The organism is Clostridium sp. SY8519, assembly GCF_000270305.1.
GTDB lineage: Bacteria > Bacillota > Clostridia > Lachnospirales > Lachnospiraceae > SY8519.
On record NC_015737.1, the window covers coordinates 1,742,230 to 1,799,900 of the forward strand.

51 protein-coding genes and 1 tRNA gene are annotated in these 57,671 nt (G+C 47.8%); 45 read left to right on the forward strand and 7 right to left on the reverse strand.

Annotated features, from left to right (window positions below):
• The first annotated feature begins 126 nt into the window (after window positions 1–126).
• Together CXIVA_RS08175 and CXIVA_RS08180 are read left to right on the forward strand one after the other, a co-directional pair.
• Window positions 127–3,765, forward strand: coding sequence for a hemoblobin-interacting domain-containing protein (locus CXIVA_RS08175; protein WP_013977540.1), 3,639 nt, complete (start codon window positions 127–129; stop codon window positions 3,763–3,765).
• 148 nt (window positions 3,766–3,913) lie between these two features.
• A tRNA-Gly gene (locus CXIVA_RS08180) sits at window positions 3,914–3,986 on the forward strand.
• Between the two features lie 85 nt (window positions 3,987–4,071).
• Here the strand turns inward: CXIVA_RS08180 and CXIVA_RS08185 are convergent.
• The gene (locus CXIVA_RS08185; RefSeq protein WP_013977541.1) at window positions 4,072–4,980 is read right to left on the reverse strand and encodes a LysR family transcriptional regulator; all 909 of its coding nucleotides are present in this window, start codon (window positions 4,978–4,980) and stop codon (window positions 4,072–4,074) included.
• Between the two features lie 253 nt (window positions 4,981–5,233).
• Between CXIVA_RS08185 and CXIVA_RS08190 the strand changes: the two genes are divergently transcribed.
• From CXIVA_RS08190 to CXIVA_RS08275, 19 genes are all read left to right on the forward strand, one after another.
• Entirely contained in the window at window positions 5,234–5,722 is a 489-nt protein-coding gene (locus CXIVA_RS08190; RefSeq protein ID WP_013977542.1) for a hypothetical protein, read from the forward strand.
• Window positions 5,719–7,164: an FAD-binding oxidoreductase gene (locus tag CXIVA_RS08195; protein WP_013977543.1), complete on the forward strand. Its 1,446-nt coding sequence runs from the start codon at window positions 5,719–5,721 to the stop codon at window positions 7,162–7,164. Before CXIVA_RS08190 ends, CXIVA_RS08195 begins: the two co-directional genes overlap by 4 nt.
• 17 nt (window positions 7,165–7,181) lie before the next feature.
• Window positions 7,182–8,438 (forward strand): (Fe-S)-binding protein, encoded by a 1,257-nt coding sequence (locus CXIVA_RS08200; protein ID WP_013977544.1) that lies wholly within the window; start codon window positions 7,182–7,184, stop codon window positions 8,436–8,438.
• A 12-nt stretch (window positions 8,439–8,450) separates the two neighbouring features.
• Entirely contained in the window at window positions 8,451–10,004 is a 1,554-nt protein-coding gene (locus CXIVA_RS13465; RefSeq protein ID WP_013977545.1) for an FAD-binding oxidoreductase, read from the forward strand.
• An 18-nt stretch (window positions 10,005–10,022) separates the two neighbouring features.
• Entirely contained in the window at window positions 10,023–11,396 is a 1,374-nt protein-coding gene (locus CXIVA_RS08210) for an NAD(P)/FAD-dependent oxidoreductase (protein ID WP_013977546.1), read from the forward strand.
• A 71-nt stretch (window positions 11,397–11,467) separates the two neighbouring features.
• Window positions 11,468–12,727, forward strand: coding sequence for an MFS transporter (locus tag CXIVA_RS08215; RefSeq protein ID WP_013977547.1), 1,260 nt, complete (start codon window positions 11,468–11,470; stop codon window positions 12,725–12,727).
• 149 nt (window positions 12,728–12,876) lie between these two features.
• Window positions 12,877–13,146: a helix-turn-helix transcriptional regulator gene (locus CXIVA_RS08220; RefSeq protein ID WP_347475621.1), complete on the forward strand. Its 270-nt coding sequence runs from the start codon at window positions 12,877–12,879 to the stop codon at window positions 13,144–13,146.
• A complete protein-coding gene (locus CXIVA_RS08225) occupies window positions 13,094–14,269 on the forward strand; it encodes a type II toxin-antitoxin system HipA family toxin (RefSeq protein ID WP_347475622.1) in 1,176 nt (391 codons plus the stop codon). Before CXIVA_RS08220 ends, CXIVA_RS08225 begins: the two co-directional genes overlap by 53 nt.
• An 81-nt stretch (window positions 14,270–14,350) precedes the next feature.
• The gene (locus CXIVA_RS08230; protein WP_013977550.1) at window positions 14,351–15,232 is read left to right on the forward strand and encodes a LysR family transcriptional regulator; all 882 of its coding nucleotides are present in this window, start codon (window positions 14,351–14,353) and stop codon (window positions 15,230–15,232) included.
• 110 nt (window positions 15,233–15,342) lie between these two features.
• Window positions 15,343–16,077, forward strand: coding sequence for an MFS transporter (locus CXIVA_RS08235; protein ID WP_158309836.1), 735 nt, complete (start codon window positions 15,343–15,345; stop codon window positions 16,075–16,077).
• A gap of 44 nt (window positions 16,078–16,121) precedes the next feature.
• Complete coding sequence (locus CXIVA_RS08240) at window positions 16,122–17,450, forward strand: hypothetical protein (protein ID WP_242822897.1); 1,329 nt, start codon at window positions 16,122–16,124, stop codon at window positions 17,448–17,450.
• A gap of 196 nt (window positions 17,451–17,646) precedes the next feature.
• Complete coding sequence (locus tag CXIVA_RS08245; protein ID WP_013977553.1) at window positions 17,647–18,978, forward strand: AAA family ATPase; 1,332 nt, start codon at window positions 17,647–17,649, stop codon at window positions 18,976–18,978.
• A 36-nt stretch (window positions 18,979–19,014) separates the two neighbouring features.
• Entirely contained in the window at window positions 19,015–19,908 is an 894-nt protein-coding gene (locus CXIVA_RS08250) for a LysR family transcriptional regulator (RefSeq protein ID WP_013977554.1), read from the forward strand.
• A 125-nt stretch (window positions 19,909–20,033) separates the two neighbouring features.
• On the forward strand, window positions 20,034–20,171 hold the full coding sequence (locus tag CXIVA_RS14115) for a pyruvate:ferredoxin oxidoreductase subunit alpha-like protein (RefSeq protein ID WP_013977555.1): 138 nt from the start codon (window positions 20,034–20,036) through the stop codon (window positions 20,169–20,171).
• The gene (locus CXIVA_RS08255; RefSeq protein ID WP_013977556.1) at window positions 20,162–20,899 is read left to right on the forward strand and encodes a thiamine pyrophosphate-dependent enzyme; all 738 of its coding nucleotides are present in this window, start codon (window positions 20,162–20,164) and stop codon (window positions 20,897–20,899) included. The genes CXIVA_RS14115 and CXIVA_RS08255 overlap by 10 nt, the downstream gene beginning before the upstream one ends.
• A gap of 12 nt (window positions 20,900–20,911) precedes the next feature.
• Window positions 20,912–22,120: a CaiB/BaiF CoA-transferase family protein gene (locus tag CXIVA_RS08260; protein WP_013977557.1), complete on the forward strand. Its 1,209-nt coding sequence runs from the start codon at window positions 20,912–20,914 to the stop codon at window positions 22,118–22,120.
• A gap of 129 nt (window positions 22,121–22,249) precedes the next feature.
• Entirely contained in the window at window positions 22,250–23,110 is an 861-nt protein-coding gene (locus CXIVA_RS08265; RefSeq protein ID WP_013977558.1) for a hypothetical protein, read from the forward strand.
• A 67-nt stretch (window positions 23,111–23,177) separates the two neighbouring features.
• Entirely contained in the window at window positions 23,178–24,494 is a 1,317-nt protein-coding gene (locus CXIVA_RS08270; RefSeq protein ID WP_013977559.1) for a flavodoxin family protein, read from the forward strand.
• A gap of 133 nt (window positions 24,495–24,627) precedes the next feature.
• Entirely contained in the window at window positions 24,628–25,164 is a 537-nt protein-coding gene (locus CXIVA_RS08275) for a hypothetical protein (protein WP_013977560.1), read from the forward strand.
• Here CXIVA_RS08275 and CXIVA_RS08280 read toward each other — a convergent pair.
• Entirely contained in the window at window positions 25,142–26,116 is a 975-nt protein-coding gene (locus CXIVA_RS08280) for a LysR family transcriptional regulator (protein ID WP_148267807.1), read from the reverse strand. The genes CXIVA_RS08275 and CXIVA_RS08280 overlap by 23 nt on opposite strands.
• A gap of 32 nt (window positions 26,117–26,148) precedes the next feature.
• Between CXIVA_RS08280 and CXIVA_RS08285 the strand changes: the two genes are divergently transcribed.
• A complete protein-coding gene (locus CXIVA_RS08285) occupies window positions 26,149–26,910 on the forward strand; it encodes a sulfite exporter TauE/SafE family protein (RefSeq protein ID WP_013977562.1) in 762 nt (253 codons plus the stop codon).
• A gap of 996 nt (window positions 26,911–27,906) precedes the next feature.
• Here CXIVA_RS08285 and CXIVA_RS08290 read toward each other — a convergent pair.
• Window positions 27,907–29,445 carry a helix-turn-helix domain-containing protein gene (locus CXIVA_RS08290; protein ID WP_013977564.1) on the reverse strand — a complete coding sequence of 513 codons (1,539 nt, stop codon included), beginning with the start codon at window positions 29,443–29,445 and terminating at the stop codon, window positions 27,907–27,909.
• A gap of 137 nt (window positions 29,446–29,582) precedes the next feature.
• Here CXIVA_RS08290 and CXIVA_RS08295 point away from each other — a divergent pair, with 137 nt between their 5' ends.
• From CXIVA_RS08295 to CXIVA_RS08315, 5 genes are all read left to right on the forward strand, one after another.
• The gene (locus CXIVA_RS08295; protein WP_013977565.1) at window positions 29,583–30,992 is read left to right on the forward strand and encodes a [FeFe] hydrogenase, group A; all 1,410 of its coding nucleotides are present in this window, start codon (window positions 29,583–29,585) and stop codon (window positions 30,990–30,992) included.
• A gap of 4 nt (window positions 30,993–30,996) precedes the next feature.
• Entirely contained in the window at window positions 30,997–32,352 is a 1,356-nt protein-coding gene (locus CXIVA_RS08300) for an FAD-binding protein (RefSeq protein WP_013977566.1), read from the forward strand.
• A 262-nt stretch (window positions 32,353–32,614) separates the two neighbouring features.
• Window positions 32,615–33,556 (forward strand): butyrate kinase, encoded by a 942-nt coding sequence (gene buk / locus CXIVA_RS08305; RefSeq protein ID WP_083834995.1) that lies wholly within the window; start codon window positions 32,615–32,617, stop codon window positions 33,554–33,556.
• A gap of 47 nt (window positions 33,557–33,603) precedes the next feature.
• Window positions 33,604–34,887 carry an MFS transporter gene (locus CXIVA_RS08310; RefSeq protein WP_013977568.1) on the forward strand — a complete coding sequence of 428 codons (1,284 nt, stop codon included), beginning with the start codon at window positions 33,604–33,606 and terminating at the stop codon, window positions 34,885–34,887.
• Between the two features lie 73 nt (window positions 34,888–34,960).
• Complete coding sequence (locus CXIVA_RS08315; RefSeq protein ID WP_013977569.1) at window positions 34,961–35,785, forward strand: hypothetical protein; 825 nt, start codon at window positions 34,961–34,963, stop codon at window positions 35,783–35,785.
• Window positions 35,786–35,847: 62 nt separating this feature from the next.
• Here the strand turns inward: CXIVA_RS08315 and CXIVA_RS08320 are convergent, their stop codons facing one another.
• Entirely contained in the window at window positions 35,848–36,873 is a 1,026-nt protein-coding gene (locus tag CXIVA_RS08320) for a uroporphyrinogen decarboxylase family protein (protein ID WP_013977570.1), read from the reverse strand.
• A gap of 381 nt (window positions 36,874–37,254) precedes the next feature.
• Between CXIVA_RS08320 and CXIVA_RS08330 the strand changes: the two genes are divergently transcribed.
• Window positions 37,255–38,064 carry a helix-turn-helix domain-containing protein gene (locus CXIVA_RS08330; protein WP_013977572.1) on the forward strand — a complete coding sequence of 270 codons (810 nt, stop codon included), beginning with the start codon at window positions 37,255–37,257 and terminating at the stop codon, window positions 38,062–38,064.
• A 477-nt stretch (window positions 38,065–38,541) separates the two neighbouring features.
• Here CXIVA_RS08330 and CXIVA_RS14355 read toward each other — a convergent pair whose 3' ends face one another.
• Both CXIVA_RS14355 and CXIVA_RS14360 read right to left on the reverse strand, forming a co-directional pair.
• Window positions 38,542–38,733 (reverse strand): IS110 family transposase, encoded by a 192-nt coding sequence (locus tag CXIVA_RS14355; RefSeq protein WP_242822927.1) that lies wholly within the window; start codon window positions 38,731–38,733, stop codon window positions 38,542–38,544.
• A 53-nt stretch (window positions 38,734–38,786) separates the two neighbouring features.
• The gene (locus CXIVA_RS14360; RefSeq protein WP_013977575.1) at window positions 38,787–39,323 is read right to left on the reverse strand and encodes an IS110 family transposase; all 537 of its coding nucleotides are present in this window, start codon (window positions 39,321–39,323) and stop codon (window positions 38,787–38,789) included.
• A gap of 390 nt (window positions 39,324–39,713) precedes the next feature.
• Between CXIVA_RS14360 and CXIVA_RS08345 the strand changes: the two genes are divergently transcribed.
• The 10 genes from CXIVA_RS08345 (at window position 39,714) to CXIVA_RS08395 (ending at window position 49,573) form a co-directional block, all read left to right on the forward strand.
• A complete protein-coding gene (locus CXIVA_RS08345; RefSeq protein ID WP_013977576.1) occupies window positions 39,714–39,923 on the forward strand; it encodes a hypothetical protein in 210 nt (69 codons plus the stop codon).
• Window positions 39,924–39,943: 20 nt separating this feature from the next.
• Window positions 39,944–41,326: an MATE family efflux transporter gene (locus tag CXIVA_RS08350; RefSeq protein ID WP_041727776.1), complete on the forward strand. Its 1,383-nt coding sequence runs from the start codon at window positions 39,944–39,946 to the stop codon at window positions 41,324–41,326.
• A 468-nt stretch (window positions 41,327–41,794) separates the two neighbouring features.
• The gene (gene thyA / locus CXIVA_RS08360) at window positions 41,795–42,643 is read left to right on the forward strand and encodes a thymidylate synthase (RefSeq protein ID WP_013977578.1); all 849 of its coding nucleotides are present in this window, start codon (window positions 41,795–41,797) and stop codon (window positions 42,641–42,643) included.
• Window positions 42,644–42,655: 12 nt separating this feature from the next.
• Window positions 42,656–43,168 (forward strand): dihydrofolate reductase, encoded by a 513-nt coding sequence (locus CXIVA_RS08365; RefSeq protein WP_013977579.1) that lies wholly within the window; start codon window positions 42,656–42,658, stop codon window positions 43,166–43,168.
• A complete protein-coding gene (locus CXIVA_RS08370) occupies window positions 43,161–44,111 on the forward strand; it encodes an AEC family transporter (protein ID WP_013977580.1) in 951 nt (316 codons plus the stop codon). The genes CXIVA_RS08365 and CXIVA_RS08370 overlap by 8 nt, the downstream gene beginning before the upstream one ends.
• 103 nt (window positions 44,112–44,214) lie before the next feature.
• Complete coding sequence (gene ilvB / locus CXIVA_RS08375) at window positions 44,215–45,948, forward strand: biosynthetic-type acetolactate synthase large subunit (protein ID WP_013977581.1); 1,734 nt, start codon at window positions 44,215–44,217, stop codon at window positions 45,946–45,948.
• Window positions 45,949–45,973: 25 nt separating this feature from the next.
• Window positions 45,974–46,471, forward strand: coding sequence for an acetolactate synthase small subunit (gene ilvN / locus CXIVA_RS08380; RefSeq protein ID WP_041728821.1), 498 nt, complete (start codon window positions 45,974–45,976; stop codon window positions 46,469–46,471).
• 50 nt (window positions 46,472–46,521) lie between these two features.
• The gene (locus tag CXIVA_RS08385; RefSeq protein WP_083834996.1) at window positions 46,522–47,565 is read left to right on the forward strand and encodes a branched-chain amino acid aminotransferase; all 1,044 of its coding nucleotides are present in this window, start codon (window positions 46,522–46,524) and stop codon (window positions 47,563–47,565) included.
• 65 nt (window positions 47,566–47,630) lie between these two features.
• Window positions 47,631–48,710, forward strand: a complete 1,080-nt coding sequence (gene mtnA / locus CXIVA_RS08390; protein WP_013977584.1) for an S-methyl-5-thioribose-1-phosphate isomerase — start codon at window positions 47,631–47,633, stop codon at window positions 48,708–48,710.
• Window positions 48,711–48,721: 11 nt separating this feature from the next.
• On the forward strand, window positions 48,722–49,573 hold the full coding sequence (locus CXIVA_RS08395; protein WP_013977585.1) for an Mrp/NBP35 family ATP-binding protein: 852 nt from the start codon (window positions 48,722–48,724) through the stop codon (window positions 49,571–49,573).
• A gap of 169 nt (window positions 49,574–49,742) precedes the next feature.
• Here the strand turns inward: CXIVA_RS08395 and CXIVA_RS08400 are convergent, their stop codons facing one another.
• Window positions 49,743–50,426, reverse strand: coding sequence for a phosphatase PAP2 family protein (locus CXIVA_RS08400; RefSeq protein ID WP_013977586.1), 684 nt, complete (start codon window positions 50,424–50,426; stop codon window positions 49,743–49,745).
• A gap of 229 nt (window positions 50,427–50,655) precedes the next feature.
• Between CXIVA_RS08400 and CXIVA_RS08405 the strand changes: the two genes are divergently transcribed.
• The 7 genes from CXIVA_RS08405 to murI all read left to right on the forward strand — a co-directional run bounded on the left by CXIVA_RS08405 (window position 50,656) and on the right by murI (window position 57,591).
• The gene (locus tag CXIVA_RS08405) at window positions 50,656–52,089 is read left to right on the forward strand and encodes a L,D-transpeptidase family protein (RefSeq protein WP_013977587.1); all 1,434 of its coding nucleotides are present in this window, start codon (window positions 50,656–50,658) and stop codon (window positions 52,087–52,089) included.
• Window positions 52,090–52,187: 98 nt separating this feature from the next.
• Window positions 52,188–53,252, forward strand: a complete 1,065-nt coding sequence (gene hisC / locus CXIVA_RS08410) for a histidinol-phosphate transaminase (protein ID WP_013977588.1) — start codon at window positions 52,188–52,190, stop codon at window positions 53,250–53,252.
• 137 nt (window positions 53,253–53,389) lie between these two features.
• Window positions 53,390–54,211, forward strand: coding sequence for an FxLYD domain-containing protein (locus CXIVA_RS08415; RefSeq protein ID WP_013977589.1), 822 nt, complete (start codon window positions 53,390–53,392; stop codon window positions 54,209–54,211).
• Between the two features lie 518 nt (window positions 54,212–54,729).
• Complete coding sequence (gene ispE / locus CXIVA_RS08420; protein ID WP_013977590.1) at window positions 54,730–55,602, forward strand: 4-(cytidine 5'-diphospho)-2-C-methyl-D-erythritol kinase; 873 nt, start codon at window positions 54,730–54,732, stop codon at window positions 55,600–55,602.
• A gap of 19 nt (window positions 55,603–55,621) precedes the next feature.
• Window positions 55,622–56,296 carry a GntR family transcriptional regulator gene (locus tag CXIVA_RS08425; protein ID WP_013977591.1) on the forward strand — a complete coding sequence of 225 codons (675 nt, stop codon included), beginning with the start codon at window positions 55,622–55,624 and terminating at the stop codon, window positions 56,294–56,296.
• 3 nt (window positions 56,297–56,299) lie between these two features.
• Complete coding sequence (locus CXIVA_RS08430) at window positions 56,300–56,734, forward strand: DUF1934 domain-containing protein (RefSeq protein WP_013977592.1); 435 nt, start codon at window positions 56,300–56,302, stop codon at window positions 56,732–56,734.
• A 26-nt stretch (window positions 56,735–56,760) separates the two neighbouring features.
• Complete coding sequence (murI, locus tag CXIVA_RS08435) at window positions 56,761–57,591, forward strand: glutamate racemase (RefSeq protein WP_013977593.1); 831 nt, start codon at window positions 56,761–56,763, stop codon at window positions 57,589–57,591.
• Window positions 57,592–57,671 lie beyond the last annotated feature (80 nt).

Sequence of the window (57,671 nt, forward strand, 5' to 3'; positions counted from 1 at the left end):
TTCTATTGACGGGCTGTTTTAGGCAAATTTATAATAGCTAACGATAGTTAAATATATATAACTCAATTCATATTATGCATACTATCAGGAAAAAAATCAATAGAGAGGAATCGAAAGGGGCAGAAAATGAACAGGAAAAACAAAACGGTGATGCGATCTGCAAAGCAGACGGCTGCTTTTGTGCTTGCCGGAGCAGTGTTGTTTGGACTGCCGGTGGGAGGAGCCGCCGAAACCGCGCAGGCTGCACAGCCTGGAAAAAAAGCAGTCAAATCGCCGGAACAACTGACAGTTACCAGAAAAAAGGGAAATAAGATCCGTGTATCCTGGAAAAAGACGCAGGCTGTGAAAAAAGCGAAAGTCCAGGTATATCTGAAAACCGGAAACGGACCCTACAGGAAAATCGGAACAACAGCAGGAACAGGGCTGACAACGAAAACGCTGAAATACAATACCGCATATGGGGTTCGTGTCAGAACTGTGTCCGGAAGAAAAGGGTCCCCGTATGTATACAGTAAGAACACAATTGTATTTCTGAAAAGACCGTCCGGTGTAAAACTGCAGAAAATCAGCGGAAACCGGCTGAAAATTTCATGGAGACAGATTTCGCGTACCGGTGCCGCCAAAAACGCGAAGATTCAGGTATATCTGAAGTGCGGAAACGGAAAAGCAAAGAAGATTTCTGTAACAAAAGGGAAAACGGTGACGACAGAGCCGCTGAAAAAGAGCGGCATCTATCGGGCGGCGGTTCGGGCTGTGACAGGAAAGAATTACTCCGCTTTTTCACACTATTCGGCAGCAGTTCGGATAAATGCTGACAAGGCGGATCGAATCCAGGATGCGGAAAAGAAGAAACCGACGGTATCACTGGTCAGGGAAAAACAGACGGGACTCGTGAACATGAAGTGGGCGCAGTATGCTGTTGTAACTTTTGATCAGGGGTACAGTCTGGACAACAGTCGGATTCTTGTGGATGGTACAGATGTCAGTGAAGCGGTCACCAAGGTTACCGATGACGGAAGTATTGTGAAATGGGAAATCACCAGCCTGAATCCGGGGAAACTGACCGTACAGAGTAAATCGGACGTTGATGTGAGTGAAACGGTTACGCTGAGTCAGAATAAAAAACCGGTACCGCCGCAGGTTGTAAAAAAGACTGCGCCGGCCTTTTTCCTGACACATGGACCGGTGTCTGTCTATGATTATTACCTGACGAATTATGATGAGGAAGGAAATGTACGCAGTCGTCCCGCAAAGACCACCTTTTCTCTTTCAGAAAATTCTGAGCGCATCCGGAGTTATTCAGAAGATGCGGAACTGCAGGAAGACGGCAGCGGAACCGTTGAAATCATGTTTAATTATTCTTCCGGGAAAGATAAGGCCTGGTTTGACGCAGTTGCGGAAAAAGGAGCCCTGGAACTGGTGGCGGACAGTGAACAGAAAACAGTGCTCAACAGCCATTTGACCTACAGCAAGAGAATTGCAGAACACAATGGCAGTCCGGTGGGAGTCATCCGCGTTCCGGTTGGGCAGGATAATTTCCGCAGCAATGGGGAATATTATATCCGTACACGTTCCAAAGGCAGTAAAAGCGCAATGACACGGATCCATGTGGTAAATAAAAAAGCGCCGTCCATCCTGATTTCGGAATCTGGGAAAATTGTATCAGGCCAGAATATACATTTTCATATCAAAGATATGACCGAGGGAATCCGGGAATCCATAAAAGAAGTGACCCTGAAAGATCCGACAGGACAGACAAGGGCGCTGACGCATATCGATGACTGGTTCCATTATGGGAATACCGGATTATTTGTACTTTACAATGACACGGAAAGAGCTTCCGGAACCAATCATACACTGTACCGGGGAACTTATACGCTTACGATCAAAGCGGCAGGATTTAAAACATGCAGCAAGACCTTTGTGGTGGATGAAGGACTGGATCCCGCTGCTGCAGGACAGAAGAAAACAGGGACTGCTGCGGCAGGAAAACGAAGCCAGGCTGTGAAAACGTACAGCGCGAAGGTGGATACGGTCAGCGGCGCAACCGGTATTGCGGGCGGATCCGGAAGTAGCAGTTCCGGCGGCACCATGGTGTCAGCAAACATTCTTTTTGACGGGGACCTTTTGGCTAATGCCCTGATTCTGGATGATCTGGGGATAAATAACAGCAGTGCCAAGGCAATTGCGGAACGCTGGCAGAAAGATGTGATCTATGACTATGCCTATGCGGAAGACGGCAAGGTGTTTTATGACTGGACCGAGTATTACAATGCGGTAAGCGATGCGCAGAATGCGGGCAGATATCTCAGCTTTGCGGAATATGCGAAAACAGCAGACGGGGAGAAAAATCAGAAGCCGTCCCAGGTCAAAATGGTGCTGGAAGATAATATGCTCGGTGATATTATGGATAATTACGCAGGGAAAGAAGCGCCGGTGCTTACACTTACGAATGGCAGCGCGGTAAAAGAAGGGGAAGATGCGGTGCTTATATCATCGGACTCCGATTATATGAAGGCAATTACAGGCGTGTATGAGCAGGACCGTTATGAACCGATCCGCGGATTTCAGGTAAAAGATGGAAAATTAGTGATAGCGGCCTCTGCGCTACAGCTGAAAAAGGGAGAAAAACAGAGTGATAATTTCTTTGAGGTGAAAGCAGACGGCTATCAGACCACACGGATTCAGATTCCCTGTGAAAAAAATCTGGAAGATGTAAAACTGAGAGTTGACGCGGCAGATAAACTGTCGGTTGGCCAGGATGTGTCAATCCGTATCGAAGGCTCAAAGGGAGATTTCCTGAAAAATCTGAAGGAGGTCAGACTCTCGAACGGAAAAAAGACCCGGGACGTGCATACGAAATCCCAGGCAGGCACATCCGGAAATGACTGGTATGAAATAGACAGCAGCGGTACCGTACTGACTTTGAAAGCCGGGCTTTTTCAAGCGGAAGGAAATTATGAGCTGACACTGTCCTCTGAATGGTACGGGGATAAGAGCGTGTCAATTGCCGTGAAGGAAGCAGCGGAGGATCCGGAGGCACAGAAGGCTCCGGAAGTGAAATCGGTAACGGAGCAGAATAAGATTTATCGCATTGCCTTTGCGGGAGAAGAAGGCGTCACAGAAAAATTCTTAAACAGCATCCGGTCAGTTCGCGTGGGCGATACAGATTATGAAAAGGCGCTGCTTGGAGTTTCCTCATCCTCTGCGGCTAGTTATGGAACAGATTGTGAAAATCCGGCTTATGGAGGAAAACAGGTGATTCTGGAGCTTACCCGGGATGGGTTTTCAAAGGATCGGGATACGCAGGTGACTGTTCGCGCCCGGGGGTATCAGGCACTGACGTTTGTGTTACATGCAGATGGCACACTGGCTGCGTCGGAGAATCAGAAATCTGAGGGAAAAGCCGAGGCACCGGAAGCCAAAGCATTTGTGAAACAGCAAGGAGACGGATGGCTGACAAACGACTGGTATTATCTTGACTTTGGCGCGAATAATGACGAGGCACGCAGCTATCTGACGAAAAAGCTGAAAGCCGTTACCGTAAACGGCATCACATACCATGCGGCAGGAGAAAATGAATATATCAGTTCTGCCAGCGGAAATAAGTACAAATTCGGAACGGGAAACATCGGAAATGACAATTTGCTGATGTTAACGGCAGGCGACGGTTTGAAGAAGGGCGGTAAAGCCACAATTGTTCTGGAAGCAGAAGGTTATCAAACGAAGACGATCCGAATCGGAGAAGATGGCAGTCTTTTATAGGCTTCCAAGAGGCTTGGCGGGCATGCGGCGCAGTCAGACGCCGCATGCTTCTGCCGTCTATTAAGAAAAAATAAAAAATTTCTGTTGACAATTCTTCTCGAATCCAGTATATTATTTCTTGTGCAAAACACAAGGAAATATTTTCCATGCGCGAGTGGCTCAGTTGGTGGAGCGCGACCTTGCCAAGGTCGAGGCCGCGGGTTCGAGTCCCGTCTCGCGCTCTAAATCAAGGATCATCCGGAAGGATGGTCCTTTTTCTATCTATCGCTCGCAAACCCAGTGTTTTCAGCGGTTTGCGGGCTTTCTTTAATTGCTCTGATAGTATTCCGGAAATCTTTCGCAGAGCAATTCGATAAATTCCAATGTGCCCGGATTGATCCGCCGCTTGTTCCAGACAACAACGAGTTCCAGAATGGGATGAAAGTCATTGATTTCCCGGAAAACGAGATCCGTCTGCTTTCTGGAAATATTGGTTGGCAGAATGGAAATGCCCATATTTGCTTCGGTCATGATCAGTGCTGTGTCTACGTGTGTAAAATCGCAAATGACGTTTGGCGGGAACGGTCCGTTTTCGATATAATCTTCGATCAGGGCAGCATAGTCCGCATACTGCTGTCTGCTTGGCAGGACCAGCGGATATGGAAGAATATCATTAATAAATATTTTTTCTTTATTCTCCAATGGGTGCCCCTTGGGAAATACCACACTTAAGCTTTCCTCGGTAAGAATTCGGATCGCAGCGCTAGAAGGCGGAACAGCATTTGGGAAAAAGAGCGTAATGGAAAGATCTGATTGGTTGTTTCCATAGGCTTCCAAAAGGTCGCCGACTTGTCCGCTGAACAGCTCTACATTCATTTCCGGGTAAATATTGCGGTACTCATCAAGAATCGGCGGCAGGAAATCTTTGACAGCTGCATCCAGAAAGCCTATACAGATCGTGCCGGAAATGTTTTCCTTTCCCTTTTGAATCACAGAAAGGGCGCTGTCATAGTCTGCCAGCGTCTTTTGAATCTTCGTAAGAAAAGCTTTCCCGAGATCTGTCAGTTCAACGGAATGTTTGCTTCTGTGAAAAAGTGTAACGTTCCCAAGTTCTTTTTCCAGCGCCATAATGTGCTTAGAAAGCGTGGAATGGCTGATGTACATCCGTTCCGCTGTTTTCTGATAATTCAGTGTGTATGCCAGATCGGCAAATTCTCTTAATATTTCAATCGTCATATCATGAACCCCATAGAGATTTCCATTGCTGAAGAATTCTTTATCATCATGTCACAGAAATGGCATTTTGTAAATTCTAAAAAAAGATTATGGCGTGGTTCCATTTTGGAACTACGCTTTTCTGTATGGGAAAAACCACTGTTACGGATTCCATGCTACGTTTTTATCAACTGGAGCATCAAAGACATCCGACACCATAAGTCAGGTGTCGAAACAGGAACCATAAAACTGATTTTATAACAGGAGGGGAAAAATGACAGGATTAACTGCAGAGAATATTTTCCAGACAGTTAAGAATGCACAGGATGCAGGCATTCTGCAAATGTTTCCGGGGCTGCAGGCAAAGATGGGACCGGGCGAGCGGTTTTTCGAATCACTCCAACGTGATTTGCTTGACGGGATGAGTTTGGAGCAGCTGGACAAATCGCTCTATTATCTGGCACCGGCCTTTGCGTTCCTGGCGGATCCGGCACATTGGACACCGGCAGAGTTTACGGCAGAGGAAATGTTTCAGGCCGTAAAGAACCTGCAGACAATGGGCGTTTTTGAGATCCGTAAGGAAAAAGGCCTGGATTTACCGGGACCGGGAGACAGATTCTTTGAATATTATCAGAACAAGCTGGTCCATGAGATTGGCCTGGAGAATCTGGATAGACTGCTTTATGTGATGGGACAAGGCATCCGGTTTCTGGCATCAGAGGAAGCAATGGAAAATGTGAAGGAAGGAGAAGCAAAGGGATGAGCAATATCAGCAGATATATCGATGTACTTAAAGAGATGGACAGTGCATTAGAGATCGTAACAGATGAGGCGGTCTGTCAGGCGTTTGCAGACGGCAATGACGGAAAGAATCCGGCAGTTGCACCAAAAGCAGTCGTATATCCGACAAAGCCGGAGCAGATTCAGCCGATCGTAAAGGCAGCGAATGAAACGGGCGTAAGTCTGGTGGTCCGTTCCTCACAGGGAACGCGCAGTGAGCATGCATCTTCACTGCCCGCAGAAGGAACAGAATCCGTCATGATCAATCTTTCAAAGATGAATCAGATCATGCGGATCGACACAAGAAATAACATGTGCCTGATCGAAGCAGGTGTGACATATGCACAGCTGAATGAGGAGCTTGCAAAGCGGGGCTATTATGTTGAGCATCCGCTCCTTCCAAGGGCAGATAAATCTGTTCTTGCAAGTCTGCTTGACAGAGAACCTGTCATGTCGCCAAAACATTGCTGGGATGTGCCGGATCCGCTGACCTGTGTTGAGCTGGTCATGGGAAACGGAGAACTTTTCCGGACAGGATCAGCTGCAGGACCGGGAACGTTGGACGAAATGCTCGAGTCCGGTTGCGCGATCAACCAGCCACAGGGCCCGTATACACTGGATCTTGTCCGTGTTATGAGTGGCGCACAGGGGACACTTGCAATCGCAACATGGGCATCTGTTAAGATCCGCCCGATTGGCAGCATGTGTGAGCTGGTATATGTACAGAGTGATGACGTGGAGGTACTGGCAGCTTACAGCTCAGATGTGATCCGCCGAAGACTGGGTGAGAATACCTTTATCGTAAATAAGGCAGCATTTGCCCAGATTACAGGAATCAAAGCAGAACTGAAAGACTGGATCATGGTAAGCGATGTCAGAGGATACCGGTACTTCCCGGAGAGATATCTTGAGAATCAGATCGCAGATATGGAAGACCTTGCAAAAGAAGCAGGCCTTACGCTCGAAAAAGAGATCTCCGGTGTCTGCAATCAGACCGTACAGGCTAGTATCGACGGAATCTCAGAGCAGGATAACTACTGGAGAGACCGCATCGGCGAAAACAGATCAGATCTTTTCTTCCAGTCTACATTGGACCGTGTGGTACTTTACAGCAAACTGGCAGAATGTGTTGCAGAAAAATGCGGAATCGATCCGAAGAGCACAAGTATTTATGTACAGCCGCTGATGATGGGCAGAAGCTGTCATGTTGAGATCCAGGCTGCAGGAAGTGCAGATCAGATCGCAGAATATGAAAAAATGCTTGGCAACATTCTCCTCGATAACAAGGCATTCTTCTCAAGACCTTATGGAGAATTGACCAAACAGGTCTTTGCAAAGAGCAGTTCACAGACACCGTTTATGAATAATATCAAGGAATTCTTTGACGAGAAGCACGTCATGAATCCCGGAAGAATGTTTGCATAGGAAGGGGGAAATGAAAAATGGCATTAATCGATTATAAGAAAGATCAGTTTTACTGCAATCGTTGCAGCAACTGCAAGTTTATCCCGTCCTATCGCATTCAGGCGGGCAGCCCGGATACCATCAACATCTGTCCGGCGATGACAAAATACAATTTCCATGCGTACAGCGGAAGCGGAAAGCTTGAGATCGGCTACTCGATCAATGACGGACATTCCGAACTCTGTGAGACATCACAGAACGTGGCTTACAAATGCACCATGTGTGGCGCATGCGATTACCACTGCAAGGTATTCAGAAAAGACATTGATGTCATTGAGAATATCGAGGAGCTTAGAAAAGAGTGTGTAAACGCCGGGCTGATCTATCCAGAGCACCAGGCGATCGCAGATTCAATCACAAATGAAAACAATCAGCTTTGCCGACCGGCAGCGGAACGGATCGATTGGTCAGAAGGCCTCTCCGTGAAGCGCGTTGACCGGGGAGAAACCGGAACCATTTACTTCTATGCCGGAGATGTCTGTGGATACAGCAAGAGTCTTGCTGAAAGAACAAATAAACTGGTATCTCTGCTCTACTCCAAAAATCTGGATCTTGTTGTATCCGGCGCTGCTGAGCCGACTGCAGCGGATAAGGCGTTTGACCTTGGATTTACCGCAGTCGGGATCGAAGCAGCGAAGAAGCTGGCAGCGGAAGTGAAAAAAACAGGTGCAAAGACAATCGTGACTACTGACGCGCATGCTTACATGGCTTTCAATTTCCACTATCCACGTAATGGTGTTGATCTTGGTGTAAAAGTAATGCACATCACACAGCTTCTGGCACAGCTGATCGAAGACGGTTTGCTGACAGCAGACAAGACAACTGACCTGAAAGTGACCTACCAGGATCCGTGTAATCTGGGACGTCGGAGCGAGCCGTTCAAAGACAACTATTACGGACAGAACAAACGCCGCCGCCCGATGGAACTGGTACGGACCGGCGATCTGGGAGAGTATCAGGCTCCGCGTGCCATTCTGGCAGCGATCCCGGGTGTGGAACTGATTGAGATGAACCGTATCAAAGGCTGGGCATACTGCTGCGGCAACGGTGCAGGTGTAGCAGAAGTCAATCCGGATCTGTTAGAAGCTACGAGCAAAGAGCGTATGGCAGAAGCAGCTAAGACCGGTGCAGATGCACTCGTAACAGCTTGTCCGATGTGTGAGTACGCATTGTCAAACGCATCTGATATGAAGGTGATCGATATCATCGATCTGGTTCTGGAATATATGAATTAAGGAGGATTTGTCATGTTAATGAATGAACAGGCTTATAAAGAAATCGAAGCGATCGTAGGCCCTGAGAATATCACGGCAGATCCGCAGATCTGTGATACCTATTCACAGTTTAATTTCCATCGTCCGGATCCGGAGATCTGGTGGTGCAGACCGGATGCGATCGTTTTGCCGGGAAGTACAGAGGAAGTATCCGCATTTGTAAAGGTCTGCAACAAATATAAGATCAAATACAAAGCACATTCCACCGGTTACGGCGCACACAACGGCGCAACATCACCGGATATGGTTCTCGTGGATCTTCGCCGGATGAATAAGATCGTTGAGATCGATGAGAAAAACATGGTCGCTGTCATTGAACCATATGCAGTCGGCGGCGCGATTCAGGCAGAAGCATGGAAAAGAGGGATGAATGTTTGCATTACCACAGCCGGACCGCAGTCATCTGTCCTGGCAAGTATCGCAGCGCATCTTGGCGGCTCCTGTGCATCTGTTTCCATGGGATATAACGGAAGAAATATGCTGGCATGTGAGTGGGTTGCACCGAATGGTGACATCATCACCATCGGATCGGCGGACAGTGATGCAGGATGGTTTTCCGCAGATGGTCCGGGACCTTCCGCAAAAGCATTCATCCGTGGATTTAACGGATATGACGGAGCGCTTGGTATCTTCACGAAAGCAGCAGTTAAGCTGTATCACTGGGCAGGACCGGATGACTACACGATCGCGAACGATGGAAATCTGTATGAAGCAGATGTTCAGGTGCCGGAAAACATGCATTTCTACACCCTGATCACCAAAGATTGGGAGACCACGACGAACGCATTCTACAAGATCGCGGAATGCGAGATCTGCTACTACATGAACAAGTTCTCCATTGGTATCACAGGCCGTGGATATATGCCGGAGTTCTTTGAAGAAGCAGTCAAATACCCGCATTTAAGAGAAGCGTTAAAGATGGGGCGTCACCGTACCGTTATGGTTGTGATAGGTAACAGCGAACGTGATTTGCAGTATAAAGTGGATTGCTTAAAGAAAATCGCGGAAGAAGAGAACGGTATCCTGATCGGCGGACATGCTGAGACACCATATGCAAAAGTACACCTTTGTTCCCTCTGTCGTGCAGACGGATATGCATCCCTTTTCAACGGTCCGGGATCCTTCCATGTGGCAATGGGCGCGGACGAGGCACTCGATGTTGTCTTCAAACAGGCGCAGTACGCACAGGAGATCAAAGAGCGGATGATCGCAAATGAAGAAACCATTGATGACCTTGGCGACGGTGCTTATGTCGCAATCTGCGGTCAGCAGCCGATCGGACATAACGAAGCGGTTATGATGATCGATATGGATGATGAGAAATCAGCCAGTGCGATGATGAACTTCTCGATCGAGACCGGAAAGGTCCTTTATGAGAAGGCACTTGGTGGAATCGGCTTTGCCGCATTCGGCGGACCGGAACAGATCATGATGTTCAACGATAAGGTTTATAAATACTACAGCCACATTCAGAGAATCAAGGGTGCAGTTGACCCGGATAACCTGGGTGCCATGACATTTGTATAAAAAGGAAGGAGAGATAAAATGGCAGAAAAGAAAAACGTGATCATCGTAGGCGGCGGCTGTGCGGGACTGAGTGCAGCGTATCATCTGCATAAAAAAGGCTATGGTGTGGAAGTATATGAAGCACAGGATCGCTTCGGTGGACGTATGGGTATCTACGAAGAGAATGGGTATCTGATCGATGAGTATGCGCAGTTTGTGCATCCGAGCTACAAAAAAGCAAAAGAGATGCTGACAGAAATGGGGATCATCGATGATCTTCAGCCGTTCGATCTAGGTGGCGGTATGAACGTCTGGTTTAACAATCACTGGGTTTCCGCTTTCCCGAATCCGGAGGATCCGGAAGCAGTGGCTGCAAACAAAGAGTGGATCGACTACATGGGTGAGGATAACTTCAATGCGTTTGTCGGTTACTGTGCAAAATACTGTGACGGCAAGTTTTATGAAGGCTCTACCGATTGGATGATGGACTGTGACAAAGATGATGGCGGCAACTTTGGTGATTTCGTCAAAGAGAATTTCGGTGAACGCGTTCTGGAAAACTTTGTACAGCCGGTCGTAGCATCTTTGGGGCTGGAGTACCCGGAAAAATGTGGTGTGGCATTTGGTCTTCAGATCGTATGGACGGTTCTGGTCGGTGGCGCAGCAGTCTTAAAAGGCGGCCTCGGAAGACTGGCAAACGAGATCGTTAACATTATCGGAGAAGAGCATGTTCATCTGGGCGCACCGGTTGCGGAGATCGTGATCGAAGACAATAAAACAAAAGGTATCAGGCTCGAATCCGGTGAATTCATCGAGTGCAATACTGTTGTCTGTGCAACAACCGCTCCGGCTGCATTAAAGATCACACCGGGACTGCCTGAATATATGAGAAAGCCGGTTGAGCGTGTAACACTTTGCAGAACCATTCATTCCACGCTGTTCTTTGATAAGAAGCTGACAGATGGTAAGAAACCGGTTGGCGGTCTGCTTCCGAGAGCGCTTGGCGAACCGTTCTGCACCTGTATGTTCCAGTCATCCAGAAACCCGGTTGCACTTCCGGATGATCATTCAGATGCAATGAGTGTATTTTACTTTGGAGAAGATCAGTTGCCGAAGTACTGGGATCTTTCAGAAGAGGAGATCCTTGAGCACACATTCAGTGTTGTAAAGAAATATTTCTCAGAACTGCCGGATCACTATATCGGCGGTCATGTTGTAAAAGCGCCGCAGGCAAACTTTACGATGCAGAACGGCTGTCCGTCCGCGATCAAAGAGATGCGCGATAACCACTACAGGGATGTAGAAGGCTTCTTCTTCTCTGGTGATTATATGTACACAGGTTCTTATGAATCTGCATTAAACTGTGGCTGCAATGTGGCACGCTGCATCGATGGTGAGATTGAAAGTATTTAATCTGTATCTTGTATATTGACACCTTGGGTGGGACATAAAAATTGTTTTAATGGTTTAGTGGGAGGTGCGTTATGGCACAGAGTAAACAAAAAGTAAGTAACAATTTTGGAGTCAGAGGATGGCTGATCATCATCTTCTTCGGTGTAATGCTGTTCTTAAATTCTTCATTGACGGCAGACGGTATGAATATCATCCTTCCGACGTTGGCCGGAAAGATCGGTACAGATCCGAATGCCATGCTCAGTCTGAATGGAGTTGGCGGTTGGATCGCAGTAGTTGGGGCATTTGTTCTGTCCGGACTTGTTCAGAAGGTCGGCGCAAAAAAAGTAATCCTGGTTTCTTTGGCAATTGTTGCAATCTCTTTCCTTTCTTTGACATTTATCAAAGGAATGGCAGGATGGGCAGTATGTATTATCTTAATTAATGTATTTGCAAATGGTATGAGCTTCTGCGGTGGTTCCGCACTGATCGCAAGCTGGTTCCCGACCAAAAAGGGAATGGCAATGGGATGGTCTACCATGGGTAACAACATGGCATCAGCAGTATTTATTCCAATCTTCTCGATCATGCTTGGTGCAAATGTAAATATGCCATTCTATGGTTACTTTATCTTTATGGTGATCATGTTCATTCTGGGTGTTATCATCATTAAGAATAAACCGGAAGAATGTGGCCTGCTTCCGGATAATGATCCGGCATCTGTAGAAAAAGTAAAAGCACTCGAAGAAGAAATGGCAAACTACAAGAGCCCGTGGACTGTAGGAAGAATCTTAAAAGACAAAGACATCTGGTGCGCAGGTCTTGGCTATGGTCTGTTATTCATGTGTACGGTTGGTCTGGTTTCACAGTTTGTGGCACGCGCAATGGGTGTTGGCTTTGAGCAGAATATGGCAGTTGGAATGCTTTCCATTGCAGCTGTAATTGGTATCGTAGCCAGCTATTTATGGGGTGTATTAGACACAAAGATGGGCACAAAGCTGGCATCTGTTGTCCTGGCGATCTTCTTTGCGATCGCGATCCTTCTTAACATTCTGCCGGGGCATGTAACGTTTATCATTTATACAGTAATGCTTGGCTGTGCACTTGGTGGAAACACAAACTTCTCGACATCGATGTGTGCATCTCTGTTCGGACGGAAAAACTTCCAGAGAGCATTCAACTTTGTATTCCCGGTAAGCTGTATATTCCGTGCAGCAGCAGCGGTCATCCTGGGTGCGATCCTTGGCGCAACAGGCGGGAACTTTACGATTGCTTATCTGGTATTCATGGTAGGTGCGATCGTTGCAGCGGTGCTGTTTGGATGCATCAACATGACGCCGAAGGCGGAGTAAGTATTTCCCAAACTTTATCAGGAATATCATGAAAGAGTGGCGACTTACAAAATGTGTGGTCGCCACTTTGAGTCTCTTAAATTAGACTAATATATTATCCAATACTTGAATATTCCGAACTAATGGGCTAATATATTAGCATGATTGATTTGACAGTAAAAACAGCAAATGAAATTAATACTGATATAGCAAAGCGGTTGGCGAAGATAAGACGCCGGAAAGGGTTTTCTCAAAAAAAGCTGGCCGCCCGGTCAGGAGTCAGTTTGGGTTCTTTGAAGCGGTTTGAACAGACGGGAGAAGTGTCCTTACATTCCCTGACGAAAATGGCGATCGCATTAGGGCTGGAAGAACAGCTGCTGGAACTATTTGCAGACATCCCGCCGGCAACCATTGAGGAGGTTATTCGTGAGCAGGGTTAACCAACTTTCCGTATTGTACCATGGCAGGCTGGTTGGAACGCTCGCGTTGTATCAGAACCGGTTTGCTGCATTCGAGTATCACAAAGACTGGCTGGCTGATGGATTTTCCATCAGCCCGTTTTCGCTACCGTTAGAGCAGAAGCTGTATCTTCCGAAAATCGATCCGCTGGACGGTTTACACGGTGTATTTGCGGACAGTCTGCCGGATGGATGGGGAAGGCTTTTGGTGGACCGCCTGATGCGTAAAAAAGGGTATAACCCTGCGGCGCTTGGCAATCTGGATCGCCTGGCAATCGTTGGAGATTCCGGCATGGGGGCGTTGACTTACAGGCCGGAATGGAGTTTAGAAGAAAAGCCGCAGGAACGGGATCTGGATGAGACAGCCCTTGCATGTCAGAAAATCCTGAAGGCTGAATATACAGATGATCTGGATCATTTATTTGCGCTTGGCGGATCATCCGGCGGTGCCAGACCAAAAATCCTGACAAACATCGATGGTGAGGAATGGCTGATCAAATTCCCTTCTTCAAATGATGAGCAGGAGGTCGGCTTGCAGGAATATGAATATGCACTTTGTGCGAAAGCGTGTGGCATTGACATGGAAAAGGTGCGGTTATTTCCATCCGAAAAATGTTCCGGTTATTTTGGTACCAGACGATTTGACAGGAAAAGTGAAGGAGACGGCAAAAAAAGGATTCACATGATTTCTGCTGCAGGGCTCTTAGAGACATCTCATCGTATTCCAAATCTGGACTATGACTTGCTGATGCGCTTGACATTGCAACTCACAAATGATATGGCAGAGTGTGAAAAGCTGTATCGCAGAATGTGCTTTAATGTATTTGCACACAATCGGGATGACCATTCCAGAAATTTCTCATGGCTATATCTGGAAAAGGAAAACAGGTGGGTTCTGTCACCGGCATATGATCTGACATACAGTAACTCTATCGGAGGAGAGCATGCAACAACAGTGCACGGCAATGGAGCTGATCCGGGCATGGCGGATATTCTGGAAGTAGCAAAGGAGATCGGGATAGACAAAAGAAAAGCCAACAGCATAGCAAAGCAGGTGCAAGATTGTGTACAGGAGCAGTTGGAGGAGTATTTATTCTGTCATTGATATTATTCAATTATGTCAGACATCAGTATGCCGTGAGCCTGGACTTTTGACAGAGATTTGAAAGAATTTAGGAAGGACAATATGACACTAAAACAGATCGAAGGTTTTTGTTACCTTGCGCAAACATTGAATTTTTCCAAGGCTGCTGAGCTGTTATTTTTATCACAGCCTGCTTTTAGCCGCATGATCGTATCGATGGAAAAGGAACTGGGGTGTCAGCTGTTTATTCGGAGTAAAACGGAGCCAAAACTGACCCTGGCGGGAGAACAGATCTATCAGCACATGAAGGTGATGTTGAGAGAGTACGAAGACATTAACGGCATCGCGAAGCTGGCCAGTCAGGACAAACTCGGAAGCCTTCGAATCGGGATGCTGGACAATGGACTGACGGAAAAGAGCAGAAATCTGATTCTGGGATTTCAGGACGCCAATCCGGATGTGGAGCTGATCCTGAGGGAATATTCAGAAGTGGAAATATTCAGAGCGCTGGAGATGGGCTGGATTGATGTGGCATTAGTGATTCATTTTCCGGAAATATTCCGGCAGACGATGACAGGAATCGTGACGGAGACCAGCCGGGAATGCGTGATATTACACAGAAGCAATCCGCTGTCGCAGAAAGAAGAAGTTGAAATCGCGGAATTGAAAAATGAAAAGTTCATCATGCTGCGGGAGAGCAAATCCCAAATGGGTTACAATATGGTGATGAGTGAATGCCTGCGGAATGGATTCACGCCGGATATCGTTATGAAAGCAGATTCTGTTTCCAGTGCGCTATCTGCAGTTGCCTGCAATATCGGCTGCACGATCCTGACAGACGCGCTGCAGCATCTGCCAGGAGAGGATGTTTTGTTTATACCGATTGCCGGAAGTACTTTGTGTGACCATTGGCTAGTCTGGAATAAAGAGATTGCAAACGAAAAGATTCCGGAACTCAAGGCTTTTATCGAAGCGCGTATTTGACAACAAAATAGATTTTTCGCGATGGAGAATATACCAATAGGTATGTTCTCTTTTTTGCACGATGAAGTATGCAATTTATGCATACAAACGCCAATAGAAAAGCATTTCCTATGCATACAAATAGCCATTACAATAAAGAAAACAAAAGAAATAAGGAGGCGGCATATGGAGCATGGATCAAAGTTTTCTTTAAAACCCTGTTCACCAATAAATATGCTTTATTGCTGTTGATCTATATCCTGTTACAGCAGATTGCAGGTGGTACGATCACGGCAGGCGGAACCTATTATTTCCAGCATGTATACGGCGACATCAACGGATTTTCCCAGATGATGGCTGTGACAGTAGTGGCAGCGGTCATTGCGCTTCTGGTTTGTCCGTTCCTGGTAAAGAAAATCGGGTCAAAGAAAATGTTCTCACTGGGGTGTATCCTGACGGTCATCTGCTATATCATCATGATCATTTCAGGAAGACATACGCTGATCACGCTTTTGATCTGCCTGCCGCTTTCGCAGGTGTTTGGCCAGATGTTTTTGATGACACAGGCAGGACCGATCGCAGCTGCTGTATCTGATTACAGTTTTAAGAATACAGGCGTTCATGTAGAAGGTATTACGTCATCTGTGGTTAATATCGATATTAAGGTTGGTACCGCGATCGCAACCGGTGTATTAGGCCTGATCATGAGCATCGGCGGTTATGCGGAAGGCGCTGCAGAACAGTCCGTAAGAGCGGTTAATTCCATCTATTTCGCATACATGATCGTTCCGTTGATTATATTCGCGGTACTGGGTATTCTGTTTATGACGACATATAAACTGGAAACACCGACAGAGATAGCATGATTAACAGATTTAAAAGGAGCATAATGATGAGTCAGAGAAAAGAAATGTTACTCAACAACACTGAATACATCGGCTATACCGATTTAAACAAAAAACCGGGGTTCCAGATGGCGATGTATAAAAGCCCGGAGGGCAGATACTATATCTATACGGCATGTTTCCGTGACAATGGTTTCAACATCGTAGACGTAACGGATCCGGCTAACCCCACTTCCAAATGGGTCGAGGGTGACTGGCTAACGGATGTCCATGACGGACAGGGTCTGGCCAAGATCCAGACCGGTGACGGCAAGCTGATCTGCATGTACGGCGGCACGATGCGTGTACTGCACGGGACACATGAGATGCCGTTCTGGGGCGGAATCAAAATCTATGACATTGCAACGGATCCGATGAATCCGAAATTTCTGGGCCAATTTGAATGTGAAGAGGGCCCGGGCGCACACAGAAGCTTCTACAATGGCGGCGACTATGTGTATGTGGTCGGCAGCAAGAAAAACTATATGGGATACATCATCCGGATCGTGGACATTTCCGATCCGACAAATCCTGTTGAGGTTGGCAGCTACTGGGATGATAAGCAGTATCTGTCCAACAAAAAGGCGGAGGAGATTCCGGAGATCGGTACGGAGGAGTTTATGAAGCTTCCGTGCATGCATGCGATCACGGTAAAGGATGACATCCTCTATGCGGCATATCCGAATGTTGGCTTCTGTCTGATCGATGTGCATGATAAGGCGCATCCGCATCTGATCTCCAAGCTGCCCTTAAACCCGCCGTTTGGCAGAGGACAGGGTGGCGCGGCAGTGCATTCCGCGATGCCGCTTGGCGACAGACCGTACGCGATCGTTACGACCGAAGGCGAGCGGGTTCGCTACTTTGATGAGAATCGCACGGAGGGCATGTTCCACAAGATCACGACACAGCCGATGAACTTTATCGGCATGGTGGAGCTGACAGATCCTGCCAATCCGAGTCTGATCGCAGTCTTCCCGTATCCGGAAATGCCGGAAGGATATACACATGGTGAAAACTTTAATATCGTAGACGGCACACGCGCGGTCTTCGGTCCGCACAACATGTTTGATGCGTTCGGTCAGGACTGCTATGAGAAACGTGATGATCGCGTCTATAATTGCTATTTCCATGCAGGCTTGAGGATCTATGACGTATCCGATCCGTTTGTGCCGAAGGAGATCGCATACTTCCTGCCGCCGGATCCCGAAGGTCCGAACTGGTTTGATACCGAAGATGGTTCCCTGCTGCCGGGACCGCAGGTGGCCATTACAGAAGATATTCTGGTCGATGACAGAGGTTATATCTATCTGACGACCTATCAGGATGGCATGTATATTGTGAGATGTACAGTATAAGATATCCATTATCCCCTTCGTTGAAAAAACAGCCCAGTGCTGTTTTTTCAATTTAATAGAAATAGTGGATTTTTTGAGAAACTGAAATACTGAAAAAACGGACCGAAATTGATAATATAATACTGAAAAAAAACCGAATGATTATGAGGAGCGTTATTCTGTCTTTGGTTTTGTATTATTTCAGGAGTTTTTATCTATGTTCAGAAGAAAAGTATACGATCAGTTATTGCAATGGAAGAAAGAATTCAATGGGTCATATTCTGCCCTGATACAAGGAGCAAGACGTGTTGGTAAAAGCACCGTGGCTGAGGAGTTTGCAAAAAATGAGTATAAAACATATATAAAAATAGATTTTGCAAATATATCCGGTTCTATGCAGGATGTATTCAAGGATGTATCGGATTTGGATCTGTTCTTTTTAAGATTGCAGGCGGAAACAAATATCACGCTATACGACCGGGAGTCCGTTATTATATTTGATGAGATACAATTGAGCCCGAAAACCCGGCAGGCGATCAAGTACTTTGTTGCTGATGGAAGGTATGATTATATAGAGACGGGGTCTTTGATTTCTATAAAAAAGAATGTGAAAGGAATCGTGATTCCATCGGAGGAACATAAGATAGATATGTATCCGATGGATTACGAAGAATTCCTTTGGGCAGTTGGGAGTCAAAATTATGATTTGACGAAAAAGCTTACGGAGCATCAAAAACCCATAGGCGATGCAACCAATCGAAAGCTTATGCGGGACTTCAGGATATATATGGCGGTAGGCGGTATGCCTCAGGCAGTAGAAGCGTACCTTCAGAAAAAAGACTTTGCCACGATTGATGCTATTAAAAGAGAGATTATCAATCTTTATAAGGACGATATGAAGAAAATCGACTCATCCGGACTACTTTCAAGAATCTTTGAATCCATCCCTTCCCAGTTGGCGCTAAAGAAGAAACGTTTTGTCATTAGCAGAGCCACTGGGAAGAAAAAAAACAGCAAGGATCTGGAGCGATTATCTGATCTGCTTGATTCAAGAACCGTTTATATTTGTAATAATGTAAAAAATCCGGGCATCAGTCTTTCTCAAACAAAATCAGAGGATGAGTTCAAACTTTATCTGGCAGATACCGGACTTTTTACAACACTATTATTTAACGATGAAAGCAGAGCAAATGAAGATATTTATCGAAAGCTGCTAAGTGACAGACTTCCGGAGAATCTTGTATATCTGTATGAAAATGCTGTCGCACAGATGATTGCTTCCTCAGGAAGAAAGCTGTACTATCATACATGGTCAAAGCCGGCCAGCACGCATTATTATGAGATCGATTTCATCATTTTGAAAAAAGGCAAGATTGTGCCCATAGAAGTAAAGTCCGCCAGAGTGAGACCGCATGAGTCAATGGATGATTTCTCAAAAAAGTATTCAAAGTATGTCTATAGAAAATATATTATCTCTCAGCACGATATCCAAAAGGATAGAGATATACAGCTTTGGCCGATATACTGTCTTCCGGCATTGCTTGAATAATTCATTGTGAATAGTATATAGGAATGGGAGCGCACCATGAACATGAAACAGATTGAGTGCTTTATCGCGCTCGCGGAAACCCTCAACTTCACAAAAGCATCTGAACTGTGCTATGTGAGCCAGTCTGCATTCAGTCGTCTGATTTCCTCGCTAGAGGATGAGCTGGGCTGTACGCTGATCGCCAGAAGCAAAGTAAACCCCAGGCTGACCAATGCCGGCGAGCGCATTTATGAGCAGGCGAAACTGATCCTGTTTCACAGCACAGAGATGAAAAACATCGCAACCATCGCGAACAATGGCGAGCTGGGTGATTTTCGGATCGGTATCCTGGAAAAAGGCCTGACGAAGTACTGCGTAAACCTGATCCTGGAATATCAGGAGAAGTGTCCTAACATAAGTTTTGATTTTCAGGAATACGGAGAAGTCAATCTGGTCAAGGCGATCGAGCATCAGCAGGTGGATTTTGGTATTTTGCCCTTTTTTCCGGAAATGCTGCAGGAGAAGATGGATTATATAATCCTGGAAAAGACCAGAAACTGCGTGTTCGTACCGGAAGGACACCCGATCGCTTCGCATTCGTCAATCTCTATTACAGAATTAAAAGACGAACCGTTCATCGTCATGCACAGCGACAACATGAATGCAGGTTATCAGTATTATATGGGTGTTTGCAGACAGAATGGTTTTGAGCCGCGGATCGCGGCACAGGGTGATTCCATCAGCAGTATCGAGTACTACCTGCGTTGTAAAAAAGGGGTATTCCTGTCAATTGAGGCAATCTTTGACTATGCCAATGAAGGCATCGTATCGGTGCCGGTAGAGGAGCTTGAAGACAATCTGATCTATCTAGTCTGGAACCGGAACCGCGAGAGCAAGGAACTGGATAAGTTCCTCGCGTTTGTCGGAAACAAGGTGTTCGGGCGGGAGTAACAGGCTGATTGCAATTTCCGCAATCTATCTTGCGCTCTTAGCATTTCCTGTAAAAAAAGAAGTGGATTAAGCTTTAGATATAAAGTTTAATCCGCTTTTTTGTTTTACGAAAGGAGTTTTTCATAATGGCAAGAGTATTAATGAAAGGCGGTGAAGCGATCGTCGAAGCAGCAGTAAGAGCCGGATGCCGTTTTTTCGCAGGGTATCCTATCACACCACAAAATGCTCGAGAATATGTAGGGAGGAATGACAGATGGAATTGATATATAGCAGAACAAAGACCATTCAGGAAGACAAAGTCTCCGGTTTTTGCCCCGGATGTATGCATAGCACGGTAGTAAAGCTGATCGGGGAAGTCCTGGAGGAAATGGATATTGCAAATAAAGCTGTCATGATCAACGGGATCGGCTGCTGCGGACTCCACATAGATTACATCACATATGATAATATTACGGCGCCGCATGGCCGCGCCTGTGCAGTAGCAACCGGCTTAAAGCGTGTCCGCCCGAATACACTCTATTTTACCTATCAGGGAGATGGCGACCTGGCATCTATCGGTCTGGCTGAGACCATGTCGGCCGCAAACCGTGGTGAGAATTTCACCGTCATTTTTATCAACAACGGCATTTATGGTATGACAGGCGGACAGTTGGCTCCTACTACTTTGCTTGGAATGAAAGCGTCCACGGCGCCAAAAGGCAGGAGCGCAGAGGAACATGGATATCCGATACATGTCTGTGAGACGCTTGACACCTTGACAGAACCGGTCTATCTGGAGAGGACCAGCTGCAATACCCCTGCAAATGTCGCGAAGACAAAGAATGCGATCCGCAAAGCATTCCAAAATCAGCTTGACGGGAAAGGGTTTTCTCTCGTGGAGATTGTGACAAGCTGTCCGACGAACTGGGGACTGAGTCCACTGGATTCTTTGGATTTCCTGGAAGAGAAGATGTTAAAAGAATTTCCTCTGGGTGTAATCCGGGACCGATAGAAGGAGTATGACATGAACAAACGACTGCCGTTAGATGGCTTGAAGGTAGTAGAGCTCGCCACTGTCGTGGCAACACCGATTACAGGGAGACTGCTGTCGGATTACGGTGCGGAGGTGATCAAAGTCGAGGCGCTGGCAGGGGATTTGCTGCGCCCTACCGGTATGTGGCATCAATTACCGGTCGAGGATGACCACAATCCGCTGTTTGATTTGTGCAACACGGGAAAACGTCTGGTGGCACTGAATCTGAAATCAAAGGAAGGGATGGGGGCATTTATTAAGCTTCTGGAGCGGGCAGATATTTTTCTCTCAAATGTCCGCATGCAGTCATTGGAACGCATGGGGATAGACTATGAAAGCATAAAGGATCGTTTTCCCGGACTGATCTATGCCCATTTCTCAGGATTTGGGTTAAATGGTCCGGAGAAAAATAAGCCGGGTTACGATTCTACTGCGTTTTGGATGCGCACCGGAGGATCGACAGATATCTCGACTCCTGGTGCCTTTCCCTTAAGACCATCCTTTGCGTTTGGTGATATCGCGACGGCGTCTGAGTTTCTGGCAGCGATCCTGATGGCAGTGATTGGCCGTAATCAGACCGGGGAGGGAACGATGGTGGCGACATCACTGCTGCAGTCAGGAATCTGGTGCAATGCCGTGGCTGTCATGAATGCCCAGCCTCAGTATGGAAAGGACTATCCGGTTGAGCGCTTTTTGCCGGGACATCCTTTGGCAGATTACTACGAGTGTAAGGACGGAGAGTATATCGCAATCATGCAGAATGATTATCAGAAAGACCGGAAGCTCTTTGCGGATTTATTCGGACTGCAGGAGCTTCTGGACGATCCGGATTTGGATACGCTGACGAGCATGCATAAGTCTGGGAAAGTGCCTGCGCTCACACACCGGATGCAGGATGTTATGCTTCAAAAAACTGCCTCGGAGTGGGATGAAATACTGAATGAAAATGATATCCCGCATGAGCTGGCACATCATTTCCGGAATACATGGCAGGATCCACAGGCCAGAGCTGTTGGCGCATTTGATGAGGTGAATTATCCGGAAGATGTGGTTACAGCCATTCCGAGACCGCCGTTTGATTTTTCCGGGTATGGCAGGAAGAACTTCCAAAAGACCGGTGGAATCGGTGCGGACACAAGAGAGGTTCTGGAAGAACTGGGATATTCGGATGAACAGATTAGAATAATAGAACAGGCGTGATATAATCGGAAAAAGCTGATTGCAATTTCTGCAAGCTGCCTTGCGCTCTTAGCATTTCCTATTGCAAAAGAAGTGGATTAAGCTTTAGATACAAAGCTTGATCCACTTTTTTGTTTAGGAGGTATTATCATGGCAATTGAATTTAACCCGATGAGAAGCTTGATCTACATTGATTGTGTGAAGAATGATTACCGTCACAAACTGCAGTACTGGCTGTACAAGCATCATATTCCGGACAGCATTGCAAAGTTTGAACCTTATGTATCCAAGTATGCATTTTACAGTGCATTGCCGGTACCGGAAGACGGTGAGGAGTTCGGTACTTATAATTATCAGCTGACCGAGCATTACTGGCTCTGCAATCCGCTTACTGCTGATTTTGCAGTCAACTCTTTGCAGGAATCCTTCACGCCTGACGTCTTAAAATGGCAGGGAATCATCCCGGATATTGACATCACACCGGAAATGATGGCCGCAATGCAGAATGCAGATGATGCGCGAGCATCTGAAGGAAGCGAAGCGCCGGGGTTTGATCTGCCGCCGTTTATCTTTGCGTTTTTGCCGCTGAGCTGGGAGTTCCAGACCAAGGGTGAAAAACTGACGATTGAAGACGGCCCGAATTACCGCTGGCAGTTCCTGGTAAAATATCCGGAAGCAGCAGACGCCGAGCAGGCAGACAAGTGGCTGATGGAGGAAGTGATCCCGGCATTCGCCCAAATGGATGAGGTTAAGAGAATCCTTTCTTCTAAGGTAAAACAGGAAGTCAATGGATGTGTTTATTACAGAGTGGTTGAGATGTGGTTTGACAGTCCGAGTGACTGGCATCGCGCTGTCAAGGAAAAAACCGGTGCGATCTCCAAGCCGGAATGGGCGTCAACCGACAGCTTCCCGTACTTGAGACCAAAACATGAGATGGCAAGCATCTTCTTGTCAGACATTCCGACCACAGACAATCTGCTGCAGTACAGAGGTTTTATTCCGATGAGATAAAAGACTGGGGCACGGAGGAGACACAGAACCGTCACCTGTCTCCTACGTGCATGAAAGGATGGGTATCATGAGTTTTTACGGAAAATGGAAGGTCGTTACGAAAACACCGATGGGCAACACAGAGGCAATCTGGGATGTGTTTGAAGAAAACGGTGCGCCGAAAGCAACGATTTTTGCGGACGATGCGTTAACTGATTTTGATTCGGTCGTGATCGACGGCGACAGTTTTATCATGGATGTGAAATTAAAATCCATTATCGGAAAGATGAAGTTCCATATGGAAGGAACCGTTGATGGAGATACACTTTCCGGAACAGCCAAAATGAAGATGGGGAGCTCTCCGTTTGAGGGGGAGCGGATCACGGATGAAGCTGCCAAAGCAATGGAAGAAGAGAAAGCAGCTCCTGCAGAAGAAACTGCAGCAGAAGAGCCGGCAGGGCCGAAGAGGATTCTTGGTATCAGCTGCGGGCGTCCGTTTGGAAACAGTGAGCTTTTGCTGCGCGAAGCATTGATGGGTGCAGAGGAAGCAGGTGCGGAAGTAGAAATGGTACGCCTGAACGAGTTTGACATCAAGCCGTGTACCGGATGTACCGCCTGTATGGCAAAATTAGGAAAAGGACAGGAAAACCTCTGCGTACAGAAGGATGACTTCCCGGTTCTGCGTGACCGTATCCTCTGGAGCGATGCGGTGATCATCAGTGCGCCGATCTATCTGATCCGACCGATCGCATCTTTGCTGGTCGTAACGGACCGCATCGGTCCGTGGCATGATGTGGCAAGCTTTGAACAGATGGGCTTAAACAAACCGGGATCACCGATCGATCAGAGACTGTTCAAACAGCGCTGTGCCGGATTTATCTCTGTAGGCGGTGCGATTCGCCCACAGTATGCATCCATGGGGCTGACACTGATGAATGATTTTACATATCCGATGCACATCAAGGTGGTCGATCAGATCATGGTGCTGAATTCTAACTCTTCAGGACAGGCAATCTATCATGACGAAAAGGTAGCCAGAGTGCATCAGCTAGGCATCAATGTGACAGAAAATGCATGTAAGCCGGAAGAAGAGATGAAGTGGTGCGGCGACTTTGATGGTACCTGTCCGGTCTGCCACGGCAATCTGATGACCATTGACAATGGAGACGAAACCATTACCTGTGCAATTTGCGGCATCAAGGGAAGCGTCACCGTAGAAGACGGCAAGATTCATGTGGATTTTGCGGATGACGAACTGATCCATTCCCGCCTGACGAAGGAAGAATGCTGGATCCACATGCAGGAGATCATGCAGTCCTTTGAGGAATTTGGTGAGATCGCGGAGGAGGTGAAAGCAAAAGAACAGAAGTACCGTGATTATCAGGTGAAGATCGTAAAGCCATAACGCAAAAAGAAGACAGAAGCGAGCCGTATTTCATTTTTGACGGCATATGCCCCCAAGAATGCATTTTATGAGAATACCAAAACGGGATATACTCATATCAACAAAGAGATCTGCATAAAAGGAGGGGCGAAGAGTGAGTGATCGTTTTTACAAATTCCAGGATGTATTCAAAGTTTTGCTCGAAGTGAAGGACAAAGAAACCCGTGATGAGAAAATCAGATTTGAGCAAATGATGACAGCTGATCTTCTCGGCACGCTGATCAATGCAAAAAATGCTGAAACCAGAGAAGAGGGCGATGCCATTCTTGCGGCGGCCTTATCCGGCGATAGAGTTGCGGACGAGTTTAGCAACATCATGAATGCATCGACTGCAGGGACAGCAGGCAAAGACCTTTATGATCTCGTAGATCTGATGGCCAGTCACTCCGGCACATTGGGCGGCAGTACGTTCGTCGCAGCCACACTTGCCGGTAAGCATGACAGATTTGCCGATGAACTGACCGTCATCAAGAATGTGGCAAAACGTGTGGAAGGAGACAAGGACATTGATGCGCTGATGAATCAGATGCTTGATTATGCAGGCGTTCTGGCTGAAATCAAAAGCGCACCGTCCATTGAGAGTGGCGATGAAATCATCCGAGCATGTCTTACTGCAGCAGATATTTCATAAAAGTATCCCGAACGGGATGGATTGGGCAGTCTGTGCTTGTGAGAGCACAGATTTCCCGTTTGGGAAGGGCTTCTTTCAGATCAACGATAAACAAATCTGATCCATCGTACTCTTTGAGATAAATCTCGGGAAGGATGCCAAGCCCCATATTCATTTCCGCCATAGTACGGATCAATGACAGGGAGCAAACATGGAATATTTCATTGATCGATGTGTTGTACTGTTCAAAATAATTTCGGACATATTTCCATGTGCTGGTGCCTTCTTCCATCATGATAAATGCTTCATCTTCCAGTTCAGAAATGGCAACCTTCCTTCCAGCCAGATGTCGGAAGCGGTTTCCGCCGATCATAACATCCTGAATGGTGCATAGGGTTTGCCTTTGAATTAGAAGCTGAGGATCTTCCGGGACAGGGGTTGTAAGAACCGCAATGTCGAGTGTATTTTCATGCAATTCAGACAGGGCGGGTTTTGTTTTCTCAAAGGATAGGGAGACCTGGATGCCGGGATAGTCATCACGGAACTTCCGCAAACGCTTAAGCAGGTAATAATGCAGCGTCATTTCAGTGACCCCAATGCGCAGAAAACCGGTTTCCAGAGCGCCCAAAGCATGCAGATGGTTTTCGGCAATGGATATTTCTGAAAAGGCTTTTTTGACGTGGGAAAACAGATAGTTTCCGTCTGCTGTCAGTTCCATTCCTTTTTGGGAGCGCAAAAAAAGCGTACAGTTCAGTTCTTTTTCAAGATTCTGGATGGCACGGCTGACAGTGGACTGTGAAAGATACAGCCGGCTTGCGGCAGCTGTAATATTTCCACATGACGCCACATAATAGAAAATCTGATATAATTCGTAGTTTATGATCATATGGGAATACTCCTGTTTTCGGACTTTTGAATCAGGAAGGTGGATAATTTCACACGATAAACTATTTTTAGCATGAATAAACAACATTCGCAAGTACAAAAGGAGAATGATATATAACGATGGTTTTATTGCTGGTTATAGTATGCTGCTTTGTCAGCGCGCTGGTTCAGCGGATTTCCGGTTTTGGGCTGGCGACCCTGCTGATGCCTCTGCTTTTGCTGTTCCAATCTTTTTCAGATGCTCTGATTGTTGTAGGTGTGATCAGCTGCATCGGATCATTGATCTTAGTGGTTCAGCAGTTTCGTCACATACAGTGGAAAAAACTGATCATTCCAATGATGCCATATGTGGTTATCAGTCTTTTGATCACAAGACTGATGGCAAATTCAAATGTAGAAAATCTGAAAAAATGGCTGGGGTTGTTTTTATTTGTTCTCGGCATCTATCTGATCATTTCTGCAAGGCGTGCGCATAAGCAGAAAAAACATTCCGATCCGCAGAAAGGGGCTCTTCCGGTCGGCCTTGGTGTTGGGGCAGTTACCGGAGTCATCAATCCGCTCTTTAATGTGGCAGGGCCTCCTATGGCTATCTATTTCTTAAGAGTCTGCAAGGATAACCTGGCTTATCTAGCAACGATGCAGGTGTTTCTGTCCTTTATTTCGCTGTATACCAACACGATCCGTGCAGTAAACGGGATGTTTTCAGTTCATGTCATTCTTCCAATATTGCTTGGAGTCGTTGGCATATTGGCGGGATTTGGCGCAGGCGGGAAAATATTCGGCCGCCTGGATGCAGAAAAGTTAAAATATATTGTCTATACTGTCGTTGCCTGCTCTGGTTTATGGACTTTTATCAGTGACGTTTTTTCGGGTCAGTTTTAAGACCAAATGGTATTCCCTGTTATTAACCTACAGAGAAGAGGGGACGGTTAAGTAATGGGAACCTGGCACCTCTGGAAAGGACAGATCTATATATCGGAAAGACAGAGCAGTGAGGAGTTGGAACTGAAGGTGGAGATCACAATTCTGTCAGAACGTCTGCGGGGCAAGTGATGTCGTTTCTGTATGTGTTTTGTGTAGTGAATGTTGTGCAGATAGGTATCTTATAAATATGTTTTCGGCAATACTATCTTGATAAAACCAATATAAGAAGATCTGGCATATCACACAGCATTATGAGATCCATGCGGAGAACGATGCAGATGAGAAAAATGGCGAACGGTTCAGAGCACTTGTGTCTGAAGAGAAGCTGAAAGCATGGGCGGAAGAGATTATTAAATAACGCCCATATCATAGGTTAGAGACAGCATGAAAAAATGGGATAAAGAGATGTATTGAGCGGAGTTTAAGTGGTTGTCGCTTCTGAAACGACCAGGTTCTGCTATTTCTTTTGTAATCTGTACGGTCACATTACGGGTCACATTCCGGCTGGCGTCAAAACCGAACGAAACAGAAGCAAACATATGTTCGGCTGTTATAGAACAGACGTTCGATTTTGAATGCCCTGTTGAATGCCCTAAGGGTAGGTGCTTCGGAAACCCGCTTCCTTTCTGGGTTTGTGGACACGGTGAGTATTCGAGTCCCGTCTCGCGCTCTAGATCAAGGATCATCCGGAAGGATGGTCCTTTTTCTATCTATCGCTCGCAAACCCAGTGTTTTCAGCGGTTTGCGGGCTTTTTGTATTTTTGGAAAATGTCAAAAAATCATGAAAAATCATGCGAAAAAGTCAAAAATAACGCAAAAGAACAAGCGTTCGGGACGTGGCCCGTCACGTGCTTGCAGTTAACATGGCGCAAACCCAGTGTTTAAGCGGGTTTGCGCGATTTCAGGAAATGGGAAAAGTTGAATGCCTTTACCTTTCACAAAATATAGATTCTATCAATATTTATTCATTTCATAAGACAGAATGAGGTATAAACGCTCTTTATAGTTATCAAAATTGTCATCAATCAGAGAACTGATTTTTTTGAATCTATACACCAGAGAGGTGCGGTGCATCTCCATGGCCTCGGCATCCGCAGCTAAATTACGTTCATGGATCAGATACATATATAATGTATACGCAAGCTCAGAATGATGTGTTTTATCATAATCCAATAATAGTTTCATTTTCGGATGACAGAATGTATTGCCGGATTCTTTTATGAGAGACTGGCTGATTACATGTTGCAGATAATAATCCCAGTAGGGATATAATGCGGGCACATCATTGATCCTGGCACCGAATTCAATGGCACGTAGTGCCTGCGCATAGTATTCGCGCAATTCCAGAATGTTTTCAAAACAATTACTAATGCCGGCAAACAAGCCGTTTCCCAGGCATAATTTATTGCCCATTTTCAGATATTCATCAGAAATATACTGGTTATCGAGAAAGCTTAGGATAATGACAATCTGTTCGTTGTAGATAAGTGTCTTAGAATACGGGAAACGGCTTTCTATTATATTTCTAATATGATTGATATTAACAGTTTCCGTGCTGCGTGCTGTCTCAATTACCATGCAGTACATATTTCCGCTAAATGTGATTTCTGTATATTTCATATTTGCGGAATTGTTGCTGCCGGTATCAATTTTTTTATCCAGCAGATCGCGCAGGAAGTATTCATAATTGAATCCCTTTGCACTTCGGATAAAAGTGTCTTTCTTCATTAGCTGATCGACATATTTCTTGAGGATCAGCATAAATTCTTTGTCAATTGGTTCAAATGGCTTATTCACGGCAGAAATTACAATATGACCGAGATTCTTTTGTGTATTGATTGCGCAATACATTTGCTCATAACCGAGCGCTTTATTGAAAGCGATAATAGGTATCTCGCTTTTTAATACCTTGCTATGGATATTATGTTCCCGGTTCGCCATTTTAAAATCATCTTCGGAAAAGCGTTTTTCTGATATGACAGAATCGTTGATTCCCAATTCTTCAATGGCTTTCCAGGTAGCGGCGATTAGATTGTAATTGCTATCAAATACAAAAACGGGATTATGAAAAACATTGTATGCGTATTCAATAGAAGATTGTAATCCGTCTTCGAAGGAAAGAAAATCGAGCAGTGTCTGTCCAAACATGCCCACACCGCATTGACGGTTAAAGAAATCCTGTAATGCAGTATAGATCTCAACAGGCTCTGCGCTTTCTATGAGCAGTAGGCTAATGTTGTCAGGAAATCGGCTGATGATCTGTTCCTGATTCGAACCGGGTGTTATGATGCAAAGAACATGCATATGGTCAATGAAGCCGATCTTAGTCAGATCTGTCTCATCAGTACAAACATACAGGAGATAAGATGCATAGGGTTCCGGCGCGGAACTCAACTGGTTCCAGCCTGTTAAACAATGCAGTCCGTCAGAGTCTGTAAGACGGGATGGGTAATCATAGAACAGATTCTGGATTTTCTTTAATCCGACATACATGAGAAATCCTCCCTGTAATTCCTTTTTAAATGCACGATATATGAGGAAAGCCTTTTTGATACGATATGTTCAAGAAAGAAAACATCATGATTTTACTAGAGATGGAACAGGTAAAGGAATCATAGGAGGAGGTAAACATGTTGCAGATTATGATCAATGGAAACCCTGTACCTGCAAGGGATGGCGCTACAATTCTGGAAGCGGCTTACGAAAACAAATATGCCAGAATGCAGTTTGATACGGAAATTTTATCCCTGCAGTATTTAAAGGGCGTACAGGAAAAGGATGACAGCGGACTTTGTATTGTTGAGGTACAGGGGAAAGGAATCGTCAATGCGGCAACGACGCTGATCGAGTCGGATATGAAAGTCATTACGGATTCCGAAGCTGTCAGATACGAGCAGAAAAAAATTCTGCAGGAGATCCTCGACCACCACGACAGAGACTGCAGAAACTGTAATCGTACCGGAAACTGCGAACTGCAGGATGTGCAGCATAAGCTTCGCATGACAAAGAACCCCGTAACGGAAGCGTTTGAATCTGTTCCGGTAAAGACAGACGGCATCATTGTCAGGGATGACAATAAGTGCATCCGCTGCGGCCGCTGTGTGGCAGCATGTGAAAACCTGCAGGGAATCGGCGCGATCAAAATGGAAGGGGAAGGCCTGACTGCAAAGGTCGTACCGTCAAAAGGCGAGACACTCATTGAGAGCGGTTGTGTCGGCTGCGGACAGTGTATTACGGTTTGCCCGGTCGGCGCACTGCATGAAAGAGATGACGTGGATGCTGTATTAGAGATGGTAAAGGATCCGGATAAATACGTTGTGATCCAGGCAGCACCTTCCGTACGTGCAGGTATCTCAGAAGCCTTTGGTTATCCGATCGGCTCTGGCACGAAAGGAAAGCTTGCGGCAGCGATGAGAAAGATCGGATTCGACCGTGTATTTGATACCGTTTTCTCAGCAGACTTAACGATCATGGAAGAAGCAAACGAGCTGGTAGAGCGCATTCAGACGGGCGGAACCTTTCCGATGTTCACCTCCTGCTGTCCGGGATGGATCAATTACATTGAGACCTATTATGATGACATGCTTCCGCATGTATCTTCCTGCAAATCCCCGCAGCAGATGTTTGGCGCAATGGTAAAGACATTCCTTTCTGAGAAAGAAGGAATCCCGGCAGACAAGATCGTCGTTGTCAGCACGATGCCCTGTACCGCAAAGAAACGCGAGCTTGGCAGAGATGACCAGAGCGCGGCGGGTGTTCCGGATGTTGACTTCTCACTGACAAGCCGTGAGCTTGCACGTATGATCGAGCGCTGCGGCATCTCCTTCCCGGGACTTGAGGATGAGGAATTTGATGCACCGCTTGGCATCGGCTCCGGTGCAGGTACGATCTTTGGCGCGACCGGTGGTGTTATGGAAGCTGCGCTTCGTACAGCAAATGACTGGCTGAATGGTGAAGCACAGGGCGAGGTCGAGTTTAAAGAAGCCCGCGGTACGAAAGATCTGAAGGAATCAACCTACAAGGTTGGAGATCTGACATAGGACCATGCATCATCACCATGAGTTTGAGGGCAAGAAGATCTCCGCAGTTCAGATTGACGTAGACTTCATGACACCGTTCTGCAAACAGGTTATGGCAGGCGGCGCACAGATCTTAGAGCGCACCTACTTTACAGACCTTCTGACCAATGACGGCAAAGTTGTCGGCGCAGTCGGACTGAACCTGGATACAACAGATATTGTCGTTGTACGCGCTAAGGAAGTCGTCCTTGCAACCAACGAGTTCAACCCGTCCTGCAGAGACATGTTCTATGCACCGGCAACCGGTTATATGGCAGCTTATGAAGCAGGCGCGCAGCTTAGAAACGTAGAGCATCTGACAGAGTGGGATCTGGTTTACAGAAATACCGGTAACTTCCTGTACGGCGTTCACTGGGTTGTATGTAACAGCAAGGGCGAGAATATCTTCAAGAAACACAACTCACATTCCTTAGAAGAGCTTGATGTCAACCTGATCCGCGGTATGGCCAAAGAGCTTGAAATGGGCAATGGTCCGCTGGTTGCAGACTTTACACAGCTTCCGAAGACCAACGAAGGTGCTGATGGTTTCTTCTATGGAATCGAAATGAAGCAGAGACTGGATCTGGATGAGTTCATCCGCAATCACCAGGATATCGATCTGAGCAATCCGAAGCCGGAAGTATCCGTATCCTACCGTGTCAGCATCCGTTCCCTCCGTATTGATGTAGAAGGTAAGACCAGCGTTCCGCATCTGTGGGGCCTCGGTCAGATGACAACAGCCGGTTCTGCACACGGCAGCTGGGTACACGGCGACGGGCTTGGTGTAGCAGCCAAGACCGGTCTGATGACTGCAAAGGCAATGGCAAAATACATTGATGATTCTGAACTTGGCGAGATCGACGAGAAGCAGTTAGAGTTCTTCAAGAATAGAATCTTCGAAGCAGCGGAATACAAAGGTGAGTTCCGTCCGGATCATGTGATCCGTCACATCTCCCGCCTGATCAAGAGACCGGAATACAGCTTCAATAAGACAGAAGAGACCATGACAGAGCTGATCGCAGAGCTGAATGAGATCCGTGATCAGTACAAAGATATGATCCACCTGCCGAAGGTAAATGGTCATTATCTTGCAAAGGCAATCGAGCTGCGTACCATGATCGATATGCTTGAGATGATGTTCATGGTATTCAAGACCAGAAAAGAGAGCCGCGGATGCTTCAGCCGTCTGGATTATCCGGAGCGCGACGACAAGAACTGGCTCAAGTGGGTCATCCTTGAAAAAGGTGAAGACGGCAAGCCGTCCATCTTCACAGAGCGTATCCCGATTGAACGCTATCCGTTCAAGCCGGAAGGTTGGGAAGAAATCGCAATGGCAGAATAAAGAAATCATCTAGTATCATAACCTACCTCTACTTATGGGGCTGTCCGGATCAACGGGCAGCCCTTATATATTTTCCTGAATATCTTTGTTTTTCTACACAAACCGACAAAACAGGTACTGATTTTGTGAGGATATGGCCAATCAAAAACGCCTTTCTGCATGCTAGCATTATGGATAGAAAAGTGTATCAATTCCTGAATCAAAAATAACAGATGTAATAGGAGGCTTTACAGGATGAAAGAGTTTACGGTACTTACGATCAATCCGGGTTCCAGCAGCAAAAAATGTAGATCTCTCAGAGGTTGACGCAGTGGTCGGCCGCGGTGTCGGTCTGTTTGCATGCGAGGGTGGAACCTATGAGATCGATGATCTGGTACTTGACCATGCGACACGCGATGTGGCTGAGATCCATCATCCGGCGACACTTGGCATCCAGATCGCAAAAGAGATCGCAGATGAGCTGAATGTACCGGCATTTTATGTCAATCCGATGCCGGTGGATGAGCTGTGTGACGAAGCGCGTATGACAGGCGTGAAGGGCCTGTATCGTACAGCACGTTCTCATCCGCTGAATCAGAAACAGGTGGCGATCCATCACAGTGAAGTGGTCGGAAAGAAATATGAAGACTGCAATTATGTCATTCTGCACATGGGCGGCGGCATCAGCATTACCGCACATAAAAAGGGCAGAATGGTAGATACCTCCCGTGCCGGTGATGCACAGGGTGCGATCTGCCCGAACCGCTCCGGTGATCTGTGTGTCGATGATATCGCAAACCTCCTGAAAAAAGGATACACCTTTGAAGACTGCTATGAGCTTGCTTCCAACAGAGGCGGTCTGGTAGACCTTCTCGGAACCGATGACGTCCGCAAGGTAAAAGAAATGATCGCAAACGGCGATAAGTTCGCAAAGCTCTGCTACGACGCAATGATCTATACGATCATCAAATGGACCGCAATGATGGCTGGCGCGATGTACGGCGAAGTCGACGGCATTCTGCTGACAGGCGGTATGGCATATGATGAGGAGCTTGTTGAGCGCATCAAGCAGGGATGCGAGTGGATCGCCCCGGTTTATGTATATGCAGGAAGTTTTGAGACGGAAGGCATGGCATCAGGTGCGATCCGTGTACTCTCCGGTCAGGAGCAGGCAAAGAAATATACGGGCAAACCGGTCTGGGACGGTTTTGATTTCGTAGATTGATCAAAAAATATGCTTTTTCAGCAACAAGTTGAAGGGAGAAAAAAGTTATGGAAAAGAACAGGAAACTATCAACGAGTTTAACAGACAACAGGTTTGGGACCTGGGGCTGGAGCATGATCTTCTATACGATGATCCTGTATTTCTTTTATGCAGCGATCACGACAGACGGCATGAACCTGATCCCGAACGCCTTTGCGGCAGCACACGGATGGGATTCCACCGTACTTCTTTCCGCTGCGACCCCGGCAGGTCTGATCGGCCTCGTAGGCGGTTTCGTATTCGGCCGTCTGGTCATTAAGACAAAACCGCGTAACATGTCAGGATTTGCATTGATCATTACAGGTATTCTGTATGCGCTGCTCGGATTTGTACCTTCCGTTACTCTTTACATTGTAGATCTGTGTGTGATCTGCTTCTTCGCATCCGGTTTCGGTACTGCTGCATGTCCGGCATTCATCGCAAACTGGTTCCCGCGTAAAAAAGGTATCGCACTCGGATGGGCAACCATGGGTGCACCGATCAGTTCTTCTGCATTCGTAGCAGGCTTTTCTGTACTGCTTGCAACCAAAGGCATCCACACAGCATTTATGATTTTTGGAATCTTTGCAGTGGTTATTGGTATCATTACTTTCTTCTGGGCAAAGAATGAGCCGGCTGATGTCAACTTCCTGCCGGATAACATGGCGCTCGATGAGGACATCGCAACACAGGAAGTACATGTAGACAACGAGAAATTCTCAATCAAGAACATCTTAAAGAACAAGAACACATGGCTGATCATCTTTGGTTATGGTCTGCTATGGATGGTTCTGGTTGGTATCATCGCACAGTTTGTACCGCGTATGATGTCTGTTGGATATTCTAACGGTGAAGCGCTGATGTTCATGACCATCACATCCATCATCGCAATCCCGGGAAGTTATCTCTGGGGCTGGCTGGATTCCAAATTCGGCACCAAGAGCATTACGATCATCTTTGCAGTTTCCTATATTGCAGCTCTGATCCTGCTCATCACATCCTTTAACACCGTATGTGTATGGCTTGGATGTATCTTCGCAGGACTTGGTATCGGTGGTCTGTTGAACCTGCTCGCATCCATGATCATTTCACAGTTCGGCCGTGAAGGCTTTATGTCCGCGAACAGTATCATTTATCCGCTGGCAAACGTGGTACGTACCTTTGCATTCGTTCTGATGGGCGTCCTGCTGACCATTTCCCATGGAAGCTTCACATTACCGTATGTGGTATTCATCTTCCTGGATATCGCCGGTGCGATCATCATCATGTTCATCCCGTATAAGAAGCCGAAAGCTGCTGACGCGGCACAATAACAGACTCAGTCATTATAAAACCGGATCAGCGGCGATGACAGCTGGTCCGGTTTATGCATAGAAAGGAAATCATATGAGTAATTTACCCATTACAGAAGAAGAAAGAAAACTAGACTACAGCGATCTGCTGTTTAAGCCGCTTCCGGAAGTGGATCCAAAGCTTCTGGAAGAAATGGATCTGAGTCCGGTTGATCCGTCTCGCATCACATCCATTCATGACCGGAACGACATTTTAAAACCGGGCTATCTGGAAGTGGAGAATGGCTATGCGAAAATGCCGGACGGTTCCGGCTGTGTGGCAACCAAAGTGGAAATGCCGGGTGTGACACCGGAAATGATCGTCTGGTGGTTTGCATGGCACGGCATCCGTGATCTTCGTTACCGGATCTGGTGCCCGACAGAGCACTACGGAATCCATGTACATGAAGACAGCCTTGCGCATCGTTTGGACACGTCACTTTCTCTGGAAGAAAGAGGATGGGGCACGACGGATGTCGTAACAGAAGATGTAGGAAACGGTCCGCAGGAGATGCATCTGTCATTCTATTCGCCGGAAGACTACGGTTATGATTCGGAGCTGGTAAAAAATGTGGATGCATTGATCAACGCATGCGTTTCTGATCCGAAGACCGGCATGCGCCTAATCACATTTTCACATTGTATCAGAAAGATTCCTGGCGGTATCGAATATCGCTCCCATTACTGGCAGGGATACAGCATAGATGAAAACGGCAAAGCATATGCAGCCTCCATCCCTCCGGGAGGCTTCCCGATGGAGGTTATGAAGGCAAACGCATATCACAGCCTGCTTGAGTATACGAATCTGGCACAGATCCTGCCGGGGCTGTATGAGAAGTATGGGAAAGAAGCAGATCTGACGAAGGACTTTTATAAGTAGACCTGAATAAAAAACAGCCAGGCCAATGCCGCGTTCCGGCATCCGGCCTGGTTGTTTGAAGTCTATACCCGGTGTCTTCTGCCGAGCATGTGGGAGTATTTTTCACATTCTCCAAGCAGGGGGCCGAGTGTTGCGCCGACCTCAGCCGGATTGGTCGTGTTGACAAGCACGAAACAGAACATCGCGAATGCATCGTACTTCCCGTAAGTGTCAAAGCATCTGTGGATTTCTTCAACACGGGATTCGAATGATGCATCCGGAAGTGCGACTGCGCCGGCAGAATTCCAACCGCCAATGATACAGAAACGGTCGCCGTATTTTGACAGCAGACCCTCGATGTCATTCGTCGGCTGAACAGAGGTCCATCCTGCAGCACCAATCTCGATCATATCTTCGATAAAGCTTTCTGTTTTTCCGCAAGTGTGCCGCAGCGGGATCATTTCCAGTTCCCAGCAGGCATCATAGAGACGCTTGTGGTAGGGCTTGATCAGCTCTTCGTACTGTTCATGAGAGATAAACGGTGAGAGCTGTGTGCAGATGTCATCATAATTGACAAATACATCCGGATTAATGTAGTCTTTGACTTTTTTTGCGGTTGCGATCTTAAAATCCGTAATTTTGTCAAACAGTTCTTTGACTTTTTCCGATTCTTCGATCAGAGCGATCAGTGCATCGCCAAAGCCCATCAGAGCTGCCAGACGTTCAAACACACCGGTACCGCATCTATATTGCAGAGCATTGATATTCAGGTCGTAGCCCTGGCAGAATTGAAACTCTCTGGCGGCGATCTGATCCCAGTCCATCGCATTGACATCCGGAATCTTTACGATGTCGCGCCATTCGGTGAAGTTGTCGATATCCATGATGCGCTGCGACGGATCAGGAACGGAAGCACCGTTTCCGGTTGGCGGGCAGATCCAGTTGACGCCGAAGCCGTCAAGACCGCCACCGATCGGACCTTTTTCAAAGATCGGTCCCGGAACCGAACCGAATCCGATATAGGAACAGTCAACGATCTCAACCGGTGACCATTCGATTTCTTTGTGGTTTAAGAAGTTTAAATAGTTTTCTTTAGGGGTTAATGGCATGTCGTTCCTCCTTTTTCATAGTCGTTTGCTGTTATGAAAATTGTATCGTTGCGGGAGGAGAGGTCTCTGACTGTGGCACATTGTATATATGTGATCATAAAAGGCTGCCGGACCGGATTCCTGAAAAAGAGATGCTGTCCCGGATCGCTGTCGGAGAGGCGCTGTCTCGTGTCCTTCGCGAACGAACAGAGTGGATTCTGTTCGATGAGGATACAGATCTTTACAGTGTGTGGAATCAGATCATAGAGCTGTTTGACCGATATCACCGGTGGGAACGGGAGATGCTTTTGCTGACAGGAAAACAGATTCATCGGGGAACAGTTTGTCTATCGCCTTATCCTTACGGAATGTGTCCGATCATTTTGCCGTACGGATGAGATTTTGCTGAAATACTGCACAGCGTTTCTGGCGCATGGAATCGCGCAGACGGATGTCATGCTTGTGCAGAATCATGAACGTTTGACCACGATGCTGGCTGAGGTCATCCGAAGCGGGACTGTGAACCGTACCATGCTTCAGGCGGAAGCAGAGAAGATGCCCTGGGGACTGGAAGATAGTTATCAGGTGATCTATGTGCAACCGAGTGCACAGGATGTCTATTATTCTGCACTGGATTATCAGTGCAGGGAGCTGACGCGGCTGTTGGGAGATGCAGCAGCATTTGTTTATGAGGCGTCGATCATTTGTGTGCTTCATAAGGTGTCCGGAGATGAAAAGAAGAACCGGGATGCTGATTTTACGGTCTACGTAAGAGAAAACGATTTTCGCGCCGGTACCAGCAATATATTCAACGGTTTGTATAAGATCCATGATTATTACAGGCAGGCACAGCTGGCATTATCCATTGGGATGAAGGAAAATCCGATGCACTGGATCCATGCGTTTTCGGATGTGACCTTTGGATATCTTTTAAATAAGATGACAGAAGATTTTTCGGCTGAAGAGCTGGTATCCCCGATTTTCTTCAGGTTAAAACAATATGATGATGAAAACGGTACAGAATATATCCGGACACTGGAAGCATATCTGGATCATAATATGAACGTGGTACAGACCGCAAATCAATTGTTTGTTCATCGCGCAACCGTGATCTACCGGATCAAAAGGATCTGTGAGATCGGGCATACGGACCTAAAAGACAAACGAGAGTTATTGCATCTGGGAATCACATTTACCCTATTGCAGGACTGAGGTCATCCAGAAACGAGACTCGCCAGGGTTTGTTCATAAATGTATAAAAACAGGCCATATTTTGTCGCTTTCTATCTAAACATCTGCGCCCTTGACAATGCTAAGATATTCATGAAAGCAAGCAGAAGAGTTGTATTCTGAAATGACAGATAGACAACAGGCAGGAATAAAGGTGACAAACTATAAATAGTCAAGAGGTTTTGCGAGTTTTTTTGATGAGTAAAAAAGGGTAACTTTAATAAGCCATCTGAAAATAGCGTATTTCAGATGGATACTATCAGACTAAGAAAGTCGAGCTTTAACGAAACTTCTGAGCATTAAAGTCTATATCCTGCTTCTCCAATGCATAGATGACTCTAATAAGCTTCTTTGCAACGTGTGTAATAGCTACCCGGTGTGGCTTGCCTTCTCCGCGTTTCTTGGCATAGTAAGCTGCAAATGTCATATCAAAGCGGATTAAAGGCAGACAGCAATTGATCAATGTATATCGGAGTTGAGATGATCCACGCTTAACCATTCTGCCCTGTGAGATTCAGTTCCGGATTCATTTATTCCTGGTTCTATTCCGGCAAATGCGAGCATCTGTCCGGGATTAGAAAAATTAGATATGTCTCCGTATTCTGAATAGATCACAGCAGCTGATAAAGGACCGATGCCAGGGATAGACATATAGTGAGGATGAACTTCTTCAATCAACCTGGTTATTTCTGCCTCAAGAGTATCTATTTCCTTGGCCAAGGTTTTATACAGGGAAAGAAGGGCTTAAACTCAGGGAATGTGTGATCCAGCACGTTTGTGATTTTCACAAGATAAAAGGAACGCTGGCGAACAAGCCTATCTCGTAAACGTGTTAATGACTTAAGGGAATAAGCGTGATAAAATCCTTTTGAATGGGGTTTGTACTCAACAGTCATTAACCAACGAGCTATTGCTTCGCAGTCAACAGAGTCGGTTTTTGTACGCCTTAAAGTTTTTGATTTTTTGAATTCGCTGATAAGCACAGGGTTTACTTCCATGAAGGTTTGGAGAGATTTTTCAAGGAAGAGTTCGAGATTGAGAGCATAATGGGCAGTTGATTCAAACCCTATTCTTATGTCCTCAGGATTGGATAAAGAGTTGATGATGGCCAGTAGTTCATCAAAGCCATTCTTATCATTTTTGATAGTGATTTTTGAGACTACTTTTTGATCAACTGCAGATATAATGCAGCAATCGTGTTTGTACTTGGAAATATCAATTCCTATAAAGTACATAGACATAGGTTTTACCTCCTGATTAATATTTTGAGCACTGTTGTCTTCCACAGAGAATTCGGCTGTGTAATCACGTAAATAGAAACGTCGATGCGTTAACAAACTGATTAACAGTAATAGACGAAAAGCTGTGGTCTGAGTCACCTCGTACCAGTCAAAGCTGTAGCAATATAGAGACAGATCCACAGTGCCTTTTCAAAATATATCAGAGATGGAGCTAGATACCCAGTGATAACTGGGAGAAAGGAAAAATCCAATCACCATCTAAGATGATTGGATTATACGAGAATACAAATGAAATTTATCAAGATCAGTGAACACAGACCAGAATTTTTTTCTAATTTAAAAGATCATCCGGAAAGTCTTGCAGGACCATTGGCAGAGCACATCGAATGAATGCAGGATCTGAAAGAAAAAGGAACGTTAGTCGATGCCTATTTCCTTCCGGGGGACGGTCGCTGCATCACAATCTGGGATTTTAAAGATGAGAGTGAAGTGGATAATAATATCCTGCAGGATCCGATGGAGCTTGAGTTTACGGCTCAGTTTTTTCCGGCAGTTCCGCTGTTTGAGCATATGAACAATGCCATGAACCGGAAAGAGTAGTGATCAAAGGAAACAGTACCATGAGAGAACAGACAGTAAAAGCAATGGGGAATCCGTTAGGGACGCTGCCGATCGCAAAGCTATTGCCTAAATTTGCCATTCCGGCAGTGATCAGCATGATTGTCAGCGCACTCTATAATATAGTAGACCAGATCTTCATCGGCTGGGGTGTCGGTGTGTTGGGAAATGCGGCGACGAATGTGGCCTTCCCGATCCCGACGATCTGCCTGTCTCTCGCTTTGCTTGCAGGAATCGGCGGCTCAGCGAATTATAATATCTGTTCCGGCAAGGGCGAGGAAGAAGAGGGGCTGAAATTTGCCGGCAACGCATTGTCGATGATGGTGATCTTAGGTGTTGCCATGCTGGCCGGAATCCTCATTTTCTTAAGGCCGCTGTTGTTTGTATTTGGCGCGACAGACCAGGTCATGCCTTATGCGGTGGATTATGCCAGGATCATTGCGTACGGGTTGCCGTTTTATTTCCTTGGTTTTGGCGCGACACATCTGATCCGTGCTGACAGAAGCCCTGCATTTTCCATGTTTTGCGGGATCATCGGTGCAGTGATCAATCTGGTGTTAGATCCAATCTTTATCTTCGGTTTTCACTGGGAAATGAAAGGCGCAGCGCTTGCCACGATCCTCGGACAAATTGTAACGGCAGTTATTGCGGTTATTTATTTCGCGAAGTTGTCCTCCATGAAGATCAGGAAGCAGCATCTTGTGCCCGGTGGCTTCTTTTTTAGACGGATTTTTGTACTGGGGATCGGCGGTGCGATCTTTAATCTGTCCATCGCATTAAGCCAGATCGTCATGAACAATGTGATTCGTGCGATCGGACCATCATCTGTCTATGGCGTTGAGATTCCGCTTGCGTGTGTCGGCATCATCGTCAAGATCGATCAGGTCTTCCGTGGGATCGGGATCGGCGTCCATCAGGGCTGTCAGCCGATCTTCGGCTTTAATTACGGAGCAAAAAAATATGACAGGGTACGGGAGTGCTTCAGACGTGCATCGATTGCTGTGATCATAACAGGTGTTATATTCTTTGCAGCATTTATGCTGTTTCCGAAAGGGATCCTGTCGATGTTTGGCGCGGAGTCAGAAGCATTCTTTGCATTTGGTGTCCGATTCTTTAGGATCTATCTGATGTTTACGATCCTGAATGCGTTACCGCAGCTGATATCCGGGTTCTTTACGGCAGTCGGGAAGCCGGTGCCGGCAGCAATGATTCCCGTGATCAAGCATATTTTCACGTTTATTCCATTGGTTTTGCTTCTTCCGATGCTGCTCGGAATGGATGGGATCATGCTTGCGGGTGCAATCTCTGATGCGATCATCATCGTCGTTTCTCTGCTTATGGTAAGAAAAGCATTGAAAAAATTAACAATGGCGAAGACTTGCTGATTGTTTATAGTATACTGGTATCAGTGAAAGAGAAAGGAGGATGCTCATTGCAGACAGAGTACCGATTATTATGATGAGGTTGTTAATTCCATGATAGCGTCAATATGGGCATGCGAAATAAGTGTTCGATTTTGAATGCCCTGTTGAATGCCCTAAGGGTTGGTGCTTCGGAAACCCGCTTCCTTTCTGGGTTTGCGGACTCAGGGAGTATTCGAGTCCCGTCTCGCGCTCTCAATGAGGGATCATCCGAAAGGATGGTCCCTTTTATTTATTGCCGATAAGCATTCTGCCTGCGGAAGCCATCGCATTTCTGTACAGTTACTACTTTAAGAAATTCGGGATCTTTGCTATAATATTTCTCGATTCATGGAAGAAGAAGGGCGATTTTTCGTCATTTTTCATCAAGATGAATGACAGAAACAGTGAGAACACGGATCTGCGGGTGCCCGCAGGACAGGGAGGACGCGTATGAGCTACGCAGACAAAGTATTTAAAGCGATGTGTACGGATATTCTGGAACACGGCACCAGCACCGAGGGTGAGAAAGTGCGTCCGCATTGGGCAGACGGTACCAGCGCGTATACCATCAAACAGTTCTGCGTGGTCAACCGATATGATCTGTCAAAAGAATTTCCGGCCCTGACGCTGCGGCGGACAGCCATCAAGAGCGCCACCGACGAACTGCTCTGGATCTGGCAGCAGAAGTCAAACAATATCCACGACCTGCACAGCCACATCTGGGATTCCTGGGCAGATGCCGACGGATCCATCGGAAAGGCCTACGGCTATCAGATGGGAGTGAAGCATCAGTATAAGGAAGGCATGTTTGACCAGGTGGACCGGGTGATTTATGATCTGAAGCACAATCCGTACAGCCGCAGAATCATGACAAATCTCTACGTGCATCAGGATCTGCACGAGATGAATCTGTATCCCTGTGCCTACAGCATGACCTTTAATGTGACCCGGCGGCCGGATACGGACCGCCTGGTGCTGAACGGCATCTTAAATCAGCGCTCCCAGGATGTGCTGGCAGCGAACAACTGGAATGTATGCCAGTACGCGGTACTGCTGCATATGCTGGCTCAGGTCTGTGACATGCAGGTGGGAGAATTTGTCCATGTGATTGCAGACGCGCATATTTACGACCGGCATGTGCCGTTAATCCGGGAGCTGATTTCCAGAGAAGAGCACCCGGCGCCGAAATTCTGGCTGAATCCGGAAGTCAGGGATTTCTATGATTTTACCAGAGATGATGTAAAACTGATCGACTATGTAACCGGACCGCAGATTACGGATATTCCGGTGGCGATCTGACAGGAGAACCAGATGAAATTAATTGCAGCAGCAGACAAAAACTGGGGAATCGGCAAAAATAACCAGCTGCTGGTTTCGATTCCGGAAGACATGAAATTTTTCCGCAGCACCACCATGAACGGCGTGGTTGTTATGGGACGCAGGACGCTGGACAGTTTTCCCGGCGGCCGGCCGCTTCCCCGGCGGGTCAATATCGTACTTACCGCACAGCAGAATTTTTCCAGAGAAGGTGTCATTGTAGTGCATTCCCTGGAAGAGCTGGACCGGGTGCTGGCAGGGTATGATTCGGACAGCATCTATATCATCGGAGGCGAAAGCGTTTACCGTCAGTTGAAGGACCGCTGCGATACCGCCTATGTCACACGGATTGACTACGCCTATGACGCGGATGCCTGGTTCCCGGACCTGGACGCGGATCCGGACTGGGAAGTGACAGCAGTCAGCGAGGAGCAGATCTATTTTGATCTGATCTATCATTTCTGCACTTATAAGAGGAAAGAAAAAGAAGCAGGCAGTCATGAGTAATTTTCTGTTCAGTATCAATACTACCTTTCCGATCTTTTTGGTTATGGTCCTGGGGTACTTCCTCCGCCGGATCGGAATGCTTAATGATAACTTTGTAACCGTATGCAATAAACTGAATTTCAAGGTCACGCTGCCGTTTCTGGTATTTCACGACCTGTCCAATGTCAACATACGGGCAGAATTTGACGCCAGATTCGTCCTGTTCTGCGCTGTTGCCACTTCGGCCGGGTTCTTCGGAGCCTGGATTCTGGGCAAACTATTTGTAAAAGATAAACACAGCATCGGCGCTTTCACCCAGGCCTCCTTCCGCAGCAGCGCGGCAGTCATGGGACTGGCGTTTATACAGAATATATACGGTGCTTCTGCAATGGGCGCGCTGATGATTGTCGGCGCGGTACCATTGTATAATATTTATTCGGTAATTGTTCTGACCATTGAGGGCGATGACCCGAATTTCAAAGAAGGCGATGGCAGGATCCGTCAGACATTCCTGAATATACTGAAGAATCCAATCATTATCGGTGTAGTTTTGGGAATTGTCTTCGGACTGATCAATAATCCGTTGCCCCAGCTGGTGAACTCCACAATCGCGACAGTGGCCAAGACGGCGACCCCGCTGGCACTGATTGCGTTGGGAGCAGGCTTTGAAGGGCGGAAAGCTTTAAAGAAAATCAAGCCTACCATAGGCGCTTCTCTCTACAAGCTGGTGTTCCAGGCGGCAGTATTTGTTCCCATTGCCGCAGCCATGGGATTCCGCGGAGAGAAGATGGTTGCAATCATCATAATGCTTGCGGCGCCGGCGACCCCGAGCTGCTATATTATGGCGAAAAACATGTACAACGACGGCACGTTAACGGCGAGCATCGTTGTGGCGACTACGCTGATTGCGTCTGTGACGCTGACGGCGTGGATTTTCCTGGCAAAAACACTGGGACTGATCTAAGTATCACAGCAGACAGGTTCCGGAGAAATGTTCCGTACCGGGATGTGACGGATTCCGGTACAGGACAGAAATGATTTTACGTCTTTGCAGAAAGGACTCAGCTATGGATATTACAGGAAAGAAATTATTTGTAAAAGCCCTGCGGGAAGAAGGGGTGGATACGTTATTCGCCTATCCCGGAGGCATGGTGACGAATCTTTTGGACGAACTGCACCGGACCGGTGAAGACATCCGCCTCATTCTGCCGCGGCACGAACAGGCCCTGGCCCATGAAGCAGAAGGATACGCGCGGGAGACCGGCAAACCGGGCGTCTGTCTGGTAACCAGCGGCCCCGGCGCAACCAATACGGTGACCGCGATTACCGACGCGTTTTATGACAGCGTCCCCCTGGTGGTATTTACCGGCCAGGTGCCCCTGAATCTGATCGGCAACGATTCCTTCCAGGAAGTGGATATTGTGGGAATGACCCGCGGCGTCACCAAATACAGCGTAACCGTCCGCGACCGGGAAAAACTGGGAACCATTATCAAAATGGCCTTCCAGATTGCCACATCCGGCAAACCGGGACCGGTGCTGATCGATTTTCCGAATAACATTCAGATGGCCTACGGCCCGTCGGAATATCCGGATCACGTGGATATCCGCGGATACAAGCCCAACACCAGCGTCCATATCGGACAGCTGAAGCGGGCCTATCGTCTGCTGAAAGTGGCGGCCCGTCCGATTATTCTGGCCGGCGGCGGCGTCAATCTGTCCGGCGCGCAGAAAGAACTGGAAGAATTTTCCGAAAAGACCCACATTCCGATTGTTACTACCGTTATGGGCAAGGGGGCCGTGCGCTGGGATCATCCCTATTATGTGGGAAACAGCGGCATGCACGGCCGGTATGCGGCCAATATTGCGGTCAGCAGGGCGGATGTGCTGTTTTCCGTCGGCTGCCGTTTCAGTGACCGGATTACCGGAGACCTGAATGAATTTTCCCCGAAGGCCAAGATCATTCACATCGATATCGATCCGGCGGCGATTTCCCGAAATGTGGCCGTGGACGTGCCGATTGTGGGTGACGCGAAGGCGGCGCTGGCGCAGCTGAATGAATGGGCTGACGAAAAAGATACCACCGAGTGGATGAAGCAGATCGCGGCCTGGGAAAAGGAACACCCTCTGGAGATGCGCAGAGATCTGGGAATGACGCCCCAGATGATCATGGAAGGCTGCAATCAGGTCTTTGACGGTGAGACGACTTTTGTCACGGATGTGGGACAGCACCAGATGTTTGCCGCGCAGTATATCAATACCGATGACAAAACGAAGTTTTTCACTTCCGGCGGATTGGGCGTGATGGGATACGGGTTCCCGGCAGCCCTGGGATGCAAACTGGCCCATCCGGAGCGGGATGTGGTCTGCATTACCGGCGACGGCGGATTCCAGATGAATATGCAGGAAATGGCCACCGCCATGATTTATCATATCCCGGTGGTAGTGGTATTGCTGAACAACCACTATCTGGGCATGGTACAGCAGATGCAGCATTATTTCTACGGCAAGCGGTACTCCCTGACCTGTCTGCGCAAGGATGAGAACTGTCCTTATGACTGCAAAGGAGAGGGAAAACAGTGCCCGGAGAACTACTACCCGAACTTTGTGAAATGGGCAGAGTCCTACGAAGCCCATGCCATCCGCGTCACAAAGGAAGAGGAGATTCTTCCGGCCCTGCAGCAGGCAAAGGCAAATACCGACGCACCTACCGTGATTGAATTTATCATTTCTTCAGAGAACCGCGTGCTGCCCATGGTCAAAGGCGGCAATCCGATGACAGAAATGATTCTGGAAAATTAAGGAGGCGGAAGTGGTGAATAACGAAATGAAAGAACGCTGGATCGCGTTATATGTGGAAAACGAAGTCGGTGTGCTGGCCAAAGTTTCCGGACTTTTTTCCGGCAAGGCCTACAATTTAAGAAGTCTGACCGTAGGCACGACAGAACATGAGGATGTGTCACGGATGACCATCAGTTCCACCTGCGATGATATTACGTTTGAACAGATCAAAAAACAGCTGAACCGTATGGTGGAAGTCATCAAAGTCATGGATCTGACGGATACGCCGATCCACATGAAAGAACTGATGTATGCCCGGGTCAAGAAAATGGATGAAGCCGGCAAGGCTGAAGTGTTCCGCATTGCGCAGGTGTTCGGGGTCCGTGTCATTGACATCGGGGAAGACAGTGTCCTGATGGAATGCACTTTGACGGAGCACCGCAACAACGAGCTGATCCGTCTGCTGAAGGACCGGTTCCTGGCAGTGGAAATCGTCAGAGGCGGATCCGTGGCCATTGAATCCATCAGCACATCCTGCAGATAGTGCCTCAGGCGCGGCCTGCGGATATATACAGACAGAAGAAGCAGATAGAAATGGAAGGAAGTAACTGTATAATGAAAAAAAAGAATATTGACTGGGAGAATCTGGACTTTGGCTATCGTCAGACGGATTACCGTTACGTAGCCAACTATAAAAACGGCGCATGGGACGGCGGAGCACTGATTACAGATCCGAATATTGTCATGAGCGAATGCGCCGGTGTCCTGCAGTATGCACAGACCTGTTTTGAAGGCCTGAAAGCATATGAAACCGTGGATCACAGAACCGTGGTATTCCGCCCGGACCTGAATGAGAAACGGCTCCATGATTCTGCGGTCAGACTGGAGATGCCGCCGCTTCCGGAAGGACAGTTTCGGGAAGCAGTCCGCGAAGTGGTAAAAGCCAACGAGGAATTCGTGCCGCCCTACGGTACGGGTGCGACCCTGTATATCCGGCCGTATATGTTCGGCATCAGCCCGGTCATCGGTGTGAAGCCGGCAGAGGAGTATCAGTTCCGTGTATTTACCACACCGGTCGGCCCCTATTTCAAAGGCGGGGTAAAACCGCTGACCATCAAAGTGTCGGACTATGACCGCGCGGCACCGCACGGGACTGGCCACATCAAGGCGGGACTGAACTATGCCATGAGCCTGTATCCCATTGTGACAGCCCATGAGGAGGGCTTTGCCGAAAATATGTATCTGGACAGCGCCACACGCACCAATGTGGAGGAAACCGGCGGCGCGAACTTCCTCTTTGTCAAAAAAGACGGCACAATTGTCACCCCGAAATCCGACAGTATCCTTCCTTCGATTACCAGACGTTCTCTGACTTATATCGCGGAGCATATCCTGGGAATGAAAGTGGAGCAGAGAACCGTGCCTTTTGCGGAAGTGGAAGAGTTTGCGGAGTGCGGTCTGTGCGGCACCGCAGCGGTAATTTCCCCGGTAGGAAAAATCAACGACCACGGCAGGGAAATCTGCTTCCCAAGCGGCATGGAAGAGATGGGTCCGGTCTGCAGCAAACTGCGCCAGACACTGATTGATATCCAGGAAGGCGTCATCGAAGGACCGGAAGGCTGGGTCGTAGAGATCTGATCCGATGACGGGAATCCGGAGTCCGGTTCCGGCAGAAAAAGGATACAACAGGGGGAGAACCGAATATGAGTGAAATAAAATCCATTATGGATTATGATACCGTATCTCTGGATGAAGAGAATCTGGCAGTGGTGATTATCGATCAGACGAAGCTGCCGGGCAGCATAGAGATGCTGTCGCTGAAAACGGCGCAGGAGATCTGGGATGCCATCTATCTGCTTCAGGTTCGCGGCGCGCCGGCCATCGGCGTGGCGGCCGCCTATGGAATCTATGTGCTGGCAGCGCGGATTGCCACAGATGACTATGAGCAGTTCTGCAGGGAATTCCGGAAACAGAAGGATTATCTGAATTCCTCCCGCCCCACGGCAGTGAACCTGTCCTGGGCGCTGAATCGGATGGAACAGGTGGTAGTGCGGAACAGCAGCCGTACAGTGGCGGAAATCAAAGAACTGCTGCGCAGAGAATCCAGGGCCATTCAGGAAGAGGATATCCGCGTGTGCCGGGCCATCGGAGAAAACGGCCTGACACTGGTAAAACCCGGCGACGGGATCCTGACACACTGCAACGCCGGAAAACTGGCCACCAGCAAATACGGGACTGCCACCGCCCCGATTTATCTGGGGCAGGAGCGGGGCTACCAGTTCCGGGTATATGCGGACGAAACCAGACCCCTGCTGCAGGGGGCGCGGCTGACCGCCTTTGAACTGTATGCCTCCGGCGTGGATGTGACGCTGATCTGCGACAACATGTCCGCTTCTGTGATGCAGAAAGGCCTGGTAGACGCGGTATTTGTGGGATGTGACCGGGTGGCGGCCAATGGGGACACCGCCAATAAAATCGGCACATCTGTGGTGGCTGCTGTGGCCAGACAGTATGGGGTGCCGGTATACATCGCGGCGCCTACATCCACCATTGATCTGGATACGCCCACAGGCGCGGAAATCAGGATCGAAGAGCGCAGGCCGGAGGAAGTCACGGAGATGTGGTACCGGACGCGCATGGCACCCGAGGGAATTAAAGTATACAATCCGGCCTTTGATGTGACCGATCACAGTCTGATCGCCGGGATTGTAACAGAAAACGGAATCGCCAGACCTCCTTACAGCGAATCGCTGCGGGAGATGTGCGAAAAAAACAGAAAGTAGAGGAATCTGTTATGGCAGAAAAAGAAACGACATGCGCAGGCGCGTCTTCCTGCTCGAAAGAAAGCTGTGAAGGCTGTCCCAGCGCGGCAGGGGCAGCGCCGGAGAGCCTGCTGGAACAGCTGAATGCATACTCTTCCGTAAAGAAAGTCATCGCGGTAGTCAGCGGCAAAGGCGGCGTGGGCAAATCCTTTGTCACCGCTTCTCTGGCATCCGCCATGCGGAAAAAGGGCTATGCGGTGGGTATCCTGGACGCGGATATTACAGGTCCTTCCATCCCGAAAATGTACGGCCTGCACGGACCGGCCACCGGAAGCGACATGGGTATCTTCCCGGCAGAAACCGCAGACGGCATCCGTGTCATGTCTGTGAACCTGCTGCTGGAGGATGAGGAAGCGCCGGTGGTCTGGCGCGGTCCGGTGATCTCGGGCACCGTCAAGCAGTTCTGGTCCGATGTGGTCTGGGGCGATCTGGACTACCTGTTTGTGGATATGCCGCCGGGTACCGGCGACGTTCCGCTGACGGTCTTTCAGTCCCTGCCGGTTGACGGCATTGTCATCGTCACCTCCCCGCAGGAACTGGTGGGCATGATTGTGAAAAAGGCCTACCATATGGCACAGATGATGAATGTTCCGGTTCTGGGCATCGTGGAGAACTTCAGCTGGCTGAAATGCCCGGACTGCGGGAAGCAGATCCGGGTCTTCGGTGAAAGCCATGTGGAGGAAGCCGCTGCCGAGATCCATGTGCCAGTGCTGGCGAAGCTGCCCATCGAACCTTCCTATGCGGAGAAGGCGGATGCCGGTCAGTTCGATCAGGTAGAAAACCCCTATCTGGCGCAGGCGGCAGACGCACTGGAAAAGGAATAAAAGAATAACGGGAAAAACCCCGCTTTTCATAAGTCCCCTCCTTACCGGGTGTCCGGTAAAGAGGGGACTTATCATTTCCAGGGGTCTGGAAAAGCGGGGTTTTTCTGGATGCTGCCGGAAACGGAGCAGAACAGTTAAAATGGGGTACTGCAGGAAACGAGCAGAATGCTCAGATTTGCATGCCGGTTTTGACAGATTTTTCTTTTGCTTTGTAAGAACGGACTGCCCGGGGAAGAATGATAAAGGATACGCCGTACATGATGGCAGCCATCAGGCAGGCGGCGGCCACGTCAATCACGGAGTGCTGTTTGATGAACATGGTGGAAAGAACAATAAGGAGCATCAGCACCAAGGATCCGGCTTTGATCTTCCGGCGGTTCTTCAGCAGCGGACTGACACACAGGGTGATATGCATGCCGATTGCGTTATATACATGCAGGCTGGGCAGTACATTCGTAGGCGTGTCGGTACGGTACATGGCCTGTACCAGCGCTGTGCAGAAATTCTCCCGTGGGAAGACTTGGGGCCGGAGATTGAGACCGTTCGGATACAGACTGGATATAATAAGGAAAATTGTCATTCCAGTCAGAAGATACATTCCCATTTTCCAGCAGGTGGGTCCATCTTTGATGGCAATGAATACCGCGATGACACCCACATAGCCGAACCAGGCATAATAGGGGAGAACGAAGTATTCACAGAATGGGATCCGGTCATCCAGCGCGGTGTGGATGACATGATAATTGGTGGTAATGGCAGATTCCAGATATGCGAACCAGGGCGCGTAGATAAAGATATAAAGGCCCAGGAGAAACTGCTTGTGGTTTTTTAAGAATTCTTTTACTTTTGGCATGATTCTAATCCTCTTTAAACTATCCCAAAATGCGATTATAACACAGGTGCTTTCTGATGTACAGCTATGCAAAATGACAAGGTTCGGTAGCAGGAATGTTAAAAAACTGTAATAAAGTTTTGGATAATCTATGCTATAATACAACCTATGCAATAAAACGTCGCAGGAAACAGGCTGCTTGACAGGCAGCAGTCGACGGGCAGAGCCGCCGATTGGAGTGGAGGAGTTTATGAAAGATGTAGACATTATTGATTTTGACCGATTCGGGGGGAGAAGGTACGGCGGTGGCCGCGGCAGAAAAAATGTATGGATTTTGATTGTCATTCTGATTGCTGCTGTTGTGTATTTTGGGGGCAGCATTTATTTCAACCGGCATTTCATGCCGAATACCAGGGTAAACGGACATAAGGTTTCCTTTGAGACAGCAGCAGGCACGGAAAAAAAGCTTGCCAGGGAGATTTCCGATTATACACTGACCATTCAGGAACGCGGCGGCAAGACAGAGAAGATCCGGGGATCTGAGGTAGGCGTCAAGGCGGATTTCGGAAACAAAGTATCTGACGCGGTCCGGCAGCAGAAGGGGTTCACCTGGATTGTGACTGCCTGGAAACAGAAAGACATCACATTGACGGATCTGGCAGAATATGACGAAGACGAGCTGGAGACAGCCGTGGAGAAACTGGACTGCGCAGACAGCGGCAATATGACCAAATCCAGAAACGCGACGATTTCCGCCAAACAGACCAACGGAAAATTCACCATTGTAGATGCGGTATACGGAACCGAGCTGGATACCGACAGTCTGCAGAAGGCAGTGAGCAAGGCGGTTGGATCCTTGGAGGACACACTGAACTTGTCGAAGGCAGGAGTTTATCAGGATCCGGAATATACAAAAGATTCCAAAGAAGTCAAAGCAGCTCTGGATACTGTACAGAAGATGACGGATATGACCGTGACTTATGACATGGGAGATGCTGATCCGGTGGTCTGTGACGGAACCAGGATCCGCTCCTGGCTGAAAATAGACAAAGACATGAATGTGTCGGTCAGCAGCAGCAAAATCAATGCCTTTGTCAAGGCATTCGCGAAAAAATACAACACGGCTTATTCCTACCGCAAGTTCAGGACTGCGGACGGCCGTACCATCACTACGGCCGGAGGCCCCTACGGATGGATGCTGGATCAGAGCGCGGAGGCAGACGCGTTACTTAAGGAAGTAAAGGCCGGCAAAGATGTTTCCAGAAAACCGAACTGGAAGCAGACGGCGGTGAGCCACAAGTCGCCGGATTATGGCACGACTTACGCGGAAGTGGATATCGCAAATCAGAGAATGTACTATTTTGTAAACGGCAGCCAGGTGATGTCGTCCGATGTGGTAACCGGCGACGTTACCAAGGGACGCGGCACGCCTCAGGGTGTATTCAGTGTGATGTACAAGCAGCGCAACGGGACCCTGGTAGGAGAAAATTACTCCAGTCCGGTGGATTACTGGATGCCTTTTGACGCCAACGTAGGCTTCCATGACGCACGGTGGAGAAGCTCCTTCGGCGGCAGCATTTATCAGGGGGACGGTTCCCACGGATGCGTCAACATGCCGAAATGGGCCGCAGCCAAACTGTATTCCACGATAAAGAAAGACTGCCCGGTGATTGTGCATGCCTGAGGCTGCCGGAAGACCGGACAGAGACCAGCGCCTGCAGGCGGCAGGACAGAAATGACAGCCTGCAGATGGCAGGAAATAAAGTAAACGGAGAGTAGATAATGAAGGCTTGGGAACAGAATGTCAGAAAAGTGATTCCGTATACACCGGGGGAACAGCCGAAGATTGCGGACATCATCAAATTAAATACCAATGAAAACCCGTACGCTCCGGCGCCGGGCGTACTGGATGCGATTCGCGGCACGTCAGAAGACAGCCTGCGGCGGTATCCGGACCCGTCCGCCCAGGTGCTGACAGACGCGATCGCGGAAGAATACGGGGTGGAGCCCTCCCAGGTGTTTGTCGGAGTGGGATCGGATGATGTGATCGCAATGTCATTCCTGACTTTTTTTAACAGCGACCGTCCGATTCTCTTTCCGGATATCACCTATTCGTTTTATGACGTATGGGCGGATGTATTCCGGATTCCCTATGAGACCCAGCCACTGGATGAGGCCTTTCGGATCCGGAAGGAGGATTACTGCAGACCGAACGGCGGAATCATCTTCCCCAACCCCAATGCGCCTACCGGCGTGGAAGAATCGCTGGAAATGATAGAAGAAATCGTGGCATCCAACCCGGATTCCGTTGTGATCATTGATGAAGCATACGTGGATTTCGGCGCCCGGTCCGCGCTGCCGCTGATTCACAAGTATGACAACCTCCTGGTCGTGCAGACCTTTTCCAAGTCCCGCTCCCTGGCAGGCATGCGAATCGGATTTGCCTTCGGAGACGAGGGGCTGATCCGGTATCTGAATGATGTCAAATTCTCCTTCAATTCCTATACCATGAACCAGACCGCCCTCAGAGCCGGTGTGGCATCCCTGAAGGACCGGGGGTATTTCAACAAGACCCGGGAGAAGATCTGCGCGACCCGGGAACGCACAAAACAGCGCCTGGCAGAACTGGGCTTTTCCTTCCCGGATTCCAGAAGCAACTTTATCTTTGCCATGCACAATACGGTGCCTGCCAAAGAATTATTTGACATGCTTCGCGCGCATCGGATTATCGTGCGCTATTTCCCGAAACCGAGAATCGACAACTATCTGCGGATTACCATAGGAACCGACGCGCAGATGAACGAGATGCTGCGGGTACTGACGGAGTACCTGGCAGAGCGGGTCTGAAAGATTTTGTGAGCTGTCCGTGGGGGCAGCTCTTTTTGATTGAAAAAGAATCTACGCCAGGTTACTAATATTATTTTCTCGTAATTTCAAAAAAATAATGCTATAATCGGAGTATATTGATATGAGGGGGAAAGTTAATGAAAAAGAGGAAACAAATATTAGTTTTGGCTGGAGTATTCCTGTGTATTGGATGCATTAGTGCTTGTGGTAGTAGCAATAAAACTGAAATTAGCAGTTCATCTTCATCTGTGAATGCGAGCTCCACTTCAGCGACTAAAGAAAAAGATAAGTATGCAGATGATTCTTTCATGAAATCGCTTGAAAAGGGGTTAGAAAATCGATGGAATCTAAGTGAAGCAATCAAAGAGGATGCACCAGTTTCAGAGCAGGCTGCAAATTTTAAAAAGTGTGTTTCAGCTGAATATGATCCATTGATTAAATACGAAAATGCAACTTTTGAGAATCAGAAACTTGGGGAATATGCTAAGGAATACATTGACACAATCAAAAAGACAAGAGAAATAGAGGATACTTATGGAAGTGATAGCTGGTCCATGAAGTATAATAATGGAATATATCAATTTCGAGTTGCTGCATTATATAAAATTAATAAGATTAAGCCATTAAAAATATCGGATAAGTATCAAACGATATTTAAGTCCATGTTAAGTGAAGGAGAAACGTCAGTATTTGCAAGCGGTATTTTAAAAAAGACCAAATTTAAACTGAAAGACGAATCATATGGACAGAAAACATACGCTGCGGTAGTGGAAAATACATCATCTAATACATTTGATTATTTTTCGATTGTGGTTAAACTTAAGGATAAGGATGGTGTTGTTGTTGACACGCAAGAACCCAATACAAGCAAATGGACACCAGGCACAAAAACAAGATTTGAGTTTACTACTGACAAGAAGTTTAAAACGATTTCATTAGAGTATGCGGAATGGTCATAATATCGGTATGTATTAGAGATGTTTTTGAGTGTGCCAGGTCATCGAGGAGGTGCTTGGCAAGTAAAGCTTCTTTGGCGAAACCTTCCGCTTTGTAATTTAAGGATTTTGTGAAGGTCTTGATAAAGGAGCCGTTAAATGAAAAATGTACCATACAGTTGCCCTGTTTTATGCAAGAATTATATGCATGGAACAGGGCGGTGTTATGTAATGGGAGTGTTTTTATAAGTATGGAGTATAATACATTGCATTGATATAAAAATACGATAAAAACTGGAAGATATTTTGTACTTAAAAACGCAATTATATAATTCTGGTTATGTGTATATTTTGCTATACAATGAAAAGAATTGCGTATATGGAAAAATATTGTGAATAAATATGAAAAAAGTCTGGAGTTCTTGACAGGACTGGGGATTGTATATAAAATAAAACAAGACATGTATACATGATATGGATTGGGATGCGGAAAGCCCGGAACTGCTTTCCGGCAGAGAAATCATAGATTGAAAGGGAACAGAATGGACACAGTTAGTTTAAAAGCACTGGCCAAGATCAACCTTGGCCTGGACGTAGTCGGTGAGCGGGAGGACGGCTATCACGAAGTACGTATGGTGATGCAGTCGATTCACTTATATGACCGGGTGGAGATCAGACGCACCAGATCTCCGCAGATTAAGGTAGAGACGAATTTGTACTATCTGCCGGTGGATGAGGATAATCTGGTATACAAAGCAGCAAAATACATGAAAGAGGCCTTTGATATTAAGGAAGGCGTGCGCATCACTCTCCAGAAGTTTATTCCCGTGGCTGCGGGTCTGGCCGGCGGCAGCTCTGACGCGGCAGCCGTGCTGGTAGGCATGAATAAGCTTTTCAAACTGGGCGCCCGACAGGAGCAGCTGATGGAGATCGGCGCGCGGATCGGCGCGGATGTGCCGTTCTGCGTAATGCGGGGAACCGTGCTGGCAGAGGGAATCGGCGAGAAGCTGACCCCCCTGTCCCAGATGCCCCGCTATCCGATCCTGATCGCCAAGCCGGGGATTTCAGTATCTACCAAGACGGTATATGACAACTTAAAACTCAGCGAAGGGATGCACCATCCGGATATCGACGGCCTGATTGCCGCTATTGAGTCCAGGGATCTGGATCAGATCGCCGGCAAGATGGAGAATATTCTGGAAACGGTGACAGTTCCCAGGTATCCGGTCATCAATGAAATTAAAAAAGTGATGCTGGACCACGGCGCCCGCATCGCGATGATGAGCGGCAGCGGTCCGTCCGTATTCGGCATTTTCCCGAATGAAAAGGAGATTCGCAAGGCATACGAGGCCCTGAAGGCGTGCGATTTCGTCAAGAACCTCTATACTTCTGAGATCCATAACAACCGTCGATAATTATGGGAGGAAAACAGTTATGACAGATGATCTGCAGTTAGAAATGGACACATATCAGCCCCTCAGAAATGTAGTGTTTCAGACGCTGCGCACAGCGATTCTGAAGGGAGATTTAAAACCGGGCGAACGCCTGATGGAGCTTCAGCTGGCAGCGAAGCTGGGCGTATCCAGGACCCCGATCCGTGAAGCGATCCGTATGCTGGAGCAGGAAGGCCTGGCCAAGACCGTTCCGAGAAAAGGGGCCCATGTAGCCAAAATGACCGAAAAAGACATGGAAGATGTACTGGAAATCCGGCTGGCGCTGGAAGAACTGGCCGTCAGCTCCGCCTGCGATAAATTTACCGGCGAGCAGCTGGCAGAGTTAAAGACAGCCATGGAAGATTTTGAAAAGAAGACAGAGTTTGATGATATCAAGGCTATTGCAGAAGCAGATGTGGCTTTCCACGATGTGATTTACAAAGCGGCGGACAATCCGAAACTGATTTCCCTTCTGAACAATCTGAGGGAACAGATTTACCGCTACCGGGTGGAATATCTGAAAGACAAATCCAGTTTCCCGCAGCTGATCAAAGAGCATCATGAGATGTATGAGGCACTGGTGGAAAAAGACAAAGAAGCGGTAATCGGCTATCTGATCGAACATCTCACCAATCAGAGCAATGCGGTAAAACAGATTATCAAGGAGCAGGAGTAGCGCATGACCAGAGAAGTGCTGATCCGCATCTGCTCCCGCCAGACAGCCCGGGATGCGTCCGGGGATCAGCAGCAGGAGGAGGTACTGGTATCCGGCGAATATTTCTTCCGGAACGGAAGGCACTATCTGCTGTATGAAGAGGTGCAGGAGGGCTTTTCCGATACGTCCCGTAGCAGGATCCGTTTTGACGGAGAAAGCCTGGACATCCGCAAACAGGGAATTGCCAGCACGCGGATGATTTTTGTTCCGGGCGAGAAAAAACTGACTTGCTATGAAACTCCCTTTGGCGGTATAATGCTAGGGATATTCGCGAAGGACATCCGGCTGACGGAGTCAGAGGATGAGATCAATCTGCAGGTGTCCTATACCATGGAGATTGAGGACCGGCCCCATGCGGACTGTGTTGTATCCGTGAATATCCGACCGAAGTATGTGTGACCACAGAAGGAAAGTGAGAGGATACCATGGAAAACAGCGAAAAAAAATACGCGCCCATCGGCGTGTTTGATTCCGGCGTAGGCGGTCTGACAGTCGCCCGGGAGATTATGCGTCAGATTCCGGAGGAACGCATCGTTTATTTTGGAGATACGGCCCGTGTACCCTATGGTTCCAAATCGCGCAAAACCATCCTGCATTTTTCCCGCCAGATTATCCGGTTTCTTCAGACCAAACATGTAAAAGCCATCGTCGTGGCGTGCAACACCGTCAGCGCCCTGGCGCTGGAGACCATCCGGCCGGAGCTGGATATCCCGATGATCGGGGTGCTGAAGCCGGGAGCCAAAGTGGCGGCCGAATCCACGAAAAACGGAAAGATCGGTGTGATCGCTACAGAGAGCACCATCAGTTCCCAGATGTATACCGAAGTGATCCATGCCCACAATCCCCGGGCGGAAGTCCTCGGCAAGGCCTGTCCCCTGTTCTGCCCGCTGGTGGAAGAGGGATGGCTGAAAGATCCGGTGACTTATGAAGTGGCGGAGCGCTACCTGGAGCCGCTGAAAGAGTCGGGCATTGATACGCTGATTATGGGATGCACCCATTACCCGCTGCTGCGTTCCACGCTCCGCGAGATTATGGGAGAATCGGTGACCCTGGTGAATCCGGCCTATGAGACGACCCAGGAGCTGATCCGTCTGCTGAAGGGAAACCACCTGGTCAATGACGGGCAGGGGGAATACGAAGGCGATAAACACGAGTTTTATGTCAGTGATGCTGCCAACAAATTCCGCAAATTCGCGGACTCGATTCTGCCGTATGGTGTAAACACCACAAAACTGATCGAAATCGAGGCTTACTGACCGCCGGCCATACGCAGTCAGCCGTGCCGGTGTAAGAAAAGCAGCCGCCGTCGGCGGCTGTTCCGTCGGAAGGACTGAGA

Excerpts from the sequence above, each read along its gene's own strand:
- CXIVA_RS08175 (WP_013977540.1), top strand. The coding sequence starts at position 127 with ATGAACAGGAAAAACAAAACGGTGATGCGATCTGCAAAGCAGACGGCT.
- CXIVA_RS08185 (WP_013977541.1), bottom strand. The coding sequence starts at position 4,980 with ATGACGATTGAAATATTAAGAGAATTTGCCGATCTGGCATACACACTG.
- CXIVA_RS08190 (WP_013977542.1), top strand. The coding sequence starts at position 5,234 with ATGACAGGATTAACTGCAGAGAATATTTTCCAGACAGTTAAGAATGCA.
- CXIVA_RS08195 (WP_013977543.1), top strand. The coding sequence starts at position 5,719 with ATGAGCAATATCAGCAGATATATCGATGTACTTAAAGAGATGGACAGT.
- CXIVA_RS08200 (WP_013977544.1), top strand. The coding sequence starts at position 7,182 with ATGGCATTAATCGATTATAAGAAAGATCAGTTTTACTGCAATCGTTGC.
- CXIVA_RS13465 (WP_013977545.1), top strand. The coding sequence starts at position 8,451 with ATGTTAATGAATGAACAGGCTTATAAAGAAATCGAAGCGATCGTAGGC.
- CXIVA_RS08210 (WP_013977546.1), top strand. The coding sequence starts at position 10,023 with ATGGCAGAAAAGAAAAACGTGATCATCGTAGGCGGCGGCTGTGCGGGA.
- CXIVA_RS08215 (WP_013977547.1), top strand. The coding sequence starts at position 11,468 with ATGGCACAGAGTAAACAAAAAGTAAGTAACAATTTTGGAGTCAGAGGA.
- CXIVA_RS08230 (WP_013977550.1), top strand. The coding sequence starts at position 14,351 with ATGACACTAAAACAGATCGAAGGTTTTTGTTACCTTGCGCAAACATTG.
- CXIVA_RS08235 (WP_158309836.1), top strand. The coding sequence starts at position 15,343 with ATGCATACAAATAGCCATTACAATAAAGAAAACAAAAGAAATAAGGAG.
- CXIVA_RS08240 (WP_242822897.1), top strand. The coding sequence starts at position 16,122 with ATGTTACTCAACAACACTGAATACATCGGCTATACCGATTTAAACAAA.
- CXIVA_RS08245 (WP_013977553.1), top strand. The coding sequence starts at position 17,647 with ATGTTCAGAAGAAAAGTATACGATCAGTTATTGCAATGGAAGAAAGAA.
- CXIVA_RS08250 (WP_013977554.1), top strand. The coding sequence starts at position 19,015 with ATGAACATGAAACAGATTGAGTGCTTTATCGCGCTCGCGGAAACCCTC.
- CXIVA_RS14115 (WP_013977555.1), top strand. The coding sequence starts at position 20,034 with ATGGCAAGAGTATTAATGAAAGGCGGTGAAGCGATCGTCGAAGCAGCA.
- CXIVA_RS08255 (WP_013977556.1), top strand. The coding sequence starts at position 20,162 with ATGGAATTGATATATAGCAGAACAAAGACCATTCAGGAAGACAAAGTC.
- CXIVA_RS08260 (WP_013977557.1), top strand. The coding sequence starts at position 20,912 with ATGAACAAACGACTGCCGTTAGATGGCTTGAAGGTAGTAGAGCTCGCC.
- CXIVA_RS08265 (WP_013977558.1), top strand. The coding sequence starts at position 22,250 with ATGGCAATTGAATTTAACCCGATGAGAAGCTTGATCTACATTGATTGT.
- CXIVA_RS08270 (WP_013977559.1), top strand. The coding sequence starts at position 23,178 with ATGAGTTTTTACGGAAAATGGAAGGTCGTTACGAAAACACCGATGGGC.
- CXIVA_RS08280 (WP_148267807.1), bottom strand. The coding sequence starts at position 26,116 with ATGTTGTTTATTCATGCTAAAAATAGTTTATCGTGTGAAATTATCCAC.
- CXIVA_RS08285 (WP_013977562.1), top strand. The coding sequence starts at position 26,149 with ATGGTTTTATTGCTGGTTATAGTATGCTGCTTTGTCAGCGCGCTGGTT.
- CXIVA_RS08290 (WP_013977564.1), bottom strand. The coding sequence starts at position 29,445 with ATGTATGTCGGATTAAAGAAAATCCAGAATCTGTTCTATGATTACCCA.
- CXIVA_RS08295 (WP_013977565.1), top strand. The coding sequence starts at position 29,583 with ATGTTGCAGATTATGATCAATGGAAACCCTGTACCTGCAAGGGATGGC.
- CXIVA_RS08300 (WP_013977566.1), top strand. The coding sequence starts at position 30,997 with ATGCATCATCACCATGAGTTTGAGGGCAAGAAGATCTCCGCAGTTCAG.
- CXIVA_RS08310 (WP_013977568.1), top strand. The coding sequence starts at position 33,604 with ATGGAAAAGAACAGGAAACTATCAACGAGTTTAACAGACAACAGGTTT.
- CXIVA_RS08315 (WP_013977569.1), top strand. The coding sequence starts at position 34,961 with ATGAGTAATTTACCCATTACAGAAGAAGAAAGAAAACTAGACTACAGC.
- CXIVA_RS08320 (WP_013977570.1), bottom strand. The coding sequence starts at position 36,873 with ATGCCATTAACCCCTAAAGAAAACTATTTAAACTTCTTAAACCACAAA.
- CXIVA_RS14355 (WP_242822927.1), bottom strand. The coding sequence starts at position 38,733 with ATGTCTATCCCTGGCATCGGTCCTTTATCAGCTGCTGTGATCTATTCA.
- CXIVA_RS14360 (WP_013977575.1), bottom strand. The coding sequence starts at position 39,323 with ATGTCTATGTACTTTATAGGAATTGATATTTCCAAGTACAAACACGAT.
- CXIVA_RS08345 (WP_013977576.1), top strand. The coding sequence starts at position 39,714 with ATGCAGGATCTGAAAGAAAAAGGAACGTTAGTCGATGCCTATTTCCTT.
- CXIVA_RS08350 (WP_041727776.1), top strand. The coding sequence starts at position 39,944 with ATGAGAGAACAGACAGTAAAAGCAATGGGGAATCCGTTAGGGACGCTG.
- thyA (WP_013977578.1), top strand. The coding sequence starts at position 41,795 with ATGAGCTACGCAGACAAAGTATTTAAAGCGATGTGTACGGATATTCTG.
- CXIVA_RS08365 (WP_013977579.1), top strand. The coding sequence starts at position 42,656 with ATGAAATTAATTGCAGCAGCAGACAAAAACTGGGGAATCGGCAAAAAT.
- CXIVA_RS08370 (WP_013977580.1), top strand. The coding sequence starts at position 43,161 with ATGAGTAATTTTCTGTTCAGTATCAATACTACCTTTCCGATCTTTTTG.
- ilvB (WP_013977581.1), top strand. The coding sequence starts at position 44,215 with ATGGATATTACAGGAAAGAAATTATTTGTAAAAGCCCTGCGGGAAGAA.
- ilvN (WP_041728821.1), top strand. The coding sequence starts at position 45,974 with ATGAAAGAACGCTGGATCGCGTTATATGTGGAAAACGAAGTCGGTGTG.
- CXIVA_RS08385 (WP_083834996.1), top strand. The coding sequence starts at position 46,522 with ATGGAAGGAAGTAACTGTATAATGAAAAAAAAGAATATTGACTGGGAG.
- mtnA (WP_013977584.1), top strand. The coding sequence starts at position 47,631 with ATGAGTGAAATAAAATCCATTATGGATTATGATACCGTATCTCTGGAT.
- CXIVA_RS08395 (WP_013977585.1), top strand. The coding sequence starts at position 48,722 with ATGGCAGAAAAAGAAACGACATGCGCAGGCGCGTCTTCCTGCTCGAAA.
- CXIVA_RS08400 (WP_013977586.1), bottom strand. The coding sequence starts at position 50,426 with ATGCCAAAAGTAAAAGAATTCTTAAAAAACCACAAGCAGTTTCTCCTG.
- CXIVA_RS08405 (WP_013977587.1), top strand. The coding sequence starts at position 50,656 with ATGAAAGATGTAGACATTATTGATTTTGACCGATTCGGGGGGAGAAGG.
- hisC (WP_013977588.1), top strand. The coding sequence starts at position 52,188 with ATGAAGGCTTGGGAACAGAATGTCAGAAAAGTGATTCCGTATACACCG.
- CXIVA_RS08415 (WP_013977589.1), top strand. The coding sequence starts at position 53,390 with ATGAAAAAGAGGAAACAAATATTAGTTTTGGCTGGAGTATTCCTGTGT.
- ispE (WP_013977590.1), top strand. The coding sequence starts at position 54,730 with ATGGACACAGTTAGTTTAAAAGCACTGGCCAAGATCAACCTTGGCCTG.
- CXIVA_RS08425 (WP_013977591.1), top strand. The coding sequence starts at position 55,622 with ATGACAGATGATCTGCAGTTAGAAATGGACACATATCAGCCCCTCAGA.
- CXIVA_RS08430 (WP_013977592.1), top strand. The coding sequence starts at position 56,300 with ATGACCAGAGAAGTGCTGATCCGCATCTGCTCCCGCCAGACAGCCCGG.
- murI (WP_013977593.1), top strand. The coding sequence starts at position 56,761 with ATGGAAAACAGCGAAAAAAAATACGCGCCCATCGGCGTGTTTGATTCC.